This is a genomic window from Streptomyces sp. ID05-39B (genome assembly GCF_033794725.1).
Classification (GTDB): Bacteria; Actinomycetota; Actinomycetes; order Streptomycetales; family Streptomycetaceae; genus Streptomyces; species Streptomyces bobili.
Genome location: NZ_JARGEF010000010.1, coordinates 1 through 57,671 on the forward strand (window position 1 = coordinate 1; position 57,671 = coordinate 57,671).

Genomic DNA, 57,671 nt, shown 5'->3' on the forward strand with positions numbered 1-57,671 from the left:
GTCCGCGTTTCTCGGCCAGGCCGGCCAGCTCCACGGCCTCGGCGGCCGTACCGGTGCCGGTGTCGTCAGGGGACGCGGGGGCCGGTCCAAGGGGCTGGTCGCCGCAGGCCAGGTGTGCGTCGGGGTCGCTTCCCGCGGCCGGCCGGCGGAGGCGTCCGCCGTTGCCGTAGCTCTCGCCGTTGTCCGGTGGGACGTCGGTTGGTGCCCGGACGGCTTCGGCTGCCGGGTTCCGTCCGCCGGTGCCGACCGCTTCTCGGAGGGTCTGGCCGAATGGGTACGGTCCGCCCCCGTCGGCGCAGGCGAGCGTGAGCCCACGGACGTCGACCCGGTTGAGCGCGGCTCTGACGCTGTCGGCGGTGGCGTGCTCGGCGCCTGCGGCTTGGGTGTCCAGGTCGGCACGGGGTTCAGCGTCGGCAGGGACACGTCGGTCGAGGACGAAGGCTTCGGACGAGGCGTGTCGCCTTCCTGCGTCACCAAGGCCCATACGCCGACACCACCGAGGGCGAGGATGACGGCGCCTCCCGCGATCCACGGAGTCCGTCGGGGTGTGCGTCGGTGACGGTTCATGATTCCTACTGTCCTATGGGCCCAGGCAGGACGCTCGTCGCGCCACGAAGAACTCCACACCTGCGAGGCCGCGGTGCGCCGGCGCCTCCCTCGGAGGCGTTCACCCACTCCGCGTGGCAGTGCGTTGAGCGCTCCGACGTCGCGCGCCAGGCGCACCGCACGCGTCGCCAGCACGTCCCACGCGTGCGGTCCACGTCACCCGAAGTTATGCTCCACCTTGCCATGACGGCCTTATGGCCCGCCGCCTCACCCGCGAGTCGTCGTCTGTCCACTCGGCGCCCGTGAGGTTCGACTGCAGATCCCCGCGCTCGAAGCGGCCACGCGCGTGGCGGCGGCCGAACTCCTCGAGCTCGGCATTGCTCCAGCGGCGGGAGAGAAGCGGCGAACACGTCGATCAGGGCGCGGGGCGCCCCGCGGTCGGCGAGGGCGCGGACATTGGTTCCGATCACGTGCTCCTCCGCGAGGACAGGCCCGTACCGGCTTTGGGCGACCGGCCGCCAGAACATCTCCTTGAGGATGTCGGCCGGCCGCACTGGCTGCCCGCCTTCGAACAATCCGCCCCGTTCAGCCCGTCGGGAAGCCGGGCCGCCCTGGAAGAGGTGCAGGTCACTCGCATGGACCAATGATCCTTCCTGGTACTCAGTAGCAGCACCCTCGTTGAGATCGCCGCCGACTGGGCCCGCGTCGAGCCCTGTCATCCGTCCCAGCCCCTTGGCGGGCAGCGCGTCGATGAGGGACTGCTGCAGTGGCTGGAGCAGCGCTCCGGCGAGCTGCGCACCGGACGCTGGGTGGAAGGCCACCGGGAGGGGATGCCGCCGGTCCCCGCGGGGGACGGGGGCCGGCGGCACGGGCCCGTGCGCGGCGGTCCGGCCGTCATGGGAGGCGGCCGGAGATGAGGGTTTCCCGCGCCGGGCGGGGCCTGCCCGAAAGTCGGGACCGTAAGAAGGACGGTGCACGTGCCCGGCGGGCGGGCGCACCCATACCGCATCGGCGGCTCTGTCGGCACCCAGACATCTGTCAGGGTGGCGACGTCCCTGGTCCGGTCTACGCTTCGAGGCGCCGACTCGGGGGAGCTCTTGGACGCTACGGCATCTGGAGCAGGAGAAATGAGCGCTCCGGTCGGGTGACACCAGCAGCGTCGGCGACGACATCCCGTCGTTGGAACGGCTGCTGCTTCGGTTGCGACTACTGGGGAGAGCAAATGCGATTGAGAACAATCAAAAACCGGGCGGCTGCAATGGTCGTGACGATGATCGCCGCAGTCCTCGTTCCGCTGGCTGCGCAGGCACCAGCACAGGCAGCACCGAACGTTGCGGCCGGAACGGCCGCATGGACACCCGAGATCTACCCGCTGTTCTCAGGCGAGTGGGTAAAGCGGGATGTGTCGGGTGCCCAGCGGGACAGTGAGCTGATCTGGTGCTCCCTGGCATCTGGAGTCGCCTGTGTGGCGGTTGGTCAGGGCGACGGCATGCACAGCATCTTCCACCTGTACAAGTGCGATACGCGGTCGCTCTCGAACTTCATCGACGCGCTCTCTGCCCGCAACAACCAGACTGGCGGAGCCAAAGTCCAGTTCTGGGGTCCGTCCACACTCGTGTACACCGCCTACGCGGACGGGAACATCTACAACTTCCCGGACGAGGCGACGTACGGCTTCGATCGCCTCGATATCTGCTGAGGGCACATCGACCCGGGCACGCTCGTCGTGGTGTCCGGGTCGGGAGCCTTCGCAGTGACGGCTGCGGAGTGACGACTGCCTGACGTACAGATGGTCGAGACCCTGGGTTGACCACGCTGCGCCGGACGATGGTGTACGGCCGGGCCTTCTCCGCGGCCGCATCCGCCGCTACGAATGCCCCACCACAGGTGGCGGCAGCTGGCGGTGCCTTCTCCAACCGATCGGACATGCGGTCGTCGTTCGATGCGCACGGGACGTGGCCGGCACCCCGACCTCGCACACGGCCTGCACCGATCCGCTGGGCGCCTCCGTCATCAACGCCCGTCAAAGATCAGAGACGGGCATGCCGTGTGCTGTGACGTTACGGAGGGTGCCGGGCGACGAACTCCACCGCCCGGCCCGCCAACTCGGCGTGGCCCTGCCCTGGGGAAACCGGTCGTGCGCATATGAAGAGCCGGACCTGTTCCGACGACGATGCCGCAGCGACGAGAAGCAGGGCCCATGCGCCTGTCTCGTTCCAGGACGCCCGTATCACTGGCGTGCCAACGTCTGGGGCCACGATCAGACATCAGGTCCCGGTCGACGACCGCAGCCGAGCCACACCCATGTCCCCTCCTCAACTTGATCGGCCCAAAGGAGCGTTACCTGTGAAGCTCCATCTTCTCGCCGCCGCCGCGCTGCTGCTGATCGGCGGCGCGGCCGGTCCCGCCGCCGCCGACACCCCGGCTGGGCAGCCCGTGCAGCCCCGTGCCGCGTCCGTCGAGGTGCCCGCCGGCGTCAGCGCCGGGGTCGCCGTCTTCGACCGGCGAACCGGTACCTTCACCGAGCAGCTCAATTCGAGTACGGGCTTCCGCTCCGCCTCGGTCGTCAAGCTGCTGCTGGCGCTGGACTACCTGTGGAACCGGGGCCCCGACCACACCGTGCCCTCAGCCGACCGGGCATGGCTGGAGCCGATGCTGCGCAGCAGCAACGACGACGCGGCCAACAGCTACTGGTCGGACAACGGCGGCACGGCGATCATCACCCGCATGGTGAGCCGTCTCGGCCTCAAGGACACGGCCCCACCGCCCACCGGCTACGAGGGCTACTGGGGCTACACCGCGCTGTCCGCTCGCGACACGGTGACGATCTACCGCTACCTCCTGGACTCGGCGCCCGGCCCCGTGCGCGACTTCGTCATGGGGAACCTGCGCCAGTCCACCCGCTGCGCCTCGGACAGGTTCGACCAGCACTTCGGTGTCGCCGGGGCGTTCGAGAAACCCTGGGCGGTGAAGCAGGGCTGGGCGGGATCCTCGTACGAGACAGGCACCTGCGGCCCGCCGCGCACCGCTACCGCGACGGGCACCGCGAGCCCGGCACCGGCCGCTGCCGCGGGCGTGGACCTGACCCGGCCTGCGCTGCACAGCACGGGCACCGTCGGCGCCGGTGACCGTTTCATCGTGGCCGTGTTCACGCTGCACCCCGTCGGCACGTCGTACGGGAAGGCATACACGGACATCGGCCGGTTGACCCGCTCCCTGAACGTCCCCGGAGCCGCGCGGCCCGCGGGATGGTGGTACGGCACGTGGAGCGATCATGTGAACGTCCGCCCCAACCCCGGCACGGACACCTCGCCGATCACCCAACTCCCCGCAGACGTCGAGGTGTTGGTGGGCTGCCAGGCAAGAGGCGAGGAGGTCAGCGTACCGCCCTACACCAACGAGTGGTGGGCGTACCTCCCGCAGTACAACGGCTGGATCTCCAACATCTACATCAACTCGCCCGACAACAAGATGCCGGACGTCAAGGACTGCTGAACAGTATTTAGCGACAGCGCCGCTGCCTCACCGCTCGTAGGCGGCGAGGTAGCGGAGCACTTTCTCGACGTGGGGCCGCACCCCTTCAGGGACGCCGCCCTCCGTGATGACCGTGCGGTCGCTCGTGCGGTAGCCGGCCGCCATCAGTGCGGGAAGATTCTCGGCGGGCATGTCGGCCTTCTTGAACTGCTGGTCGAGCCAGCACACGTACAGCGACATCGTGGAGATCGCGTCCGGTGGCGATAGGTAGTCCTTGTCGCCGTCGCCGTCGCCGTCGACCGCCCAGGCCCGGAACACCGACGGCGTCCACATGGCGATGCCGTACTCCTCGCTCGCCGGACGGGCCGCGTTCACGTCGAAACCGCTCTCCGCCTTGAGCATGGCGGCGAGAAAGGCGGGCGTGACCTCCGCGTCGGTGCAGCGGTGGGCGGCCTTCACGATGACCGGCCGCAGTGCTTCGGGGACGTCGGAATCCTCCGGGATCTCCCCGGCGGCCGGGCTGTGCGCATCGGTGACGACGACCGGTGTGTGGTGCGCCTGGTCGTCGTCATCCTCGCCTGCGCCGCCCCCGAGCAGCGCGGTCCCGGCGATGGCGGCCGACACCGCGGCGAGTGCCACGGCGGCGACCGGCAGCAGCCGGCGTCGGCCACGCGGGCTTCCCAGTTGCTCGATCCGGACGGAGAGGCTCGCGGCGGTGTGGCGCAGGCGGCCAGCGTGGTCGGGTGTCAGACAGTCCCCGATGACTCGGCGCCAGTTCTCGTCGAGTCCGGCGTCCAGGCGCAGTGGCGCGGTGCCGCGGGCGTAAGCCTGCGCGGCGAATGAGCGGGCACGCGCGGTGGCACCGGGGAACGGGTGCAGGCCACCGGTGAGCACTTGGTGGGCAAGGACACCGAAGGCCCAGATGTCGGCGGTCGGCCGCACCACCGTCCCGCCGGCTCCGGTGCGCTGGGACCACCACTCGGGCGGCACATGGTCGAGCGTGCCGAGCGGCGGCAGATAGGCGTGGGTGCCCTCGAGTTCGGTGGCCAGGCCGAAGTCGGCGAGCCAGACCGCCCCGTCCGGGCCCAGCAGCACGTTGGCGGGTTTGAGGTCGCCGTGCACCCAGCCGGCGCCGTGCATATGGGCGAGCCCGGCGGCGACGCCGCACAGGACCCGCACGGCGTCCGGGATCGGTCCGCCGGTCCCGGCGGCGTCCAGTGTCTGCCGCAGACTGCCCTCGGCACGGTCCATGACGAGCGCGATCGCCCCGTCCAGCGCGGGCAGATCCGGCGCGTTCACAGTGCACACGGCATGCGTCCGTACGAGGTGCGGATGGTCCGCTTCGGCGCTGAACCGCGCCTCGCGCGCGACCAGTTCACCGAGCGCGGCCCGCTGACCGGGCGCCAGGGCACCGGTCGGCAGCACCTTCACCGCCGCGACCTTGCCGTCCGCGAGCGCGTGGGCCTCGTACACGGTCCCCCAGCCGCCCGACCCGATGACGGCGTCCAGCTCCCAGCCGTCGATCCGGAAACCCGCCGGCAGCCGAGGCATTCCGAGGGCACCCCCCTCGGCGCCTGACGTGCTCACGCACCGCTCGCGTGCAGGACGGGCCGTCTGCGGGACGGCAACAGGGCGAGATGCTCCTCACGCACCAGGCCGAAGCGCAAGGCGAGCGAGACGAGTCGGGCACGTTTGGCACCCGTGCGGGCGTTGCCGTCCGCTCCGGGCTCGTCGCCGACGTCCAGACGCAGCTTGGCGAAGGTCAGATAGTCGATGTGGTAGTTCACCGCGGAGCGGGTCAGCCTGCGACAGCTCTCCAACGGGCGGAGTCTCTCCGCGATGTCCCCCACGCTCGGCAGCGTGCCGTCCGAGGGGTCGCGCAGTCGCGGCTCGCACAGGGCCACCAGCACCAAGAAGTACTTCGCCGTCGCATCGAGCGCGTAGGGGTGCACGGTCGCATCTCCCGCGCCGGGCGAGGACCGCTCATCCAGATAGGCGTGCTGCGGGGCGAACACCTTGAAGTCGACGGTCCCGGACAGCGCGGGCAGGACGACTCGGGAGAACTCGAACGGCACCGGTGCTCCGAGCCGACCGGGCGCGACGGTGATGTACTCGCCGGCACCCTCCAGGTTCTCGACCGCATACGCGGTGTCGCGGCTGAAGTTCGACAGCCGCCAGTAGTCCTCGGCTGCCTCCAGACGCCCCGCACGCCGGGAGATCCCGGGATCGGACAGGACAATGGAGACCTCCCGGCCGCCGGGTACCCCGCGTCCGAAGTCCGCCACGTCGCCCGGCCCCATATGCAGTAACTCGTTCCCGGTCACGCGGACTTCACCCGGCCGTGACGAGCCGGGCGGCTGCACGATAATCGTTTCCATGCCGGTCTTCCCCCGATGTCGTGGCCATCATCGCAGAAGCGATTCCGGTTGCCGTAGACCCGGGTCTCCGCACTGGGCAAGGCGTGTCTCCTGGTCGCTGTCGCCGCTCCGCCACCTTCCCCGTCCCAGCCGTGAAGGCACCACTGGATCGTCCGCCATGTCGGGCCGATACATGGTCAAAAGACGCACTGGTGTCGTCGTTGTCCACGCTTGGCACCGCATGCGTGCAGCTTCCAGGGACGAGAGTGCGGAGCACGTCTCTTAGGACGATCGGCCGATCATCTGGGTTCCGGGCGCTCGAGCCGCTCTCGCGCCGACCTGGTGACGTTCGTGGCGTCGACGACGCTGCTCCCGCTCGGGAAGAAGCCTGGACGGCCGCCGGTGCACACCAAGCGGCACTTGATAGCCGGCATTCGCTGGCGTACCCGCGCCGGTGCTCCGTGGCGGGACGTGCCCGAGCGGCACGGCCCGTGGGAGACGGTCTACGGTCTGTTCCGGCGTTGGCAGCGGGATGGCACCTGGCACCGCATCTTCGAGCAACTGCGGGTCCGGGCGGATGCCGAGGGGCTGATCACCTGGGACGTCTCGGTGGACTCGACCATCGCCCGCGCTCACCAGCATGCGGCGGGTGCCCGCAGAAGGGGGATCTGCAGGTCGAGCCGCCAGGAGGTGTCTTCACCGAGCCCGACGACCACGGACTCGGACGCTCCCGGGGCGGGCTTGACGACCAAGCTCCACCTGGCGGTCGAGCAGGCCCAGAAGCCGATGGCGCTGGTGATCACGGCCGGGCAGCGCGGTGACTTCCCCCGGTTCCAGGTGGTCCTGGAGCGGATCCGGGTGCCCCGGCTCGGGCCGGGCCGCCCGCGCACCCGCCCGGACAAGGTTCGCGCCGACAAGGCGTACGGCTCCCGCAAACCGCGCCTATCTGGGCAAACGCGGTATCCGCTGCACCATCCCGGAGAAGCGCGACCAGATCGCCAACCGCAAGAAGCGCGGCCCCCAGGGTGGCCGGCCGCCGAAGTTCGACACGGCCGACCACAAAGAGCGCCACGCGGTGGAGTGCGGCGTCAATCGCCTCGAGCGCCACCGCGCGGTCGCCACGAGATACGACAAGCGCGCCGTCCGCTACGAGGCCACCGTGCTGGTCGCAGCCGTCAACGAGTGGCTGTGACCAGCACGGTGGCGGTCACTCGCGAGGCTGGGACGAGCTCAGGGCTGGTGACACATCACTCGATTCCGAGGGGTCCGATGCCCAGGTCCTCACGCATGAGGCGACGCATCTGCGCCATAGCGTTGCGTCGCCGCTCTATCAGGGGCGCGTCGTCGGCGGAGCCGACAGCCACTCCGCGGGCATAGGCGTCGCGGATCGCGCGCAGGCGGTGGAACGCTTCGTTCCCCGCCTCCACGACCTGCGGGGGGCCCACGAGCCAGAGGCGTTCGCTCGCCGTGTAGATGCCGGTGCCGCGCACGGCTTCCCGCACCGCCGCATCGCGTGCCGACTCGGACATGTGGTCGCCCAGCGCGACGGCCCGAATCTCCTCACCCGCGGCTTTGAGGGCAGAAACATACTCCGTGTAGACCTCGCGCCGTACTGCCAGAGCGTGCCTTGCTTCCTCCCGCCGCCACCGGTTGCGGTCGGCGATCAGAGTGGCTGCGATGCCGATGACGGCACCGGTCAGTGTGGAGAGCAGGGGCGTCCAGTCCATGTGTCGAAGTTTGTCGAAACCGGTGCGCTGGCACCAGCGCTTTCGCCACGCATGGCTGTGACCAGGAGCGTGGGTCAGTAGACAACTCCTGGAATGCCGTGCCTCGTGGTGGAGTGGGGCTGTCGGGCGCTGCTGTTGCAAAGGTGTGGCTGCCCGTCGGTCGTGGTGCGACGATCAGTTCCGCATCTTGATCCAGATCTGCGTTCCGGAGGTCCGCATGGACATCGCCTCACTGCTGCCGATGACCACGCCCCGGTTGTCGCTGCGTCTGTTCACTCCAGGCGACGCCGACGACCTGTACGCCTACCAGAGCCTGCCGAGTGTGGCGCGCTACTTGTACCGGCCGGCGCACACGCGGGAGCGCAGCGAGCAGGTTGCGGCCGAGCGCGCGGCGCACTCGGTTTGGTGCGCCGACGGGGACAAGCTGGCGCTTGCTGTGTGCCGACGCGATGAGCCCGGCGTCCTTGGCGAGGTGACGCTCACCCTGGCCAATGCCCGCGCCGCCCAGGCCGAGATCGGCTGGACTCTCGACCCACGTCACCAGGGGCACGGCTATGCGACCGAGGCGGCCGTGGCGCTGGCCGGGTTTGCCTTCGACAAGCTGGGCGTGCACCGGCTCTACGCACGGCTGGATGTGGAGAACACCGGGTCTGTGCGGGTCTGTGAGCGCCTCGGGATGCGTCGGGAGGCGCACCTGGTCGAGAACGACCTCGATGGGGATCGCTGGGGCAGCGAGTACATCTACGCGGCGCTGGCCGCGGACATCGGCGGTCAATCGGGCAGTTGAGCCCGACGCCCCAGGCAGCCGAAGCCTCGGGGTGTCCCTGGTTCGGGCTGTCTTCGGGCGACTTCGTGCCCGCGCTGGAGCAGTTCCTCGGCTCGACGGTCGGCCTGTCGCCAGCCACCGTGACCCGGCTGACCAAGCAGTGGCAGGACGACCACGCCGCCTTCCAGCAGCGCGGCCTCGCTGAGTCCGACTACGTGTACGTGTGGGCCGACGGGGTGCACCCCAAAATCCGGCTCGGACAGGCGCACTCCTGCATCCTGGTTCTGATGGGTGTGCGCCTGGACGGCACCAGGGAGCTGATCGCGCTGGCCGAGGGCCTGCGTGAGTCCACCGAGTCGTGGGCCGACCTGCTGCGCGACTGCCGCAGGCGCGGCATGCGCGATCCCGAGCTGGTCGTCGGCGACGGCGCGATGGGCCTGTGGAAGGCGCTGGCCGAGGTGTTCCCGGCTGCCCGCCACCAGCGGTGCTGGGTCCACAAGGCCCGCAATGTCACGAACGCCCTGTCGAAGTCCGCACAGCCGGGCGCGACGAAGGCGATGCAGGAGATCTACAACGCCGAGGACCGCGGCCACGCCGAGAAGGCGATCGAGGCGTTCGCGAAGACCTACGGCGCCAAGTTCCCCAAGGCCGTCGCGAAGATCACCGAGGACCGCGACGAGCTGCTGGCCTTCTACGACTTCCCGGGCGAGCACTGGATCCACCTGCGGACCCCGAACCCGATCGAGTCGACCTTCTCCACTGTCAAGCTCCGAACCAAGGTCACCCGCGGCGCCGGCGGCCCGGCCGCGGCCCTCGCGATGGTGTTCAAGCTCGTCGAATCCGCCCAGGCCCGCTGGCGCGCGATCACCGGAGCCCACCTCGTCGCCTTAGTCCGCGCGGGCGCCACGTTCGAAAACGGCATCCTCGTCGAGCGCGCGGAGGCCGCAGCCGCCTAAAAGACCGCGATCGGATCGGTGGCGCGTTCGCGGCGGGCGAGGGTGCGCATCACCGGAAGGACGCCGTGACGAACCACGGCCATGCGGGTGAGGCAGACGATGACCAAGTCGGTGGCCTCGGCCGGCACCGACAGGGAGGGTGCCTCCAGGCTGACGGCAAGGTCGTCGAGGTGGACAACAAGTTCCACGAGCCGGGTCAGCAGACACTGATCGAGCGGCAGTACGTGGGCGAACACGCCGACAGGCCGGTCGAGCGGCATGGTCGGCAACTGCACTGCGAGCCGGGCGCGAGCGGCGTCAAACTCCTCTGCCAGGGTGGCAGGCCCACCGGCCGCCTCCTGCTCGCCCACCTCGCGGATCCGACGCGGCACCGCATCCTCCAGATGCGGCGCCGGGCCGGCGCCAGACAGGAAGTACGCGACAGCATCGATGGGCGTCCCGCCCGCCGGTGGCAGCTCGGCCAGCCAACGCTCGACGTTGAAGACCGCCCGGGCCAGATGCCCGGCTAGACCGCTGATCCGGAACTCGGCCAGTGCGCTCGGCTGCTCCCACCGTTCGGCCAGCACCGGCGAACGCAGCAGCCGGGACGCGACCTCGGCCGTGTCGAGAAATGCGGAGATCACACCGGCAGGCTAGCGGCCGGCCTGCCGCGTTGCCATCCGCCGTCCGAGATTGCCACCGCGGCCCCATCTGGCTACGCGCGTGATCCGCCAGACCGGCCCTAATCACAAGTCGCACGATCCACAACTCTTGACAATTACTCCACGGACCACCGGTCCGGACCCGGAACCGTATGCCGTCAATCAGTTACCGCCGCGGCTGGACATGCGCGCCCCAGCCTTGGCTGCGGCGGCAAGAGCGGTCCGGCACTGCCCACTGTTCACCCGTCAGGTCTCCCCGCCCCTCGATACACGGCCTACGTCTTTGGTGCCGGTCCATCCGGGCCCGAAGTCCGATCCGCCGTGCCCCGACGACAGTTAGCGTCCCACCATGCGCTTAGGACTACTTGGCACCGGCAACGTCGCCCGAGCACTGGCCCACGGCTGGAGTGCCGCGGGACACGACGTGCTCCTCGGTTCCCGTCAGCCCAAGGAACGAACAGACCTCGGTCTCCCAGTGGGAAGCCTGAATGAAACAGCCGCCCACGCAGAGGTACTCGTCAACGCCACCCCGGGGAATGTCTCTGTAGGACTGCTGCACTCCATCGGGGCACCGGCGCTGGCCGGTATCCTGCTGATCGATGTCGGGGTCGGCCTCTCCGACGACTTCACCGAACTCTCGCATCCCAACAGCAGCCTGGGCGAACAGATTCAGGAAGCCTTCCCCCTGACCCCCGTCGTCAAGACGCTGTGCACCATGGACTCCACCGTGATGATCGCCCCGGACGGTCTGGGTGGCCCGAGCACCGTCTTCCTCTCCGGCAACGACGCCGAAGCCAAACGGACCACCGGCCGACTGCTCACCGACCTCGGTTGGCCCTCGTCGTCCCAGCTGGACATGGGCGACATCACCACCGCACGCGGCCAGGAGCACTTCGCCTTGCTCTTCATGGGCATCGCGAGTGGTCTGGGGGCCCACACGTTCAACATCAACGTGGTCACCCGCCCCTCTGCCTAGTCTGCCGTCCATGTGGCCGGACGGCGTCGATGACGACCTGCAGGTGGGTCCGAGTATCGGTAGTTCTTGCTCGAGGCCGCGATGGTGCGGTCGCGGGTGGGCACCAGGGTGCCGTCGACGATGTGAAGGGTGTCCGTGCGCGGCCGGCGGGCCGGGGAGATTGCCAGCAGCGGTGCGAGGTGGTCGAGAGTCCCGTCGGCCGCGGACTTCGAGACAGGAACTGGTGGGCGAGGGCCGGCTGATCGCTCACCGCGGGCATCCGCAGGGCGGAACTGGCGTCTGCTCCGACGGTATCGGCCGCCCTCGCCTGTGGGGAGCAGGGTCCCGCAACGTCGTTGGCATGGGGATTCAGGAGCGCGGTACCTCCGACAGGGCGCTCCACAGCGTCGACGGCGTCGCGAACGTCTCCATGACCAACATCTCGTCCGGCAGTTCCAGCGAGAACCTGTCCTCCAGCTCCGCCACCAGGCCGAGCAACGTCAGGGAATCCAGGCCCAGTTCGGTCAGACTCGCGTGCGCGTCGACGGGTGTCTCGTCGTCGAGAAAGGGCAGTGCCTTGCGGAGTGCGGATTCGAAGTCGCTGTAGGAGAGGTCGTTCACGGGCTGCTCCTCGATGCTGTGCGGCCTGCGGGGGACGGTGTGCCCCCGCACGGGGCAGGGTAGTCCGTACACGATCAAGAGGGTGCGGGGGCTTCAGTCCCGTCGGGAGACCGCAGCAGCTTCTCGTTCCATTCCCTTTCCAGGGTCGCCGTCTCGGTGATGAGGTCGGCGATGCGCCGTACTGCGACGGATCCCTTTCGGAGGCGCAGGAAGAAGTAGTTCCGGGTCATCTCCCAGCGCCGGGAGAGGGCTTCCGCGTCGGCGGCCCGATCGTGCAGGGAGGTAAGCGCACAGGCTTCGGCGGCCGCCCGTAGAAAGCGCGCGTTCAGGGCGCGTTGGCTGGCCAGTTCACCGAACCAGGCGCTGACCTCGATCGTGCCCACGGGGCTGAGCGAGGTGAAGTCGTCCGGGGCGGCGCGCAGTTCGTCGGCGCATGCGGTCACCAGGTCCACGTCGGCAAAGGAGCGCGCGTTACGGGCGAGGGCGGAGCGGAACCGCCCCTGCTGCGCCGCCTGGCTCTCCCCGAAGTCGGACGTGCCGGCTCTCACGACCACTGTGCGGTTGCGCCAGTCGGGGTCGCCTCTGCGGGCTTCTCCCAGCGCGTCCGACGCCATTGCGGTGAGCAGGGTGCTCTTTTCCATGAAGCCGTCGTAGAGGGAGCCCTGGTAGCGGTCGACGATCCGGACGGAACCGGAATCTCCCTTGCTGTTGCCGTCCTCGGGGCGGATCACGATGCGGTGTGAATGGTGCTGCTGGAGGTGGAAGGAGCTGTGGGGGACATGGAAGGTGTCCACCCAGGCGATCACCGGATGGCCGTCCAGGAGGTGAGCGTCGATGTATTCCTCGGCCCGTCGGGAGTCGGCGTGGTGAACGTGGTCGGCGGTCAGGCCACACCATTCGTGCAGGATCTCCTCGGGCGTCCGTCGGTGGATTCCGAGATGCTCCACGGGCCATTCGGAATCGGCTGCCTCCGTCCTGCGGTGATATCCCCAGTGGTCTCCCAGGACGCTCGGATCGCGGCCGAGCCAGGCCGCCGTGACGCCGAACGTCGCTGAAATACAGTCAAGTGCCGAAAAATCCGCGTCCATTGAACCCCCCTGCTCCAAGAACTTCGCTCCTTCACCGTTCCTCACCGTCCGCAGCGCTCCGGCCAATCCCCTATGCCTTCCCTGATGCCTTCCGCTGCGTCTTCCCCTGCGTCTTCCGTGCCCCCTGACGCACGGTGACCGCGATCCCCAGGGCACCCCGGATGCTACGCTGCGGGCCACCAAGCGTCCGTGAGCTGGCCTCACTTGGCCTCGCCGGCCTTCCGCTCCGACCGCGTGTACCAGCACAGATCTAGGTGAAAGGAGGCGGGGCGAGCGATGAGCGACCCCCGGTTCCCCATGACTGATTCCAGTAGCCCCTCCGCCGAGGAAATCAACGTCGACGAACTGTGCTCGTACGCCGTCGACGTGTGGGTGAGCGACCACAGCATCCTCACCGACGAGCAGCGCCTCCTCAAGGTGCTGCGCACGGCCGCGGAAAAGGGAAACGCCACCGTGCTCGGTGAGGCCTCGCACATCTTCCCGAACGGTGCCGTCACCGCTATTCTCCTGCTTTCGGCCTCGCACCTGAGTATTCATACCTGGCCGGAATTCAGCCTCGCCAACATCGACCTGCTCGCCTACGGCCGTCTGAACGGCGAACGGATGATGCAGAGCGTGGAAGTGGGCCTCTCGCCCACGAGGATCAACGTGACGCGCATGCTGCGCGCGGTGCACTGACCGGGCCTGACCCGCCCACCGACCCACTTTCCCCCACACCGTTCACAACCACCCCGACAGCGACGTGAGGAACGCGTCGAAGCTGTCCCGGTGGATCGCGTGCGTGGCGTCCGGCACGGTCCGCACCTCGAATCCGCGCCGGGTCAGCTCAGCCCGCATCTCACCGCTCACCAGCGTGCTCGGCTCCGCCGTCTGGACGAGGGAGCGGACGACCGCCAGCTCCGGTGTGTGATCGGTGGCACGGTACGCGGAGAGGGCGAGCGCGGACCTCTCGTCCCAGGCGTGCAGCGCCGCCAGCTCGGCCGCGACCTGCCGCTCTCCCCACTCCGGGCGCAGGCTCCTGATCAGTAGCCGAGGCGCGCGTTTGAAAAGAGTGAACGCGGCCGGGTCGAGGGTGCCGTCCGGGCCGCCGAGCCGCCAGGCCGGCTCCGAGTACACGGCGCGCTGCGGTCGCAGTTCCGGCACCGCGAGTGCCAGGGCCAGGGCGCCGAGCGAATGGCCCAGCGCCAGTTCGGGGCCATGGGGCAGCGTCTCCAGCAGGTCCTTGGCGAACAGGTGCGGCGCGTACGCTCCCCGGGCGCTGCCGCCGTGGCCGCGCAGGTCGACGGCGACCACCCGGTAGCCCCGCCCGGTCAGGACCGGGACCAGCTCCTGCCAGGTGCGGTGGTCGGCCATGAGACCGTGGACGAGGACGGCGACCCGGTCGCCGGTGCCCCACTCCCGGGTGTGCAGTCGCATGCGGCGGCCGCCCTCACCCGGCCGCGGCGGCATCGTCGGCCACCGTGGACGCCGGCTCTCCGAAGGCGTCGGCGGACTCGTCGGCCGCCGTGGCTGCCAGTTCTGCGAAGGCGTCGGCGGACTCCGGCGGTACCCACAGGCGTTCCGCCCATCCTGGCGTGCCGAGCTGCCGGCCGTGGCGGACGATTCGTCGCGTGACCGCCTCCAGCACTTGCAGCCGGTACGGCCACAGCGCCTCCTGCTTGACGCGGGCCGCCGCCTCCGACCCCGGGATCAGCACCGGGGCCAGCGGGCTCGGTCCCGGGCCGACCAGGAGTCGGCCGGCCTCCGCCTCGGCGTTCGCGAACAGCGAGTACGGCATGTCCTCGTAGAAGGCGACGCGTTCGGGCTCGAGCACCTTTCGGGCGATCAGCTCCAGCGCGGCCTGCCGGGTCAGGACGTGGTCGACATGCCCGCCCACGGCCAGCGGCACGAGCACCAGGGAGCCGCCCGCCACCTCGGCCGCCAGACCGGCCGTCACCCGCTCGAACAACTCCGGCTCCGTCGAGCGGGCCGCGTCCACCTCGTGCGGTTCGAGGAAGTACCCCTCCTGCCAGGCGGACCGGTCGGCGGCGTCCACCTGACCGAGCACGGTCAGCTCCGCGCCGAGCACCGCGCACGCCACCCGCTCCTCCTCCAGCAGCAGCCGGGAGGCGAGCGCGGGACGGCTCCGATAGTGAGGGCGGCGCGTCCAGGTCTCCTGCGAGAACACGTCCACCACGCGGCCGCCCAACCGGGCGAGGAGTCCACCCAGGGCCAGTTGGGCATCGTCGGGGTGGGGAGAGAGGCAGATCAGGGCACGTGACGGGTACGGGCGCGGTGGCGGAGCGGCTACCACCAGGCCGGCCGCGTGCCAGCCTGCGATCAACTCCCGTTCCTCGGGCGGCCAGGAGCGGTAGGGCCGGGTTCCGTCGCAGGCATGCCACAGGGCTGCGGCCGATGCGGGAAAGAGGCCGGGATCGACCGGCTCGCCGAGGAACCGCACCTCGGCGCCGTCGAACTCGGTGTGCGGCAGGCGAATCGGGCGGTCGTCCGCCACGAGTGCGTGCGCTGTGCGCCTGACCGAGGGGGCGGGGGAGGGGCGCTCTGGCATGCGCAGGAGTGTAGACCAAGGGTCGATCATGGAACTATGGGAAGGGAACGACGGGAAGAGCACACGACAGGTCTGTGATCCGCACCGCGACGAGAGGCTCGAACAGCAATGTACGTACTCACCGGGGGACTTGGTGCGCCGGAGACGGCCCGCTTGCGGGAGGCCTGTGAGCGCACCGCACTGCCGCTGAAGGAGCCCGCGGCGCAGGACCCGCAGGGATTGGCCGCGCACGTCGCCGACGATCTCCTCGTCGCCTTCGTGGCGGCCGAGGCGGACGGCTCGGCTCCGTTCGCACTGGGCGAGATCACCCGTGAAGGCGCCTACGTCGTCCTCGTGCAGGCGGCGCCGACCGCCAAGGGCACGCTGGCGGCGGTCCGTTCGGGCGCCGGCTTCGTCATGGCCGCGCCGCTCGACGTCGAACGCCTGGTGCCGTTCCTGACCTACCTGCGGGACGTCGCCGCCCCCGCGTCCGCCCAGGTTCTCGACCTGGACGAGGCGGGCGTACTCAGTACGCCGTCCGCGTCCGTGCGGCTGTCCGAGGCCGAGGCGAAGGCGCTGCGCGCGCTCGCCGACCGGCGGGCCGTCATCGTCCCCCGGCCCGATCTGCTGCGGCTGACGGGCGAGGACCCGCGGGATGTCATCGAGGCGCTGCGGGCCCGGTTCCGGGAGGTCGGCTCGGGCGCCCAGATTCTCAAGGTGCCGCACATGGGTTTCCGGCTCGTCGGGGAAGTGCGGCTGCGGGCCACCGCGTGACGGGGGCGGACCGTGCGCCGCGCCCCGTGCGAGTGACAGTGCCGGACAGCGGGCCGCGCCCCGTGCACGTGACAGGTACGGACAGTGCGCCGCGCCCCGTGCAGCTGTGGTGGGCCCGTCTGCCCGACGTGCGCCCAGGGCTGGCGGGGCTGCTCGATCCCGTGGAACTCGGCCGTTACGAGGCGACGGCCGACCCCGCCAACAGGCTCCGCTTCCTGGCGGGTTGTGCCATCAGCCGACTGGTGCTCGGCGAACTGATCGGCCTGCCGCCCGCCGACGTACCCCTGCGGCGGGTGTGTCCGCGTTGCGCGGGGCCGCACGGCAAGGTCACGCTCGACGTACCGGCCGGGAGCGCCCACGGGGACGTACGGTTCTCCGTCTCGCACAGCGGTGACGTGATAGGGGTCGCCGTCTGCCGTGGCGCGGAGGTCGGGTTCGACGTGGAGGACGGCGCCGGCACCGATGTCGCAAGGGTGGCACCCCGTGTCCTCGGCGACACGGAACTCGCCGCCCTGCGCGCGCGCCCGCCCGCCGAACGGCATGCGGCGTTCCTGCGTTACTGGACGCGCAAGGAATCCGTGCTCAAGGCGATCGGCGTCGGTCTGCGCGTTCCGCTGCGCCGGCTGCGGGTGTCGGACCCCGAGCTGCCACCGGCCGTGCTGAGTTGGCCCGAGCAGATCGATGCCTGCCATGAAGTGCGCATGGCGGATACGGTGGTCGGCACGACGCACCCTGCGTCAGTCACGGTGACGGGAACAACGGAAGTGACACTTTTGCGGCACGACACCTCGGTGATCCTCCGGGCGTGGCGGTGATTCCGCTTCTTTGTATCGACTTCTTTACGACCACGGGGAAGGGTTAGGGCCAGATGTCGGACGTCGTGCTGTTGACTCCGCGTGAGATAGCCACCGGAGCACTCAGCCTGAACAACCAGAACGTGACCGTCACCGACGAGGAGTACGTAAAACTCGACCCGGCACTGCGGATCTTCTACGAGAAGGTCCGGGAGAACCTGGGTCTGGCCTGCATCACCGGATACCTGCGCAATGCCGGGCACTCCGTCACCTCGCTGAACCTGCACGGCCGTACGCCCAGCGACGAGGCCATCATCGACCTCATCCGCCGGGAGCGCCCGCGCTTCGTCGGCATCAGCATCATGTACGACCTGCACATCATCGACGCCATCCGGCTCATCCGGTGCGCCCGGATCGCCGACCCGGACGTCTTCATCGCCATCGGCGGCGCCTTCTGCACGTACAACGCGAAACTCATCGCCGAGCAGGTGCCCGAAGCCGACTGCGTCACCTTCGGCGAGGGCGAGTTGACGGTCGTGGGCATCATGGACCGGCTGACCTCCGGCGCCGACTGGCGGGAGACGCCGGGGCTGTTCTACCGCGACGGAGACCGGGTGCGCGGCAGCGGCATGCCCGTGCTGCCCGACCTCGCCCACCTCGTCTGGCCGGCCCGTGACGTGCTGGAATACCACCGGGCGGCGGGCATCGCGACGCCCGTGGCCTCCACGTTCACCAGCCGTGGCTGCCACGCCAAGTGCACCTTCTGCTACGCGCCCCGCCAGCCCGGAGTGGTCGACGGCTTCTGGCGGATGCGGCCCCCCGGCGACGTCGTCGACGAGATCGAGTACCTGCAAAGGGAGTTCGGGACCCGTTTCATCTGGTTCAACGACGACAACTTCGGCGGCGCGTTCGGCGACGGCTTCGCGCACGCCGTCGAGTTCGCCGAGACCGTCCTCAGCCGTGGTCTGAAGTTCCAGTTCCACTGCGAGTTCCGCGTCGACTCCGGGCTGATCGACCACGAGGCCCTCGACCTGCTGCACCGGGCGGGACTCTCGTCCGCGCTGCTGGGCATCGAGTCCGGGTCGCCCGGCATGCTGCGGCGGTTCAAGAAGGGCACCACGGTGGCCTACAACCTGGACGCGGCCCGCATGTTCAAACGCAAGGGCCTCGGCCTCGACCCCGGCTGGATCATGATCGAGCCGAGGACCACCATCGACGAGCTGTGGGAGAACCTCGAGTTCATCGTGGCCGCACGCATCCACGAGGCCGACAACCCGTTCTTCCTCATCAACCGCGCCATCGCCCTGCGCGGCACCGAGATGTACGACAAGATCGACGATCCGCTGCCGCTCGCCGACATCGAGGGCATGGAGGGCGCCGCCTACGAGATCCTGCGTACCGCGCGCCGCGACTATCGGGTGCCGGACCCTCGCGTCGAAGCCCTGTGGAGCGCCTGGAGCGAGGTCGGCGAGGAGATCAGCGACCGCAAGGAGAACGTCCTGCCGTTCGTCGCCCAGAAGATCGCCCTGGGCGCTCGCCGGCTGCGCGGCACGGAGCACAACCCCCGCGCCTTCCTCAGCCGGTTGCGGGCCTGGCGAAACGGGCTGCCGGAGCTGTTCCTCGCCTTCATCAACTACGGCCTCGTCCTCGCCGAGACGGACCCGCCGGACCTTCTCACGCGGCTCACCGCCGACCTGCGGGAGCTGGTGGCCGAATACGACGCCGAGCACCTCGGCGAGTCCTTCGAGGACTTCGGCGAGCGGGTCGAGCGCATCTGCGGTGCCGAGGCCCTCGTCGCGGCGGGAGTGGGCCGATGACCCTGCGGTACGGAGTGGTCGGCTGCGGCCGCGTCTTCCAGCGTTACCACCTGCCCGTCGTCACCGACCACGAGGACTACACCCTCGTCGCCGCCTGCGACACCGACGCCGACAGCGCGCGCTCGGTGCTCGGCGCGGCGGCCGACGGTGTCCTGGTCACCACCAGCCTGGAGGAGTTCCTCACGGTCGGCCGGCCGGACGTGGTGGCCGTGTGCACCCCCAACGACGCCCACACCGAGCCCGTGCTGGCGGCACTCGCGGCCGGCGCGCACGTCCTGTGCGAGAAGCCGCTGGCCGCCGACCTGTCCCAGGCGCACCGGCTGGCCGGGGCGGCGGGCGCCGACCGGCTCGCGGTCAACCTGCCCTACCGCTTCCACGAGTTGGTGCCGGCCTTCCTCAAGGCGCTGCCCGAGGGCCCCTGCGAGATCACCCTGACCTTCACCACGGCCGGCCAGCGGCTGTGGCGGCCGGTGACGAACTGGTACGGCGATGCGGCGCGGGCCGGCGGCGGCGCCCTGGTCGACCTGGGGGCGCACGCCCTGGACCTGCTGATCACCGTCTTCGGGCGGCCCCGCCCGCTGTCCTGCCGGGTCGACGCGAAGGGTGTGGAGGAGCGGGTGATCGCCGACCTGCAGTTCCCGGCCGGCCCCGCGACGCTGCGCATCGACCGCCGCAGCCGGGTCATGGGCCTCACCCTGGAGGCCACCGCCGCCGACGGGGGGAGCACCGTGCTGGACCTGCGCCGCGGCGAGGTCCGCAGCGCCGCGGGCACGGTCACGGCCGAGGACCGGCGGCCCGAGCTGGCGGCGATCCGCGGCTTCCTCGACACGGTGGCGGGCCGGACCCGGGGCCGTACGGTGGCCCCGGCTCAGGCGTTGGAGGTGCAGGAACTCATCGCGGCGCTGTACGCCGACGCCACGTGCGATCAGGAACTGACGCTCTGAGCGGCACCCTGTCCGCTCGCGGGGGTGCCGGGCACGACCGGCGCCCCCGCACCGGAGACGACCGGACGGAACGTCTCCTTCAACTCCCGCAGCCTGGCGCGTGAACGCTCGCCCGAGTACAGGTGCGTGCCGCCGATCTCCTCCTCCGTGATCCGGTCCAGGAAGAACAGGTTGATGACGTCGGACGGCGTGGCGCACGTCTTGCAGAAGCTGAACCGCGGCCGGTCGTGCATGAACAGGTCGTAGTGCTGGTGCGAGCCGTACTGGTCGAGCAGCAGCTTGCGGTCCTGCGCCAGGTTGCCCATCGGTTTGACCCAGGCGTGCGGGCACGCGGAGACATCGCCCTGACCGAAGAGCTGGGCCATCGTCGCCGTGACGAAACAGCCGAGGGTGCGCACGTTCGTCCTGAGCTGCTCGGCCATGTGCTCGACGTAGGCGCGCGGCGGCAGGACGTCCGCGAACTCGTCGTAGTGCTCCACCAGCGGCATCAGATGGTCGCCGGGCGGCGGGCCCATGCGCTCGGCGGTGTCGCCGCGCACGGGGAAGAAGTACAGCGTGGTGCTGCCCGCCACCTCGTCGCGCAGATACCGGGCGAACTCCAACTGGCCCGTGTAGTTGGCGTCGGTGAGTACGGACTGGATGTCGATGCGCAGCCCCGCCTCGGCCGCCGCGTGCAGGCTGCGCATGATGACGTCGTGCAGCTTGGCCTGCTTCGGGGGCAGCCGGTGCCGGTTCAGCTCCAGCGTGTGCCCGTCCAGGGAGATGTTCAACTGGACGTTGCCCATCGCGGCGAGGGCCTCGATGCGTCGCTCGTTGAGGAACACGCCGTTGGTGATGACCTGCACGGTCTCGTAGCGGCGGCTGGCCTCCTGGACGAACTCGGTGGACCCCTTGAGCCAGAAGAACTCACCGCCGGAGAGCCGCAGAATCGGCGCGTCCACGTGCTCGTGGTACATGTCGAGTATCTCGTGCCAGTCCTGACGGCGATCGGTGGTCAGGCGCAGTCGTGCGTCGGGCACGTTCATGAGGAGGTTGTACTCCTCGGTGAGGCAGTAGGAGCAGCGCATTTGGCAAAGCTGTTCCTCGATGACCATGTCGTTCATCAGGAACGGGAGTCGCCCGCCCTCGCCCGCCGAGGCGGTAAGGGCGGCACGAAACTTTTCCTTAAGGCGCATGAAAGTCCCCGATTTGCGGTCGGCTTGGGATTGTGCGGTTCAGGTTCGCTCGACCGGTCAACACTAACCGCTCGTGAACCCCACGGCCATAGCGCTTACTTGCTGCGGGACTATCCCGAAATGCCCTGCCCAGCAAGGGTACTGACGGTCCACGCACGTCAGGGGTGGACCTTGATCCGCACCTGTGCGTAGCATGCCGTCGGTCAGGGTCCAACTGGTCGCGGGGGCACCAAAGGCATGAGCGTAATCCGCATCCGGGCGGGGAACGGGGGGACGGAAACCCGTGCCCGCCGTATCGACGTCAGGCTGAAGGACCACGAGTACGTCGTGCATGTGGGATCCGGCGCCCGCCGACTGCTGCCCGCCGTCCTGGACGAGCTGGGCGTCGGCCGTGTCGCCGTCGTGAGCAGCGCGCGCGAGCCCGAACTCCCTGATCCCGGCGTGCCGTTCACGGTGGTGCCGGCGCTCGACGGCGAGCGGCACAAGACGCTCGCGTCGGTGGAGACCTACTGCCGCGCCTTCGTCGAGGCGGGTCTGACCCGGTCCGACGCCGTGATCGCCTGCGGGGGCGGCACGACCACGGACACCGTGGGCCTGGCCGCCGCCCTCTACCATCGCGGGATCAAGGTCGTGCACCTGCCGACCACCCTGCTCGCCCAGGTCGACGCGAGTGTCGGCGGCAAGACCGCCGTCAACCTGCCCGAAGGCAAGAACCTGGTCGGCGCCTACTGGCAGCCCAGCGCCGTGCTGTGCGACACGGACTTCCTGCACACCCTGCCCCGGCGCGAACTCCTCAGCGGCTACGGGGAGATAGCCCGCTGCGCGTTCATCGGCGCGGGTGATCTGCGCGGGCTCGACCTGACCGAGCAGATCGTCGCCAGCATCACCCTCAAGGCCTCGGTCGTCGCCCGCGACGAACGCGACCAGGGCCCGCGCCACATCCTCAACTACGGCCACACTCTCGGCCACGCCATCGAGCGCGCCACCGACTACGCCTGGCGGCACGGCGAGGCGGTCGCGGTCGGCACCGTGTTCGCGGGGCTGCTCGCGGGCCGGCTGGGGCGCGTCGACGCGCACCGGGTGAGCGAGCACCGGGAGATGGTGGAGAGCTTCGGGCTGCCCACCTGGCTGCCGTCCGGCGTGCCGGTGACGAGCCTGGTGGAGCTGATGCGCCGGGACAAGAAGAAGGGACCGGACACCGACCCCACGCTGACGTTCGTCCTGGACGGCCCGGCCGGAGTCGAACTGGTGCCGCGCGTCCACGAGCACCTGGTCTCCTCCGTCCTGGCGGACATGCCCGCGGGCCCCGCCCCCGCCTCGGACTGAGGAGCGCCATGGCCGACGCCCCACCCGCCCGGAGCGCGATATCGGGCACGACACGGCTCTACGTGGTCCTGGGCGACCCGGTGGCCCAGGTCCGCGCCCCCGGTCTGCTCAACGACCTGTTCGCGCGCACCGCGCGGGACGCCGTGCTGGTTCCCGTGCACGTCGACCCCGACGGCCTGGGCGAGGTCATGCGCGGACTGCGCCGCATGCGCAACCTCGACGGCATCCTCGTCACCGTGCCGCACAAGATCGAGGTGTGCCGGTACGCCGACCGGCTGGGCCCCGCCGCAGACGTGGCCGGCAGCGCCAACGCCCTGCGCAGGAACCCCGACGGCACCTGGCTCGCCGACAACTTCGACGGGGCCGGCTTCGTCCACGGCCTGCGCGCCAACGGCCACGACGTCGCGGGCACGACCGTCGCCCTGGCCGGGGCCGGCGGCGCCGGACGCGCCGTCGCCGCGGCCCTGCTGGGCGCGGGCGCCGCCCGACTGTGGCTGTACGACACCGACTCCGCCCGCCGCACGGACGTACTCGCCCGGCTGGACGCCCGCTGGCCGGGGCGCGTACGGGCCGGCGTGGGGGGCGACCTCGGCGACGCGGGCGACCGTGTCGACATCGCGGTGAACGCGACCCCGCTGGGGATGAACCCCGGCGACCCGCTCCCCTTCGACCCCGCACGCCTGCCGCCCACCTGCGTGGTCGCCGACATCATCATGAAGCCGGCCGAGACCGCCCTGCTCAGGGCCGCCCGGGACGGCGGACGGCCCGTGGTCCACGGCCGTCACATGCTCGACAGCCAGGTGCTCCTCTACGAGGAGTTCTTCGCACTGCACGCACCGGAACCAAACGGGAGGTGGGAGCCGTGATCGACCACGCGCAGGCCGTGGCGCTCGCGCAGCGCGCCCTGGCGCACCTGGAGGCCGGCACGACGGACCAGGCCGAGGACGTGCTGCGGGTCCCCGTCACGGAATACCTCGACCCCGACCGGTGGCAGCGCGAGATCGACCTCGTCTTCAAACGGGTCCCGCTCGCCCTCGCGCTGTCCGTCGAACTCCCGGGCGCCGGCTCCTACAAGGCCCTGGACGCCCTCGGCACCCCGGTCCTGCTCACCCGCGGACAGGACGGCGTCGTACGGGCGTTCCTCAATGTCTGCCGTCATCGCGGCGCCCAGTTGTGCCCGGCCGGCACCGGCACCCGGCACCGGTTCCGCTGCCCCTACCACGCCTGGGTGTACGACGACCGGGGCGGACTCGTCGCCGTGCACAAGCCCGCCACCTTCGGGGACGTCGACACCGACGAGCTGGGGCTGCGGCCACTGCCCGTCACGGAGAGCCTCGGCTTCGTGTGGGTGTGTCTCACCCCCGGCGCCACGATCGACCTGGACGCCTGGCTCGGGGACTACGCGCGCGAGCTGGAGCGGCTCGAACTCGACACATGGCACCTCTACGAGCAGCGTGAACTGGCCGGACCCGGCTGGAAGGTGGCCTTCGACGGCTATCTGGAGAGTTACCACATCCAGGCGCTGCACCGTACGACGTTCGCCCCGACGTCGACCTCGAACCTGATGGTGGTGGACTCCTTCGGGCCGCACCAGCGGATCCTGTACCCGGTGAAGTCGCTGAAGACGCTGCGGGACATCCCGGTCGAGGACTGGGACCCCGCCGCGCACTGCGGCACGGTGTACACCGTCTTCCCCAACGTGTCGATCGCCGGCGCCTGGGAGGGACACGGCGTGGTCTCCCAGATCATGCCCGGACCGGGCGTGGACCGCAGCCGTACCGTGCAGACCGTCCTGACCCGCGTGCCACCGGCCACCGAAGAGGACCGGCGCTACACGGCGGAGTTCAGTGAACTCGTCGAAAGAGGCGTCGCGGACGAGGACTATCGCACCGGATTCGAAGTACAGGCGGCTTTGTCCTCGGGGGCGAATACGCACTTTGTCTTCGGACGCAACGAGTTGGCGTTGCAGCATCACCATCACTGGCTCGACGACCTGCTTGCAGATGCCAACCGCCCTGGTGGCAGGGCATTTTGAAGCGGGGTCAGGATGGACAGCCTCTGACCCACCGACTAGATTGTCACTCGTCCGAACGAATGAAAGGCTGTCTGTGAACCGCGACGAAGTACTCCAGGAGATCCACCAAATCGCCAAGGAGTTTGCCGCCTCCAGTGGTCGTACGGTGAATGAGAACAGCAGCAACTTCCTCGAAGCCTATGGATTCACCTCCCTGGACGCCCTGGAGTTCCTGCTTCTCCTCGAGGAGCGCTTCGGTGTGACGTTCGAGGACGAGGACCTCACCGAGGACACGCTCACGTCCGAGGACCGCCTCGCCGACTACGTCGTCGAACGTCTCGGCTGAGTCCCGGGGGACTCGCCACATGACACCCCCCAAGCTGACGGAAGTCGCCGAGGGATTCTCCGTGCACGCCGTGAGCGCGCTCGATGCGCGCTTTCTGTACCGCGAGATGTTCGAAGGCGGGACGTACGCGGGTATCTCCCTTCCCGACGAACCGTTCGTCATCGACGTCGGGGCGAACATCGGGCTCTTCACGCTCTTCGTGAAGCGGCGACGGCCCAAGGCGCGCATCGTGGCCTTCGAGCCGCTGCCCGAACTCGTCGCGGCCCTGCACGCCAACGTGGCGGAATTCGGCCTGCACGACGTGTCCGTGCACGAGACGGCGCTCGGGAGCGAGGAGGCGGCCGGGGTGTCCTTCCGCTACTACCCCCTGCTTCCCAGCAGTTCGACCCTGTACCCGCAGGATCAAGGGCAGTTGAGGGAACTCCTGGCCAGGAGCTTCCCGCCGCGGGTAGTGGAGCGGATGTTCCAGGGACGCGAGATCACCGTCACCGTCGACCGGCTCTCCCGCCACATCGGAACCGACCGCCCCGTCGACCTGCTCAAGATTGACGCGGTGGGCTCCGAACTGGAGATCCTTCGGGGTGTCGACGCGGACCTGCGCCCCCTGCTGCGCAACGTCGTCATCGACGTCCAGGACGTGCACGGCCGGGTCGGTGAACTCTGCCTTCACCTGCGGGAGATGGGGCTGGAGCCCAGTGTCCTCAAGCCGCCGATGGCGGACGGCGAGGACACCCTGAACCACCTGATCCACGCCGTGCGGCCGTGACACAACCAATCCTGCGCACTCGAAGAGGGGAAACACGGGGATGCTGACGCTCGGCCTGGGCGGGTCCAACCACGACTTCGCCGCATGCCTCGTCTCCGACGGCGTCATAGCCGCCGGCATCGAGGAGGAGCGGGTCCGCCGGGTCAAGTACTCGGTCGGAGTCAACTCGCTGTTCAACCAGTCGTGGCGGTACTGCCTCGACATGGCCGAGGCGCGCCTCGCCGACGTCGACGTCATCGTCGCCGACGACACACTCCTGGCACCCGCGTACTTCCCCTTCCGCAAGCGCATCCACCTGATCCGCCATCACATGGCGCACGCGGCCAGCACCTTCTTCCCCTCGCCCTTCGAGCGGGCCGCCGTCCTCGTGGTCGACGGAGCGGGCAGCCTGATCGACGACAAGGGCGTGGAGACCCTCACCACCGCCGTCGGCGAGGGCACCACCATCACCGAGCTGTCCAAGGTGCTCGGCACCGACTGGTCCACCGACGGCCTCAGCTCCCTGCGCGTGTACCAGGCCGGTGACAGCGACCACTCCCTCGGCTACATGTACAAGGCCGTGAGCAAGGCCATCGGCTTCGTCCTGTACGAGAACGAGTACGAGGGCCGGCACTGGTACCTGTCCGAGGACGGCAAGACGATGGGCCTCGCGCCCTACGGCACCCCCCGCTACTGCAAGGAATTCCGCGAGTACCTCACGCTGCTCCCCGACGGGGGCTACGAACTGCACCTCAAGAACGGCGGACTGCTCGACTTCATCGAGCACGCCCTCGACGGCTACACGGGCGAAGAACGCTTCGCCCGCGCCGCAGACCTGGCCTACGCCGCCCAGGACACGCTGGAGGAGACCCTTCTGCACGTGGCCCGGCGGCTCCACGCCGACACCGGACTCACCGACCTGTGCCTGGCCGGAGGCGTCGCGCTGAACTGCGTGGCCAACGGCCGCCTGCTGCGCGAGACCCCCTTCGAGAACATCTTCGTGCAGCCCGCCGCGGGCGACGGCGGCTGCGCCGTCGGCAACGCCTACTACGGCTACCACGTCATCGCCGGACAACCCCGCGAGGCGCCCGCCCGCACCGCCCAACGCCACGCCTACCTCGGCCGCACCTACGGGGACTCCGAGGTGCGGGCCGCCCTCGACGCCAGCGGACTGCCCTACCGCAAGGTGGACGAGCCCTCCCGGATCGGCGCCGAGCTGCTCGCACAGGGCAAGCTCCTGGGATGGTTCACCGGCGGGTCGGAGTTCGGGCCGCGCGCCCTGGGCCACCGCAGCATCCTGGCCGACCCGCGGCGCGCGGAGATGAAGGACATCATCAACGCCCGGGTCAAGCACCGCGAGCCCTTCCGGCCCTTCGCCCCGGCCGTGCTGCGCGAGCACGCCGCCGACTACTTCGACCTCGACATCGAGTCGCCGTACATGCTCATCGTGGCCCCCGTCCGGCCCGAGAAGCAGGGCGAGGTCCCGGCCATCGTGCACGTCGACGGGACCGCGCGGGTGCAGACCGTGACGGCGAAGGACAACGGCGCCTACCACGAACTGATCTCGCACTTCCACCAGTTGACCGGAGTACCGGTCGTGCTCAACACGTCGTTCAACGACAACGGTCAGCCGATCGTGGAGACACCGCAACAGGCCCTCGAGTTCTACGGCGGCAGCCGGCTGGACTGGATGATCATGGAAGACTACGTGGTGGCGCACTCGGCCGACGACCTGGACGCGTTGGCGTCGTCCGGATCGACGGCGACCGGCAGCCCCGCCACCGACTGACACCGACTGAGAGGGACGCACAGTGGCTCTGGCACTCGACGGTGGGCATCCGGTCCGCCGCCACGACTTTCCGGCCTGGCCGTACCATGACGACACCGAGCGCGCGGCGCTGATCCGCGCGGTCGACCAGGGCCAGTGGTGGCGAGTCGGCGGCTCCGAGATCACCTCCTTCGAGGCGGAGTTCGGCGAGTACCACGGCGGCACGACACTCGCCGTCACCAACGGCACACACGCCCTGGAACTCGGCCTGGAGCTGCTGGGACTGCAACCGGGCGACGAGGTGATCGTCCCCGCCTTCACCTTCATCTCCACCTCCATCGCCGTACAGCGCGCGGGCGGCGTCCCCGTCCCGGTCGACGTGGACCCCGTGACGTACTGCCTCGACCCGCAGACCCTGGACGCAGTCCGCACCCCGCGCACCCGCGTCGTCATCCCCGTGCACATGGCCGGGCACGTTGCCGACATGGACGCCATCGGCACCTGGGCGGCCCGGCACGACATCGTCGTCTTCCAGGACGCCGCGCACGCGCACGGCGCCGTCTGGTCCGGCCGGCGCATCGGCGACTTCGGTACGCTCGCCGCCTTCAGCTTCCAGAACGGCAAGCTGATGACGGCGGGCGAGGGCGGGGCGCTGCTGCTGCCGTCGGCGGAGCGCTTCGACGAGGCGTTCGCCCGGCACAGCTGCGGCCGGCCCATCGGTGACACGAGCTACGAGCACCTCACCCCGTCGTCCAACTACCGCATGACGGAGTTCGCCGGCGCGGTCCTGCGCGCCCAACTCGGCCGGCTCGCCGAGCAGAACGCGCGCCGCGAGAGCCGCTGGAAGACGCTGTCCGCCGCGCTGCGCGAGATACCCGGCGTGCTGCCGCAGGGCCGCGACCCGCGCTGCGAACTCAACCCGCACTACATGGCCATGGCCGCCCTCGACCCCGGCACCCACCCCGGGACCGACCGCGACCTGGTGGTCAGGGCGCTGGTCGCCGAGGGCATCCCCGCCTTCGTCAACTATCCGCCGGTGTACCGCACCAAGGCGCACGAGGCGCTGCGCGGCAACGGACTGCCCGACACCGCCGAACTGGCCGAGCGCAACCCGGTCAGCGAACACCTGGGCGCGCACGGCTTCTGGCTGCACCACCGGGTGCTGCTCGGCACGGACGCCGACTGCGCCGACGTCGCCGAGGCCGTGGCGAAGGTGCTGTCCGAACTGGCGGGGAAGAAGCGTTCCGCTTGATGAGGGTCGCCGTCGTCGGGCTGGGCTGGGTGGCCCGCGAGGTGTGGCTGCCGCGCCTGGTCAAGCACCCGGACTTCGAGGTCGTCGCCGTGGTGGACCCGCGACCCGAGGCCGTCGAGCGGGTCGGCGCCCTGGTGGCCGGCGCGCGGGTGTACGGCGGACACGAGGAACTGGGGCGCGGTGAGGCCGACCTCGTGTTCGTCCTGACCCCGAACCACACCCACGGCGCTCTCGCCGGCCACTTCCTGCGCCAGGGCCTCGCCGTCTTCCTGGAGAAGCCGACCGGCACCGACTTCGCCCACCTGCGGCACCTCGAAGAGGCGGCCCGCGACGGCGGGGGCCGGCTGCTGCTGTCCACCGCCGCCCGCCACCGCGCGGACGTCGGGGCGCTGGCCCGCCTCGTCGCCGACGGGGCGCTCGGCACACCCCGGCTCGCCGAGCTGAGCTGGGTCCGCTCCCGGGGCATTCCCGGCAGCGACTGGTTCGCCCGCCGCGAGACGGCCGGCGGCGGCGTCCTGGTCGACCTGGGCTGGCACGTCATCGACGCCCTGCACCACCTGTGGGGCGCCTCCGGCGTGCGCCACGCCACCGCCCTGCCCGGCAGCGACTTCCTCACCCGGGACGGCTGGGGCGCCGACTGGCACGCCGGCGCGGCCGTCCTGGGCACCGCCGACGTCGAGGACCAGCTCACCGCGCTGGTGGCCACCGAGCGATACGGCATGTACCTGCGCTTCGCCTGGGCGTCGCACGAGACGGTCGACCGCACCCGGCTGGTGCTGCACGGCACCGCGGGCACCGCCGAGCTGACCACGACGTTCGGATTCAGCCCCCGGCGCGTCCCCGAAGCCACGCTCACGCTGCGCCAGGAAGGCACCGAGCGCCAGGTGCCGCTGCCCCCGGCCGGCGTCGGTGACGAGTACGACCTGCAACTCGACGCGCTGCCCGCCGAACTGGCCCGCACCGACGCCACCGGCCGGGCCCTGCGCGAGGCCCGCGAAGCCCTGGCCGTGGTGGAGGCCTGCTACCGCGCCACGTCCGCCGACTGGACAGCACCGGAGACGAACTCATGACTGCATCCCTGTCCGAGCCCACGGCGCTGCGCTACGAGCCGCTGCGCGGCCTGGCCCTGTGGGGCGAGGAGGAGAAGGCCGCCGCACTGGACGTGCTGGAGAGCCGCTCCCTCTTCCGCTACTACGGTCCCGCGCTCCAGCGCCGCGTCGAGCGGTTCGAGGAGCGGTTCGCCGCCCTCCACCAGGCACCCCACGCGGTCGGCGTGTCCTCCGGGACCGCCGCTCTGACCTGCGCCCTGATCGGCCTGGGAATTCCCGAGGGCGCCGAGGTCATCGTGCCGTCGGCCACCTTCATCGGCTGCGTCAACGCCGTCGTGGCCGCACGCGGCATCCCCGTCTTCGCCGACATCGACGAGTCGCTCACCCTCGACCCCACGGCCTGGGAACAACTCGTCACCGAGCGGACCTTCGCGGTCATGCCCGTCCACCTGAACAACGCCGCCGCCGACATGGACCCCATCCTGGCCGTTGCCCGCAAGCACGGCATCCGGGTACTGGAGGACGCCGCCCAGGCCTGCGGTGTCAGCTACCGGGGGCGCCCGGTCGGCTCCATCGGCGACGCGGGCGCCTTCAGCTTCCAGGCGGAGAAGAACATCACCGCCGGTGAGGGCGGCGCCGTCGTCACGACCGACCCCGACGTCCACGACCGTGTGGTGCGCTACCAGGACCAGGGCGGACAGTTCACCACCTCGCGCAGCGGGGAGCGCGGTACCGCAGGCGAGGCGTTCCTCGGCACCAACCTGCGGATGACCGAGATCGCCGGCGCCCTGCTCTGCGTACAGCTGGAGCGGCTCACGCCGATGCTGCGGCGACTGCGCGACATCGCCCGCACCGTCCGCGAGGACCTCGCCGACCTGGAACTCGAGTGGCGGCGGCTGCCCGACGAGGAGGGCAGCGGCGGCGACCTCACGGTCCTGCTCGACAACCGCATGGCCGCCCGCCGGTTCGTCACCGCGCTCACCGCCGCCGGCATTCCCGCAGCCACGCTCTACTCGGGCCGCCTGGTCCAGCAGAACCCCGCCGTCCGGGCCGGCCGCACCCCCTGGGGCATCGCCTGGGACGCCACCGCCCGCCTGCGCGCCAGCGAGTCCGTCCTGGGCCGGTCCGTGACCGTCGGACTCGGCGCGACGATGACCGACGGCGACGTCGCCCATCTGGTGGCGAGCCTGCGGACGGCGGCCGACGCCGCCCGGAAGGGAGCCAACGGTGAGTGAACTTGGGCCGCGCGCCGTCGTCCTGGACCTCGACGGCGTACTCATCGACAGCATCCACGTGATGCGCAGGGCGTTCCAGCGCGCCTACGACCTCACCGTCGGCGACGGCGAGGCACCCTTCGAGGAGTACCTGACCCACCTCGGACGCCACATGCCCGACACCCTCGCGATCATGGGCCTGCCCGCCGGGATGTACGAGCCGTTCGTCGTCGAGAGCCGCAAACTGGTCCACGAGATCGAGCCGTGCCCCGGCGCCGCCGAACTGCTCACCGGACTGCGTGCGGCGGGCGTACCGACCGCCGTCGCCACCGGCAAGACCCACGGCCGGGCCGTCGAGGCCCTGGCCGCGACCGGCCTGCTGGACCTGGTGGACGCGGTGTGCGGCAGCGACGAGGTGGCGCACGGCAAACCGGCCCCGGACATCGTCCTGCTCGCCCTGGAGAAGATCGGCGCCGCCGCCGAGGGAGCCGTCATGGTCGGCGACTCCGCGCTGGACCTGCGGGCCGGCCGCGCGGCGGGCACCCGGACCGCCGCCGGCCTCTGGGGCCAGGGCGACCGCGCGGAACTCCTCGCCCACCAGCCCGATCTGGTGGCCCGCTCGTGCGCCGAGCTGGCCGCCCTCCTGCACCGCCCCGAAGGGACCCCCGCGTGAGCACTGCCCCCACCTCCCGTGACCTCCTGCTGCTCAACGGCCCCAACCTGGGCACGCTGGGCACGCGCGAACCCGGGGTCTACGGCACCACCACCCTCGCCGAGGTGGAGCAGGCGGTGGCCCTGCGGCTGTCCCGCGCCGGGTACGGACTGCGCAGCGAACAGCACGACGGCGAGGGCGAGTTGATCCGTGCGCTGCACAAGCACCGGGACACCGTCGCCGCGATCGTCAACCCCGGTGCCCTCATGATCGCCGGCTGGAGCCTGCGCGACGCCCTCGCCGACTACCCGGCGCCCTGGGCCGAGGTGCACATCTCCAACGTCTGGGCCCGCGAGTCCTTCCGGCACAACTCCGTCGTCTCCCCCCTCGCCGTGGGCGTCATCGCCGGCTTCGGCACGCACGGGTACGAACTTGCCGCGCAGGCACTGCTGCGGCGCCTGGAGCCGGCGGCGGAGGGCACGGGGAAGTGACAGCCCGGGACCTGTGGCAGGCGTTCTCCCGGACGGACCGGGACCCGGACGCCCTCGCGCTCGGCGACCTGACCCGCCGTGCGGCCGTCGACCGGGTGACGGAACTGGCGCAGCGACTGCGCGCCCAGGGCGTACGGCCCGGGCAGCCCGTCGGACTCCAGGGGCCCAACCAGCCCGAATGGGTGCTCGGCCTGCTCGCGCTCATTGCGGCGGGCGCCTGCCCCCTGCTGCTGCCGGCCGACTCGCCACCGGCGGAGACCCGCAGACTCCTGCGGACCGCCGGCGCCCGCCGGACCCTCGTCGTGGACCCCGACGGGACGGACTGGGCGGTGCTGACGGGGGAGAGCGAGGGAGCCGACAGGGGACTCGCCGCCGGCGAGACGGGCTCCGAGCCGGACTCCGAGCCGCCCGCCCACGCCCCCGGCACACTGCTGCTCGCCTCCTCCGGGTCGACCGGGACACCCAAGGTGGTCGCGCGGTCGCCGCGTTCCGTCCTCGACGAGGGCGTGCGCTACCACCGCGCGGGCCTGGCCCGGCCTGACGACCGCGTACTGCTGCCGCTGCCGCTGAGCCACGCCTACGCGCTCGGCTGGCTGGCCGGCGCGCTGGTGGCCGGGGCGCACGTGGACCCGGTGCCGCCGCGTGCCGTCGGCGCCGTCCACACGCGGCTGCGGGAGCGGGCCACGGTCCTGGTCACCGTGCCAGGCCTGGCCCGTGTCCTGGCGCGCCGCAGAGCCCTCGCCGACGACGCGCCCTTCCCCGCGCTGCGCCGGGTGATGGCCGGCGCCGGGTACGTGGACGCCGAACTGGACGCGCTGTGGACCGCCGCCCTCGGCGTGGGCGTCTCCCGCAACTTCGGCTCCAGCGAGACGGGCGCCGTGCTGTGGGGAGAGCCGGGCCTGCCGTCGGGAGCCGTCGGCCATCCGATGCCGGGCGTCCGGGTCGACCTGCTGGACCCCGAGGGCAGGCCCCTGCCCTGCTCGGGCGCGGCCCAGGGAGAACTCGCCGTCGTCCTGGAGGACGGCTCCACCCACCGCCTGCACGACCTCGCCGACCGCGACGAGCACGGCGTCCACCGCATCCTGGGCCGAGCCCGTCTCGGAGTGGTCCGGCGCGGAGCCCGCTGGGTCTCCACGCTGGAGGTCGAGTCGGTACTGCGGACGGCCCCGGGCGTCGCCGACCTCTCGGTCACGGCGACCGGCCCGGACGACTCCGACGACCAGGGCCTCACCGTCGAATACGTGCCCGCCGACCCCGAACTGGCCGCCCCACGACGGCTGCAGGCGTACGCCCGCGCCGAACTGGCCGCCTACAAGGTGCCCGACAGCTTCCAGCCCCGCTACCGGCTGCGCCGGTCCGCCGTCGGCAAGGTGCAGGCGGCCCCCGTGTACCGCCTCGCAGCCGCCCGGCCGGACACCCCGGCCGAGCAGGTCCTGGCGGCGGCCCTCGCCGAACTCGGCCTGCCGCCGCTCCTGGCCGGTGGCGCCGCCGCAGCCGACCTGGCCCGGACGGCGGGACTGCGCGCGGACGTGCTGTCGCCCGTGCTGGACACCGCCTGTGCGCTCGGGCTGCTGGCCACCGATTCCGACTTCGCGGACCCGCCCGACGCCGGGGTGCACCCCCCGGACGTCGTCCTGGCCGGCCGGGCACTGGCGGCCAGGGTGCGGGGGGACGCGGTGGACGAAGGGCCGCGACCGCCGGCCGCTCCAGCCGGACCTCCGCCACCGGACGCGGGCCTGCGCGCGGCTGTCGCGGGGTTGCTCGCCGAGGCCGCCGTCGACGGTACGCCGCTGGAGATCGGCGACGGCGGTGTTCCGCAGTCGGCCGACGCGCAGTACGGCGCCTGCGTGGTCGTCGGCGGCGTCCACGGCCCTGCGGCCCGGCTCGGCTCACTGGCCGCACTGCTGAGGCCGCAGGGCCTGCTCGTGGTGGCCGACACCTTCGTGTCCGACCCGCTCGCCCTCACCGACGAGACCAGCCGTACGACGGTCGTCCGCTGGCTGGTCGACGGGCACCTGCACTGGTGGACTGCGCAGGAACTGCGGGCGGGGCTGGAGGCGGTGGGCCTGCGGGTGGAGGAGATCCGTGCTGCCGAGCAGGCGCCGTACACGATCCTGACCGCCCGGAAGACGTCATGACCGGCACGTACCCCTGCACGGACACCGGTGTGGCGTCTCGGCTGCTGGCCGTGGACATCGGCGGTACCAAGGTCGCCCTGCGCGCGATGGCCGCCGGGGTGGCCGTCCACGAACGCACCGTCCGGTGGCCCGCCGACGGTGACGCGGCGAGCCAGTCGGATCTCCTGGAGGCGTCCGTGGCCGACGCGGTCGCCGCGCTGGGAGGAGCCCCTGTCCGCATCGGCGTGGCGGCGGCCCCCAACGTCGATGCCGACGGCTACGTCGTGAGCTGGCCCAACCGGCCCGACTGGGTGGGCCGTTCGTTGTGCGCGCCCTTCGCGGGCAGCGGCGCCGAGGTCCTGTTCGGCGACGACGCGACGCTCGCCGGGCTGGCCGAGGCCCGCGCCACGGGCAGTCGGGACCTGGTCCACCTGGGCATCGGCACGGGCGTCGGCGGCGGTGTGGTCAGCGGCGGCCGACTGGTGACCGGCGCCTGGGGCACGGCGGGCGAACTGGGCCACCTGGTGGTCGAACCGCAGGGACCGCGGTGCAGGTGCGGCACGCGCGGCTGCCTACAGGCCGTGGTCTCCGCCGAGGCGCTCGCCGCCCACGCCGGCGCTGCCCGTGGACTGCCCACGACGACCGCCGAGTTGGTGGCGGGCGTGGAGCGGAGCGAACCCTGGGCGGAGCACACGCTCGACCACGCGGCCGAACAAATCGCCCGCGCGTTGCGGATCCTCGTGGAGCTGGTCCAGCCCGCGCGCGTGACCATCGGCGGCGGCCTCGGAGCCGCGCTCGCGCCCCTGCCCGGCCGGGTCGCGCGGCGGCTGGCGGATACGGCCCGCCCGGGTCGGCCGCTCCCCGAGGTCGGGCCGGCGGTCCACGGTCCGCACTCCTCCCTCGCCGGCGCCGTCCTGCTCGCCGCCCAGGGCCCGAGCCTGCTCGGCGGGGAGCACCTGTTCCACGAGAGGAGCGCGACATGAGCGGGCCGGCGGCCAGCGTGGTCATCCCCACCCGTGACAAGGCGGACAGTCTGCGGCTCGTCCTGACCTGCCTGGCCCGGCAGGTGTGCCCGCGGTCCCACGAGATCGTGGTCGTCGACGACGGCAGCACCGACACCACCGCCGACGTCGTGGCGGCCGCCGCCGAACGGCTGCCCGTGCGCACGGTACAGGGTCCGCGGGCGGGCCGCGCCGCCGCACGCAACGCGGGTGCGGCCGCGGCCCGCGGCGGCCTGTTGCTCTTCCTGGACGACGACATCCTGCTCCCGCCGACAGCCCTGGCGGCCCACGTCACCGAGCACAGCGCCGGAGAGCCCGCCTGCGTCCACGGCCCCGTCCGCGAACTCCCCGGCGCGCGACGCATGGTGGCCACCGCACCGCACGAACTCCTCCCCGATCCCCACGCGGCGGCGATGAGCGGCCGGTTCGGGCGCACGGTGGCGAACGCCCTGGAAACCCTGGTGACCCGTATGGCCGAAGGTGAACTGGAGCCGGTGGCACCATGGTTGACCTGCATCGGGGCCAACACGTCCATGCCGTACGAGCTGTGGGAGCGATCCGGTGGCTACGACGAGACCTTCGGTACGACATGGGGGTGCGAGGACCTCGAACTGGGGCTGCGGCTCTGGTCGTCGGGGGCCGGGATGCGCCTCGCGCCCGCCGCGCCGGGCGTGCACCTCACCCATGAACGCGCCGACCGCTGGGAACAGCACACCGTGAACCTCACCCGGTTCACCCAGAAGCACCCCGTGCCCGCCGTACGCGCCCTGCCGGAACTGCTCGGCCCCTCGGGCAACACCCGCAGGTACGTCGAGGCCGTACGCATCCTCGAAGAGAGCACCCTCCCGTGACCCACCACCCACCGGCCGATCCCACCCCGCTGCCCCTGTCCTCCCGCCAGGACTGGTGCTGGGAGTGGACCCGCAGCTACACCGCAGACTCCCCGCCGATCGAGTCGTCCGAGACGCTCCTGTTCCGGGGCCCGCTCGACACGGGAGCGCTGGGCGACACGCTGGCCGAGATCGCCACCCGCCACGAGGCCCTGCGCCTGCACCTCGCCGCGGACATCAAGCCGGACCCGTCGGCGGCCTGGCCCGGACAGGCACTGCGGGAGGCGCCGGGGCCGCTGGACACCGTACGGATCGGGCCGCAGGAGAGTACGGCGGAGGTGACAAGGATCCTCACCCGGCCGCTTGATCCGACGGACCGCATGATGCGCACGACCCTGGTGAGCACGGGCGACGAGGAGCATCTCCTCGTCGCACAGTTCCACCACCTGATCTTCGACGGCACGTCCCACCTCCTCTTCCGGGACCTGCTCGCCCACGGCTACCACGAGCGAGTGGCACCCGGCCACGGTGCCGCCAAACGCCGTACCGACCCGGTGAGTTACACCGGACTCATCAGCCGGGAGCAGGCACCCGAGGCCCGCGCGGCCCTGCGCGGGCGGATAACCGCCCTCGCTGGGGAACTGCGGGCCCACGGCGCGGCGGACCCGCTGCCGGGCGATGCCGGGGCGGTCGTCGCCGAGGCGGAGTTCGGCTCCGTACCGCTGACGCTGACGGCCGAGCGGACCCGGCTCCTGCTGCGGCGCGCACGAACCGAGCGAGTCACGCTCCACACCCTCCTGCTGGCGGCGCTCAGCCACGCCGTCTCCACGGAGTACGAGCGGGACCGGCTGCTGGGTTCCGTCTACACCCATGGGCGGACCTTCCTCGGGGCCCGCGAGACGCTCGGCCTGTTCAGCAACGTGGTCCCGGTGCCGCTCGAGACGGGGCACCAGTCCCCGCCCGCGTTCCTCAGGGCCGTCCACGACAGCGTCCAGCGGGCCTCGAACTCCGCCGACCTGCCGCTCAGCGAGATCGCCGCCCAGATCATGGACCGCCCGCCGGGCGACGGGGCGTACTACCGCAGCGCTCTGGCCCACCTCGAACTGCGACTGAGCGGAGTGACCGGCTGGCTGCCGGAGGAGCCCAACCGCCCGCTGCCGTTCCCGCCCGGCCTCGACGTGACCCCCCAGGCCCTTCACCCCGACCACCCGCTGCCGGTCTTCGCCGGCGCCGAGCAGGCGCTCGCGTGCGCCAGCACCCTCTTCGCCGACCTGGAGATGGCGGACGGCGCCCTCACCGGCTCGCTGTGGTACGAGAACCATTACCACGACGCCGCACGAGTGGCCCGGGTGGGCAGGATATTCGGGCGATTCCTCCAACGACTGAGCGAGCAGGGCGATCTGTGAAGGCCTGACGGAATCCGATACCGAGAGGGGACATTGCCGAAGAATTACCGGCTATCGGGAACCAACTCGACTCTGGGGCAAGCCTTGTTGACGGGAGATCACCTGGCCTGAAATCATTCCCCTGCCATCGACCCCGGTGGCAGAGGAACCCTCCTAAAAGATGGGAAGTCGAGATGACCAAGGTCAACTCCGTAAGCCTCGCCCTGATCAACCTCGAGCAGCTGCGCCGCCAGGCCGCCGCCGAGGCCAAGTAAAACCACCGACGAGTGCCGCACGGGGAGAGTCACGATATCCCGTGCGGCACTCGGCGCACCTTTGGGCGACGGAGCACATGGACCAGCGGAGTGGAAGTGCGTACGCCACGGAGTTGAGCCGGCAACAGCAACGGCTCTGGGAAGTGGAACGCCTTGTTCGAGGAAGCGCGCTGCTGCATACCGGTATTGCGCTCCGCCTTGATGGAATGCTCGACGAGAAAGGGCTTTCTCGTGCCGTCAGCACCGTCTTTCGGCGCCATGAACTACTCGACACGGGCTTCCGTGCGGACGGTGAAACGCTGATCCTCGGGCCGGCCGAGCACCACGAACCGCGCGTCCTGCACCGCCCGGACCTGTCTGCCGACCGGGCCGAGCACCTCGCCGAGATACGCCGAGCGGCGGCCGCGGCCCACGCGGAGATCTTCCCCCTCGCCGGCGAGCCCCTGGCGCGCGCCACCCTGACCGTCCTCGGCGGCGACAGCGCCGTCCTGCTCCTCACCTTCCACCGGCTCGTGATGGACCTGTTCTCCCTGCACCAAGTGGTGACGGACCTCCAGGATGCCTATCTGCGCGGCCCCGCCGAGCCGCCGGCACCGGCCGACCGGTACTCGGAGATCCTGGCCTCGCGCGAGCATCGCAGGCCCCGCGACTGGGAGTTCTGGCGCACCGAACTGTCCGGGTTCCCCACGCCGTGGATCGGGGAGCGGCGGCCGGAGCCGGACTGGCTGCCGGACGGTGCCGAACTGCGCATCCCCCTCGACCCCGACCTGAGCGGACTCCTGCGCGCGAACGCCCGCGACGCGCGCTGCACACCCACGGTGTTCGTCACCGCCGCGGTTGCGCGCCGGGTACTGGAACGCTCCGGTGCCGCAGACCTGGTCCTGGCCACCATGTCCGCGAACCGCATGAACTCCGACGCGGTGGGTCCGCTCGCCCAGGCCGTCCTCGTCCGCGTCGGCCCCTCGGCTCCGCTCGGTGGCGATGGGGTACTCGCCCAGGTGCGGCGGGGGCTGCGTGAGGGAATGGCCCACCAGGGAGTGGAGTTCGAGGAGATCGTCGATCTGCTCACCGACACGATGGGCGTGGCGCGCGACGACCTGGCTCCGCTGAGCGTGAGCGTGACCGACGACTCCTGGCTGAGTTCCGTGGCGGGGCTCGCCTTCACCCCCTTCGGCCTGGAGGCGGACGATCAGGGCGAAGGACAGGACGAGGAAGGCGCCGGGCCGGTTGTCCGCCCGTCCCAGCTGGACGTGGAGCTGAACCTGTCCGGCGCCCAACCCCAGTTGGTCCTCACCTACGACCGCAGGTGCTTCGGCGAGGAGTGGTGCCAACACTTCGCGGCCGACCTGCTGACCGACCTGGCAACCGGCCGGGACTGACCGGACGGCCCGCCCGGCCTGCCAGCCTTCGCCTCGTCAGCCTCGTCAGCCTCGTCAGCCTCGTCAGCCTCGTCAGCCTCGTCAGCCTCGCCTGTCAGCCCACCCGGCCCGTCAGCCCACCCGGCCCGCCGCCTCGCCCGGTCAGGCCGACGAGCCACGGGTGCGGTCGATCGACTCCAGACCCAGTCGTCGTACGTCCCCGAAGCGCGCCTCGTTGAGGAGCGCGGTCATCAGCGTGACGTCCAAGTCCTCGATGTCGGGGGCGGACTCCGCGGCCAGCGAGGCGATCCTGGCCGCGTCCATCGAGGTACCTCCGGCGTCGTAGAAGTCCGAGTCCTCCTCCGGGAGGAAGCCGAGCACGTCGTGCCATGCCTGTGCGAGGGACGCCGCGAGTCCGTCGAGTCCGTTCGGACTTTGCTGCGTCGCCGAGGTGTCCACATCCGCCATGGGGTGAACATAGCGCAGCCGGTTCACCCCCTTCGCGGTTTTGCCCCGGTGCGGTGCGACCGTGGCGCGTACCTCCTGTCCGGGCGTTGCGGGGTTGGGTCACACTCCCGGCCCGTGCCCTCCGCGCGGACGTCGCAGCGGCGCCACTCCGCCACCGTGGCGGGCGTGTCGGGGCCCTGTCGCGCAGACCACGTGCCGGTGCGGCGTCATGACGAACCTGTGCCCGGGCAGGGCGGCAAGCAGCAGCCGGTGTACCTCCGGCGGACCGGATGGCCGCCGCGACTGTCCGGGGACCAGGTAGGCCGTCAGACGGGGACTGCCGGTGGTGCCGGAATTCGAGGAGGAACTCGACGGACCGGGGCGAGAGGGCCTGTGCGAGCAGCACCTGCACCGCGGCCGGTTCGACCCAGCAGCCGTCCACGAGGATCGACGCAAGGAGAAGGTGTCCGTGACAGCAGGAGCGTAGTTGAGTGATCACCCGCGTCTCAAGGTTGGGGTCAGGTCCGCCAACTGCCGTACCGGGCAGGGCGGGAAGCCGGTGGAATGAGAATTCCTCGTGGAGCCGCTGAACGCCTGATCCGACTCACGTACTCTGTCCGGCGTGTGATCGACATGTACACGGCAGTGTGTGGCGCTGTCGCGCCGGGCGGGCCGAGGGAGGAGTGGACGGATGAGTCACGCAGGTGGTCCGGGAACGGACCCGACGGGGGGCGTGCGATGACCAAGGGTCTGGCGGCTCGACTCCCACTGGACCTGCTGCGCGAGCGCAACCTACGACGGTTGTTCGCCGCGCAGGCCGCTTCGGTCCTGGGCAGCAGCATGATGCCCATCGCCCTGTCCTTCGCGGTGCTGGAGCACGGCGGCGGGGCGAGCGGGGTGGGCCTGGTGCTCGGCGCGCAGACCGCGCCCCTCATCATCTTCCTGCTGGCCGGCGGTGTGCTCGCGGACCGGTGGGGCCGCCGGATCACCATGATCGGCAGCGACCTCGTCCGCGCGGCCATCGAAATCACCGTGGTCGTCATCCTGTTGACCGTGGGCATGCCGCTGGGCGGCTTCGTGGCGTTCGCTGCGGTACTCTCCGTCGCCGCCGCCTTCTTCCACCCGGCCTTCCACGGGTTCGTCCCGGAGGTCGTCCCCGAAGACCGACTCCAAGAGGCCAACGCCCTTGGTTCCACGCTCAATTCGATCGGTTCGCTGCTCGGACCCGCCGTCTGCGGCGCACTCGTGGTGTGGACCGATCCGGCCTGGGTCATCGCCATCGACGCCGGCACCTTCCTGGCCAGCGCGCTGTTCCTGGCCGGAGTGCGTACCTCGTCCGCCAAGAACGCCGTTCGCGAGGGTGAGAGCTTCACGGAGCAACTGCGGCATGGCTGGCGGGAGTTCAGTTCCCGCACGTGGTTGTGGTCCCTCCTCGCCTACACCTCGCTGGCGTGCACCTTCGTCCTGGGGCCGGTGATGGTGCTCGGTATCGCCTTCGTCGGCGGCAAGGAGAACGGCGCCGCCCAATGGGGCACCGTCATGGCCGCGCAGGGCGTCGGCTCCCTCCTCGGCGGGCTGGTGGGAATGCGCGTGCGATTCCGCAGACCGCTGCTGGCGTCGGTGTTCTGCACGTTCGGCCTGGGCGCCTTCGCCGCCCTTCTCGCCCTGCGCGCACCCGTGTACGTCCTCGTCGTGGGCTCGCTGCTGTCCGGCGCCGGCTTTGCCCTGCTGCACATCCTCTGGACGAGCAGCCTCCAGGCCGATGTGCCGTCCGAGGCGATGTCCCGCGTCAGCGCGTACGACGGTGTGGCGAGCGTGCTCTCCATGACCGTGGGCTACTGGTGGGCTGCCCCGGCCGCAGCGGAGTTCGGCGCCACACCGTTGTTGTGGTTCGGCGCGGTGTGGACCGTGGCGAGTGCGGCGGTGATGCTCACGCTGCCGCAGATCCGCCGGTCCGCGCCACGAGCGGGGGAGGACGCGGACAGCGGCGTTGTCGCTCAGGAGTCTCGGGAGACCTCGACGGCTCACTGAAAGGGGTGGGGGGCGGGGTGCGTGAACCGGGTCGATGGACCGCCACACGCCACGTCCAGGGAGCACATGGAGCGGTTGCCGGCCGCTGCGGCACGGGCGCAGGGCTCGGCCAAGGGGCCGCGGGCGGCGGCCTTCCAAGGTCTGAGCGACGTCACCTACGCGCCGCTTGCCGGCGTGCGCCGGGCAGGGGGAGCAGATCACGAGGCAGGAGTGGGCAGCGTGTGCGCTGCCCACTCCCGCATGTGTCGGTGCCGCTGAACCGTGACTCGCGCCTTGCCCCATCGGTGAGTTGAAGGGAGCCGCTCGTGCCCGGCTGGGCGGCGGGAACCGGTGGCTCGGGCCGGCCGCTCGTCGGGGACGTCATGGGTGGTGGCCCACAGCGGAGAGCCGGACCGGATCTCGACGGTCCAGCCGCGTCCCTTGAATGCGGGTGTGCAGGGGGCTGCCGTAGTGCTCGGTGGCGATGGAGCTGACCGCCCACGCGAACTCGTGGGCCGCGTGCGCGGAGGCGTTCTCGACTGTCGTGTACGGCTCGTCTGCGGTGGCCGAGGGCCCCTGCCCGTGGGTGGGTGGTCCTCGAGGCGGGGTACACCTCCGGTCGCGCTCGACCGGAGGCGCGTGGTGCGGGGCGGCACCACACCGGCCGACGATCCGGTGGTCCGCACTGCATCCGTATCCTCAACACCGCGGAATCCTCAGGCTGTTGCTGTGAACCTTCCGACGGCTCACGCAGCCGCCGACACCCGCCGGCAGACGGATTTCGCTCGTTGCCTTCCGCCTCGGGGCTGTGGCAGCATCTGACCGCGTCAATGGGGGAGGGCGCAATGGCACTGGGTGAGGAATTATCCGTACTGGCCGGGGAAGTTCGTCCCTTCCCCGATGATCTGTACGGCGTCTTCGGCCGCACCGCGCAACGGCACCCGGACCGGCCGGCCGTCCGCGAGGGCGGCGAGGTGACCACCTACCGAGTGCTGCGGGATCGGTCCGAGGAGCTGGCGGGCCGCCTGCACCGTAGGGGAGTCCGCCCCGGAACGGCGGTCGCCGTGCATCTGGAGCGCGGGGCCGACGCCGTGGCCGCCCTTCTCGCGGTGCTGCGGCTGGGAGCCTCGTACGTACCGCTCGACGTGCACCATCCGCCCGAGCGGTCCGCTGCGGCACTGGCCGCCAGCGCGGCCGGCGTGCTCGTGGCCGACGGGGATGCCCCCTTCGCCGGGGCCGAGGCGGTCGACATCGGCCGGGTCGAGGAGGCCGGACCCCCGCCGCAGGACACACCGGCGCCCGGCCCCGAGGACCCCTCGTACGTCCTGTTCACCTCGGGCTCGACGGGAGAGCCCAAGGGCGCGAGGATCCCGTACCGCACGCTCTCCAACTTCGTCTCCTGGCTGTGCCGGACGTCGAACGTCACCGTCGGCAGCCGCAGCACCCAGTTCTCCCGGGTCAGCTTCGACGTCTGGTTCACGGAGGTCCTGGGGACGCTCTGCACCGGCGGCGAGCTGGTGGTGGTCGAAGAACGGCGCAGGGCCGACGTCGAGTACCTGGTCCGTTTCTGCGGCGAACAGCGCATCGGGCGTCTGTTCCTGCCGTTCGCCGCGCTGCGGCCCTTCGCCGAGTGGGCGCAGCACAAAGCGGTGCGGCTGCCGGCCCTGACCGAGATCAACACCGCGGGCGAGCAGCCGCACGTCACCGAAGCACTGGAGCGCCTCGTCCGCGGCGCCTCTCCGACGCTGCGGCTGGCGAACCAGTACGGTCCCACGGAGACCCACGTGGTGACGGAGTCCGAGTTCTTCGGCGACCCGGCCCGGTGGCCGCGGATTCCGCCGGCCGGGCCCGCCATCGACAACTGCGTCGTCGCCCTGCTCGGTGCCGGCGGCGAGATCGTCCCCCTCGGCGAGGAGGGGGAGGTGTGCGTGGCCGGCGTACCGGTCGGCCTCGGCTATCTCCGGCCGAACGGGACCGCACCGCGCACCGGCTTCGGCCCGATCGAGGCGCTGGACGAGCCCTGGGGCTACCGCACCGGGGACATCGGCGTGATCGAGGACGGCCGGCTGGTCCTGCGCGGGCGCGGGGACGACCAGGTGAAGATCAGCGGGCACCGGGTGGAACCCGGCGAGATCGAGGTCCTGGCCGGACAGGCAGCGGAGCTCGCCGAGGTGGCCGCCGTCGCTGTCGACACCCCCGGCGCGCCCCGCACCATGATCCTGTTCGCGGCACCGGCGCCTGGTGCCGCCGTGGACCCGGTCGCGCTCCGTGCCCGCCTCGCCGAACGGCTGCCCGCCGCCGTCGTGCCGAGCCGGGTCGTCCTGACCGGCCGCCTCCCGCGCACCAGCACCGGGAAGGTCGACCGCAGGCGGCTGGCGCTCGATGCCGCCTCCGGTCCGGACCACGGACGGCCGCTGCCGTCCCTCACGGGCGACGAGGCGCGGATCGCGGCCCGCCTGGCGCGCGTGCTGGGCGTGGCCGGCGCGGACGCCACCGACTCCCTCCTCACGCTCGGCGGCGGATCGCTGCAGGGGATGAGTCTGATGACCGAACTGGCGCGGGAGTTCGGTGCCACACCCGGCATCGACCGCGTGCTCGCCGGAGCGACCGTGGAGCAACTGGCCGCGGATCTGCGGGCCGGTGACTGGTTCGCCGACGCCGCACCCGAACTGCCGCACCCGCCCCACCCGCCGGACGCCGCCGAGGAGATCCCGGCCTCTCCCGTCCAGCAGGAGATCTGGCTGGCCGACTACTGGCTGGACGAACCCGCCGCCTACAACGTGGCCGTCGTCCTCGATGCGCAGGGTGCCCTCGACCCGGGCCGGGTGCGCCATGCCCTGGAGCGGACCGTCGCCCGGCATCCCGCCCTGCGCTCGGTCCTGCGCCGCCGCAACGACCGCATCCTCGTCCACACCCTGGACGACCGCCACGCCCACCTGGAGATCCACGGCGTCGGACCACAGGAGGCCGCCGCCACGGAACGGGCTTTCGTGGACCGCCCGTTCGACCTCGGGGAGGACCTGCCGGTCCGGGCGGCCCTGCTGCGGCAGGAGGAGCGCGACCGGCTGGTCCTCGTGTTCCACCAGCACGCCGTGGACGTGCCCGGAGTGCAGACGGTCGTCGACGACCTGGCACGCTGGTACGGCGACCCCGGCGCCGAGGCACCCGAGGAAACGATCAGGCCCGACGCCTGGCTGCGCCCCGCCGACGCCGTCACGCTCGACCATTGGAGGAGAACGCTCTCCGGCGTGACCTCGGACCACCTCACCTGGCTCCAGCGCGAGGACGCGAGCCCGTCCGGACAGGTCGTACGGCGTCGGCTCGACGTCCCGCCCGCCCTGCTGGACGCGCGGCACAACACGTCCGAAGGGACGTCCTTCGCCAGGATGCTGGGTTCCTTCGCGCACGCCGCGCAGGCGGCCGGGGCACCTGACACGTTCGTCGTCGGCGTCGTGACGACCCGCCGCACGCCGGGCGTTTCACCCCTCGTCGGCTGCCACCTGGGGCTGCTGCCGCTGCTGTTGAAGCCCGGCGCCACGGTGTCGGACACCGTGGCCGGCACGCGTGAGGCGCTGGCGACCGCCCTCACCCACCGGCAGATTTCCGCGGGCGAGGTGAGCGACGCCCTCCCCGAACGAGCCCGGCTCGCGGTCACGTTCGGGTTCGACGACAGGGAGACGCGGGAGGTCGACCTCGGTGGCGTCCGCTGCGTCCTGCGCCATGTCCACGCGAACGCCCTCCAGTTCCCCCTCGCTGTCACACCGTGGACGAGTCCACTCGGGCACGCCGGCATCGACGTCGCCTTCGACGAGGGCCTCTATGCCCCCGGCACGGTGGACTCGCTGCTCACTGGCTGGTCCGCACTCCTCGCAGGCCCCACCACGGCGGAACCCCGATGAGCTCGCTGTCCCTCAAAAGGGGTCGCGTCCTTCTGCGGTTCGGCGGCCAACCGGGGCCGGGTACGGTAGCAAGGGTGCCGGGGCCCGCGTCTCCTCGGCCATCACGTCGACGATCCGCCCGCCCGCCCGCCGACCGCGGCGATGACCGAGCCGAGGACAACTGCGCGTGATCGGGATGCGGCGCCAGGGCGCTGAGGGTCGGCCGAGGTTCCCGGTTGCGGCGCGGGCACGCGACCAGGAAGCAGGCCGCGTGCGGCGGCACAGCACAGGCCGGCTCGGCGGCCGACCACGACGACAGCATCCGACCGCCGTTGCAGCCGTACCGGTGCGGCAGTAGCGCAACCGGGAACGACTGCGGGGTCGGCGGCCCGCCGGGAACGAAGTGGTGGGCCGCTGGTTCCGTCGGCCCTGTGCGGCAGATGGATCAGGTCGAAGGAACCGGCGAGCCGGCCCGCCGGCCGCCGCCTCCACGCGAGCCCCGCCGCCGTGGTCGCTAACTGCGGTCGATGACCGCGCAGATGCCGGCCACGCTGAGATTCGTCCTGAGGTCCGCGGGTGCGAACTCCACCGCGAACAGCGTCTCGGCCTCGTCCAGGATGTGCAGGATCTTGAGGCTGTCCACGCCGAGTTCCGTCAGGTCGCGGTCCAGCTCGGTCGGCGCGAAGCCGAGCAGTGGTGCGATCACCTCGTCGATCAGCCGCCGCTCGGTGAGGCTCGGTTCCACGTTCATCGTGACCAACTCTCCGTCTCTTGCAGGCAAGCATGATGGAGTCGGGCGTCCACCAAGTCGTGTACGCCGACGAGTTGTTCGTGCGTCCCCCGGTGGACGACGCGTCCGGCGTCGAACACTACAACGTCCCCCGGCAGCCTGGGCGTTGGAGAGCCGACGCGCGACGGCGACCGTCGAGCGTCCGGTGGGGGAGGGGAGACCCTGTCGAGGGCTCGCTGGAGCCACACCTCGGTGGCCGCTTCCACGACGCTCATCCCCTCGTCCAGGACGAGGAGATCCGGATCCGCGACATACGCCCGGGCAAGCGCGACGATCGTTGGCCTGCCCGATCCGGCCTGCCCGATCCGGTGGGCCCGACAAACGCGACCGTACGAACCGGCGGGCACCTCGAAGCTGACGTCCCGGGCGCCACGGCGCCAGCTCGGGCTACTCCTTCAGGGGGTCGTCGCTCGTCGCATAGAGTGCCGTCGCGAGGGTGTCCACGGTGCTCGTCGCACAACGATCTCGGACGCCCGCGTTCTCGTCCGCGCAGGCACCCCTTGGACCACACCGCCAGGAGGAACCGGTGTCCTACCCGCAACTGTTCACCCCCGAGGAGAAGCTCGCCGAGGCGAAGAAGCAGCTGAACCTCCCGCGTATCGTCGTGATCTGCGGCTCCACCCGCTTCATGACCGAGATGACCGAGGCCGATCTGCGGGAGACCAGAGCCGGACGGATTGTCGTCAAACCGGGCTGTGACATGAAGTCGCCGCACGAACTCTGGTCCGATCCGGTCGAGGCCGAGCAGCTGAAGGTTCGCCTCGACGATCTGCACCGGGCGAAGATCCGGCTCGCCGACGAGGTGCTCGTAGTCGGCGACTACATCGGAGACAGCACCCGAGCCGAAATCGCCTACGCCCGGTCGCTGGCCAAGCCCGTGCGGTTCACGCACCCCGAAGTCGACCCTGACGCCTGAACCGCCCGCTGCCAGAAGGCCGCGGCCGAGCAACTGGCCACCGGACAGCGTCGGCTCGGCGGAGGCCGGTCAATCCTCGCCGGCGCTAGCCACGGCCACGCGTGAACCGGGTGAACGCGGCATCCACGGGCCAGTCGACATCGCCGTTCGCGGCGGTCAACAACAGGTCGTTGACCCCGCACAGGACGGCGTGCATCGTCTCGGCGTCGACATAGCGTCCATTGCCGAACATACGGCCCCGTACGGTGTCTCCGTCCGAATCCAGGAACAGACCGAACCGCAGCCTCGTCGACGGCACCGGCGCGACCGTCTCGCAGACCGACTCACCGTCCGCGAGCCGGGCGACCCTGCGGTCGTACGGCAGAGGTTCGTCGTAGCCCATGAAATTGACGAAGTGGTCCACGGAGGTGCCACACTCCTCGGTCACGTCCGGGAACATCGCGTCGAGCGCCGACAGGTCGTAGCTGCTCGTCCGGTACGTCAACAGGAGTGCGGGCCAGATGCGGGTCACCATGTCGTAGAACGACGTGCCCGTTTCCACCGGTACCAGTCCCTGCTGGGCCAGGGGACCGACGTGGTCCTTGGTACGGGGGTCCTTCCGGTTGGAGCACGTCAGGATCATGCCGAACCGGTCGAGGCGCTGCACCCAGGCCAGGGCAGCGGCGCCGGCGGCCACGAAGACGGCGGAAGGCCTGACATTCAGCTTGGTCGCGATCGACTGCGCGCGCGTCCCCAATCCCTTGGCATACAGCTCGACGGCCGGGAATCCGGGCTCCGGAGAGTTGTCCACGGTGGTCCGGAAGAGCGATCGGGGCGCGCTCTCGAAGCCGGATCGCCATCGGCGCAGCGTCGTCTCCAGGCGCGCCTGTCCCTGCGGCGACTGCTCTTCGGCGGCCTGGTCCAGTGGTTGATGGGCGATCAGGGGAAGGCGTCGCGAGTCGGTTCCATCGAGCAGTGCGCGGAAGTCGCGCTCGAGAATGCGCATGGACGTGCGATCGATGACGAGATGCGACAGTGCGCCAGTGAGCCATCTGGGCCGGCCGTGCTGAACGACCAGCGCCAGCCTGGCGTGAAACTCCGGACCGGCGACGAAGCCGCGTGACGACGCCTCGCACATCAACTCCCGGGCCTCGGCCAGGCCCGACCGCGTACCGGCCTTGACCACGGGCACCCGCACAGAGCCCTCCCTCACCACCGCCTGACGCAGCGAGCCGTCGCCATCACCGTCGGGGAGGAACGCCGTTCGTAGTCCTTCGTGTCGCTCGACGAGCGCACCCAAGGACGTCAACACTTTGGTGAGGGGCAAGCTGCGCGGCAAGCTGTAGAGGAATGGTTCATTGAATCGGTGGTCGTGCGGTCGGTTGGCGAGGACCGTTTCCCACTGCTCTCGCTGACCCCAAGTCGTCGGTCCGGCATCGCCACGGTGACTCTGGAAAGTCAACTCGTGCATCTATGGCACCCCGTCTCTCAGAATCCGCCTCGAACCTAGCAACGGCCCGATGTGAAAATCAACGGCGATGATCGATGCGTCGTGCCGTACCGGTCGCGTCGAACGCACTCTGAGCCACCGATGACCACAACCAGACACAAGAAGCGCTGCAAGCGCGCGGCCCGGCTGCGCGGGCTCCCGCAAGGACGCCATCGTCGCCGCCCATCTGCGGCGCTTCATCGACGAAGCCCCGCGGCCCGCCGCGGTGCGGCTGGCGCGGGTAGGGACCTCGACGCGCGGGCGCGCAAGAGCCGGGCGAGGAAGACGAGCCGGGCCAGAGGGGCTGCGTTCGCCTCCGCCGACGCCGGCACCCTCCATCAGCACAGCAGCGGCCCGTCGGCCGCGGACCTCCAGCCGGCCGGCTCCAAGCGGTGGGGTGCGCAGACGGCGCCGGACATGTGGACCGCGTCGGCGCTGATCGGCGCGTGATGGACCGGTGCGCGCCGTGCCGGCAGTCCCTGGCGGACGAGCTCCTCGAGGAGGAAGCTGTCGTCCTCGCGGTGTTGGCCGGGTCCGTCTACACCTCAGCGCCGCCGCTCCGCCGGCGGCCGGCCACGTCTTCCCCGCCCTGAAGATCCTCAAGGGGCCCGTCGGGCGGCTGCCGTCCGGAGTGAACGGCGAGGGCAGGCGCGGGTCCAACGCTTCCGCCGTGTCGGCACACTCAGCCTGCCGTGACTGTCGGACGGACTGACGAAGTCGCCCCGTTTCCAGCGGACGTCGGGTCACGACCGGACCACCTGGCCCCGCTCCCCACCCGCGAACGGCAGCGCATCCTGGCCCTTTGGGCCCGTGGCGCGACGCGGCGGTCAGTGATCGCGCAGGTGTCGACTCCGGGCAGGCCGAGGTGTACGGCCGGCCCGGAGTCACCGCCGGTCGGCGGTTGCCCTGCGCGTCAGACGACCATCCACTGCTGGTTCGCGCCGGCGGTGCACGTCGCCTGGTCCAGGGCCGCGCCGTTGGCCGTCGACGCCCCGGCGACCTCGAGACACTTGCCGCTGCGCACGTTGGTGAAGGTGACGTAGCCGCCGATCACCGCCGTCCTCGTCCACAGCTGATGCGAGGCCCCGGTGCACGTCGACTGGACGGCCACCGCACCGTCGGCCGTGGAGGCGCCGGAGATCTGCAGACACTTCCCGCTGTTGACATTGACCAGTTCGTAGGTGGAGCCCACCGCGGTGGGCACCCACTGCTGGTTGGCCCCGGAGTTGCAGTTCCCGGAGTTCACCGCCGCCCCGTCCGCCGTGCTCAGGGACCAGACGTCCGCGCACTTGGCGCTGTTGCGGTTCAGCAGGTGGTTGTTCGCGGCTCCGAGCGGACTGGCGATGACCGGCCAGCCGGCCGCGAAGGTCACCTGGCGGATGTCGAGGGTTTCCCGCCCGGCGTTGTCGCCGTCGTAGTAGTGGTAGGCGAGGAACCTGGACGTGCCGTCGTCGTAGGCGTCGGCGCCACCGGCGGCCACTCTGGGGTAGGCGCCGGTCAGGACGGTGGTACCGCCACCGGAGGCCATGTCGGTGCCGTTCTGGTCCAGGTAGGGCCCGGTGATGCTGCTGGAGCGGCCGACGACGGTGTAGTAGGTGCTGTTGACGCCGCTGCAGCAGGTGCCCTTGGAGCCGAAGAGGTAGTAGTAGCCGCCGTTGAGGATGATCGTCGGGTTCTCGATGCCGATGGCGATGTGCCACAGGTTGTTGTCGGTGGTGGACAGCTTGCCCGTCGTCTGGTCCAGGACGTGCATGTACGTGCCGCTGCCGGTCCAGGATCCCCAGGAGATGTACAGCCGGCCGTCCGGTCCCCAGTCGACGTTGGGGTCGATCGGGTAGTTGACGTCCGTGACCATGCCCTGGTCGGTCCAGGGGCCCTCGATGTTGGTGGCGGTGGCGAGGCCCATCACGGCGTAGTTGGTGCCCCAGCGGGATCCGGCGTAGTACAGGTGGTACTTGCCGTTGAAGTACTTGATGTCGGGGGCCCAGATGTTCGGCGGGGTCGAACCGAGCTTGGCGGTGATCCAGGACGGGGTCGACGACCAGACGTTGCCGACCTTGGTCCAACCGGAGGCCGCGGTACCGCCGCACGCTTTGCGGAGGGTGATGGATCCGCTGGGGTTGAGCGGGTCGTTCTCGAATCCGGTGGAGAAGCCGTAGTAGCAGCCGCCCACCTTGATGACGCTGGGGTCGTGCATGCGGAGATCACCGCTGAGTGCCTGTGCGGGGGATGCGGTGATCAAGCCGAGAACGGTCAGGAGGGTGACGACGATCGTGGCGAGGACGGAGCGCTGACGACGTCTGCGTGTTCCGGGGCGGGACCCGTCGGCGGCGTGATGGCTGCTCATGCGAGACTCCTTTGTTTCGCTGCGGTGTTGGGTGAACCGGGCGGGATCATGGGGCGGGTCAGTGTGAGTCGGAGCCTGGGTGCGGTCGTCGGGTGGTGGTGGTCCCGGTCGGCAGGGTGCTCACGCCTCCGTCGGGCCACTGGATCCGTCCGGTGGCCCCCGTGGGCACGGTCGTTTCGACGGTGAGTTCCGAATGCTGGAGCTCCCACCGGATCGCCACGCGCCCGTACGGCGACTCGTGGGCGGCGCTCGCCCAGGTGAGGCCGCCGCCCGGTCGTGGCCGGAAGACGATGTCGCGGTAGCCCGGCGTACTCGCGTCGATCCCGGCGACCGTGCTGTGCAGCCACTGGGCGATGGCGCCGAGGGCGTAGTGGTTGAACGAGGTCATCTCGCCGGGATTGACGGTGCCGTCGGGCAGCATGCTGTCCCAGCGTTCCCAGACGGTCGTGGCGTCGTGTTTGAGTGCGTACAGCCACGAGGGGCACTCCTGCTGGAGCAGCAGGGCGTAGGCGGTGTCGTCATGGTGCGTGGCGCTCAGCGCGGGTGCCACCAGCGGCGTTCCGATGAATCCGGTCTGGATGGTGTGGCCGCCCGCCGCGACCAGTTCGGCCAGGCGCCGTCCGGCGGCGGCCCGGGCTGCCGCATCGGGGAGGAGGTCGAACTGCAGGGCGACGGCGTAGGCGGTCTGGGTGTCGCTGGTCATCAGGCCGCCGGGCAGCACGTACGCGTCGGCGAACGCCTGCTGGACGCGTCGCGCGAGTTCCCCGTAGCGGTCCCGGTCGTCCTCACGTCCCAGGATGTCGGCTGTCCATGCCACATGCCGCAGCGACGAGGCGTAGTAGGCCGTGGCGATGAGGTGGCGGTCGGTGCGGCCGGCGCTGGGGTCCTCGGGGGGTGCGAACGGGTCGAGCCAGTCGCCGAGTTGGTAGCCGCGACTCCACAGTCCCGACTCGTCGGCGAGTTCGGTGATGAGGTCGACCCATCGCCGTGCGCTCTCGTACTGGGCGGCGAGCAGATCGGTGTCGCCCGAGGCCCGGTAGAGGTCCCACGGAGTGAGTGCCACGACGTCGCCCCAGCCGGCGCCCGGTCTGGCGGGGGTCCACTGCTCACCCCCCGGGATCGAGGGGACGTACCAGGGGACGGTCCCGTCGTCGTGCTGTTCCACGGCGACGTCGCGCAGCCAGGAGGCAAGCATGCCGTGGCAGTCGTACAGGAAGGCGGCCGTGGGGGCGAAGACCTGGATGTCACCGGTCCAGCCGAGCCGTTCGTCACGTTGCGGGCAGTCGGTGGGCAGGTCGACGAAGTTGCCGCGCAGGCTCCACACCACGTTCTCGTGCAGGCGGTTGACCTGCTCGTCGGAGCACTCGAACCAGCCGGTGCGGGCCATGTCGGTGTGGTGGACGCGGGCGACGATGTCGCGGCCCGGGAAGCCGCCGCCGCGCCAGCCGGTGATCTCGGCGTACCGGAATCCGTGGAGGGTGAAGCGTGGCTCCCAGGTCTCGGGTGCGCCGCCCCGCAGGGTGTACCGGTCGGTGGACACGGCGTCGCGCAGGGGGCGCACGCACAGCTCCCCGTCCTGGAGCACCTCGGCGTGGCGGATGACGACGGTGTGCCCGGCCGGACCGGACACGGTGATACGGACCCTGCCGACGAGGTTCTGCCCGAAGTCCACCAGGAGCCGGTCCCCATCGAGAGCGGTCACCAGGACAGGTGTGATCTCCTGCGTGCAGCGCACCGGGGGGCCGGCGGGTGCGACCAGAGTCGCCGGGTCCCGGTCGACGAGGTCCACCGGCGACCAGGCGCCGTCGTCGAACCCGGGACTCGACCAGCCGGGCAGTTCCTCGCGCGCGTCGTAGGTCTCGCCGTCGAGCAGTCCCGAGGAAAGAATGGAGCCCTGGCCGGCGCGCCAGGAGGTGTCGGTGCCGACGACGGTGACGGTTCCGTCGCGGTGGACGATCTCCAGTTGGGCGAGGAGCGCGACCCGGTCGCCGTAGAGGTCGGCGTGGCCGCCGCCGAAGCCCAGCCGCCCTCGGTACCAGCCGTCGGCCAGCCACGCGCCGAGGGCGTTGACACCGGCGCGCAGGTGGTCGGTGACGTCGTGGGTCTGGTAGCGCAGCCGGTGGTGGTAGCTGGTCCAGCCGGGCGCGAGGGCGTGGTCGCCGACGCGTCGGCCGTTGATCTCGATCTCGTACAGGCCGTGGGCGGTGACGTACAGCCGTGCGCGTTCGACGTCCGCGGCCACGGTGAACTCCTTGCGCAGCAGGGGCGGCCGGCGCTCGGCGACCGGCCTCTCCGGCCGGTGTGGCTCGTGCGGCGAGATCGCGCGGGCCGTCCAGTCCGTCGGAGTCAGCAGGCCCGTCTCGATCCGCAGCGGTCGACTCCAGTCGCTGGCCGCCTGGTCGGTTCCGCGGACCCGCACCCGGACCTCGCAGGCTTCCCGGGACGTCAGCCGCCGCAGGGCCCAGGGGACGAGCACGGAGTCCGGGGAGGTCAGCCATTCAGTACGGTACGTCCCGTCGGCGCGGGTGGCCTCGATCTGGTAGGCCTGCTGCGTCCAGCCGGCGGGTGCTGTGGTCTTCCAGGAGATCCGGGGCGACGACTCGCCGATGCCGAACGGCTCCCGGTGATGTTCCGCGGTCGGGACGGCCACCGCGGGTATCCGCTCGTCGCTCATCCCTTCACCGCGCCGGCGGTCAGGCCCTTGATGATGCGCTGGTTGATCAGCAGGTAGAGCATCAAGGCGCCGACGACGTTGATGCTGATCGCGGCGAACAGCGGTCCGTAGGCCGTCTCTCCGTACTGACCGGTGAAGTTGAGCAGTCCCACCTGGACGGTGCGCAGGCTGTCGTCGGTGGTGAAGGTGAGCGAGACGAGCAGGTCGTTCCAGATGAAGAAGAACTGCACCAGCGCGACCGTGAAGACGGCGTTGCGGACGACGGGGAATCCGATCCGCCAGAACGCGGTGAGCATGTTCGCCCCGTCGAGGGTGGCGGCTTCGAAGATCTCGCGCGGGACGGCCCGGAAGTAGGTGGCCATCATGAAGACGGTGAGCGGGAGGCCGACCGCGGTGTAGGTGATGATCAGCGGCCACATCGTGCCGGAGAGACCGCTCTGGAAGTACACGCGGAACAGGGGCAGCAGGATCATCTGGCTGGGCACCATGATGCCCAGCAGGAAGACCAGGAGCACCTGGTGGCGTCCGCGCCAGATCATCACTTCCAGGGCGAAGCCCGCGGCTGTGCCGAGGACGATGATGAGCGCGAGTGAGGGCACGGTGGCCAGGAGGCTGTTGCTGATGTAGAGGCCGACGTTCCCGCTCGTCCACGCGTCGGCGTAGTTCTGGAAGTCCCACTTCCCCGGCAGCGACCAGGCCGGGTCGTTCACGAACTCGGACTGGGTCTTGAAGGAGCTGAGGAGCAGCCACAGCAGGGGCGTCACTTCGACGACCACCAGCAGGGCGACCAGCAGGTGCCGTGTCAGGCGACGGACGGACCCGGGCTTTCGGACGGTGGCCGGGCGTGAGCTGGGCAGAAGCCTCCGCGGCGGTGCCGTCATGGAGTCGGTCATGGAGGTTCAGCCCTTGCTCGGGTCGCGGCGCGAGAAGCGGAAGACGATGAGGGTGACGCCGAGGCAGACGACGGTGAGCAGCGAGGCGATGGTGCTGCCGTAGCCGTAGTCGCCGTAGGAGAACGCCGTGCGGAACATGTAGAGGGTCAGGGGCGTCGTGTCGCTGCCCGGTCCGCCGTTGGTCAGGGCGAGGACCGAGTCGAAGACCTTGAGGGTGCCGTTGATGCTGAACACGACCGAGGACAACAGAACGGGTGCGGACAGCGGCAGGACGATGTGCCGGATCAGCCGCCATCCGGTGGCGCCGTCCATCCGTGCCGACTCCAGCGTCTCGTCGGGGATGTCGAGGAGCCCCGCGAAGATGAGGACGCCGTAGAAGCCCATGGAGCGCCATACGTCCATGACGACCAGGACGATGAAGGAGCCGCCCGCGCCGGCGAACCAGTCGCCGTGGTGGATGCCGAGCCCTTCGAGAGCGACGTTGGCCAGGCCGTTCTGCGGCGCGACGGCGAAGAGCTTCTGGAACATCAGGGCCACAGCGACCGTCGGAAGGATCACCGGGAAGAACACCAGGGTACGGACGACCGCGGACGACTTGCGCAGGACGAACACGTAGAGCAGGGCGAGCAGGTACCCGCAGATGACCTGCCCGGCCGTGACCGCGATCGCGTACTTGAAGGTGAACCACAGCGCTGAGTGCGCCTGCGGGTCGTGCCAGAGCTTGTCGAAGTTGCCGAGCCCCCCGAAGGTGAAGCCCTCGATGACGTTGCCCTTGAAGAAGGTGTAGCCGAGGGACCAGCCCATCGGTACCAGCATGACCAGGGTGTACACCAGCAGCGCCGGGCCCAGCAGGACGGCGATGGCGCGGCGGTCTCCCAGAACGGAACGCATGTCGGCTCTTTCACGAAGGGGGTTGGTGCAGATCACGGTGGTGCGGGAGCGGTCAGCCGTTGTCGAGGTCCGCCTGGATCTTCTGCATGAAGTCCTTGGCCGAGATGGACCCGTTGACGAGCGGTGCGGCGTTCGTCTGGCTGGTCTCCGTCGCCTTCGTGGTGAAGAGCGCCTCGAACCACAGGGTGCTGGTCTTGGTCTTGGTGATGGTGTCCTGGACGGTCTGGGTGAGCGCAGGCAGTGTGCCGGTGTCGCCGTTCGGCTTGAACCCGGAGACCGTGCCCTGGTCCTTCAGCGAGGCCGCGCCGTAGTTCTTGGTGATGCAGGAGAGCCAGTCGCCGACCTTGGCGTTGTAGGACTTCGCGGAGACGGCGACCGGGAGACCGACGTTGGCCGGGATCTGGTCCGCGCTGCCCTTGCCGCCGGCGACGGCCGGGAACGGCATGAAGCCGACGTTGTCCGCACCGATCTTGTTCTTGGTCTTGTCATTGAAGTCGCCGAGCGCCCAGCTGCCCATGTAGTACATCGCGGCCTTGCCGGTCAGGAACTGCTGCGCTGCGGTGTCGTAGTCGATCGACCCGACGCCCTTGCCGAAGTAGCCCGCCTTGCCCAGGTCGGCGATGGCCTGGGCGGCCTTCACGTAGGCGGGGTCCGTCAGCTTGGCCTTGCCGTCCGCCACCGCCTGCAGGGCGTCCGGGCCGAGTTCACGGTAGATGTAGCCGCTGATCAGACGGGTGAGGGGCCAGCCGTCCTTGCCGTCGGCGGAGAACGCGGTGACACCGGCGCCCTTGAGCTTCGCCGCCGCAGCGACCAACTGGTCGTACGTGGTCGGGACAGCGATGCCGTGGTCGGCGAAGAGCGTCTTGTTGTACCAGATGCCCTCGATGTTGAACTGGTAGGGCATCACGTTGAACTTGCCGTACAGGTTCTCGACGGTCTTGACGGCGGCCGGCTGGATGTCGTTCCAGACGCCGAGGTCCTTGAGCGTCTTCTCCAGGTCGAGGACCTGCCCGGCCTTGTCCAGGGTCTTGGTGAGCTGCGGTGTGCCGCCCGCCGCGAACTGCACCGGCAGGGCGTTCTGACCGGCGAGAAGCTGCACCTTCTGGTCGACGTTGCCGATCGGCAGCGTCTGGATCTTCAGCGGCAGAGCCTTGTTCTGCGACGCACACGAGCCCTTGCCCAGGGCGGTGAGCTCCTGCTGCACGATGTGGTTGTCATCGTTGATGGTGAGGGTGAACGCCTCCACGTCGCCGCCCGAGGCGCTTCCGCCGCCGCAGGCGCTCAGCAGCAGGCTCGTGGTGGCAGCGGTCGCCAGGAGGGCGATAGGGCGGGTTCTGAGGGTGTTGTGCACAGGTGCTCCTCGGCGCGCGGTGCGTTGAAACGCTTCAATGGAGGGATGCCGGGAACCTATGGCTCGTATCTGCGTGTGTCAAGGATCTGTCGGGGATGTTTCCGAACCGCATCTGCGGGCGTCGGGAAGGTCGGCAGGCGGGGGCTGCCCCGGGCGCGAGGTGCCGAACTGCAGGTCAGCAGGCACGCGATCGGAGGCGGACGGGTGCACAGGTCGGGCGAAGTCCGCTGGGTTGGGCAGCGCCCTGAAGGAGCGGGGAACTGCCCGCCCGGTCACGATGGTGGCGCGCAGGGCCGACAGCACATCGCGGCACTGCCGGCGGAGCGCTTGGCGCGGCCTCTCAGTGCGCCGGCGCGGATGATCGGTTCGGTGCGCTGGCGCGGACGATCAGTTCGGGCTCCAGTACGACGGTGGCATGCCGGTGCCGGCCGTCCGAAGCCACTTCGTCCATCAGCAGCCGGATCGCTTCCTGCCCCATCATCCGGCCCGGCATGTCCACCGCGGTCAGTGGCACCGCCGCGGTGCCGGCCGTGCGGTTGTTCTCGCAGCCGACGACCGCGATCTGGTCGGGCACCCGGATCCCCGCCACGGTGTGCAGCTCATGGATGATGGCGTTGGCCAGCTCATCGGTGACAGCGATCAGGCCGTCCGGCAGCTCACCGGGTGCCCGTCGCGCGAGATTTTGCCCGACCACATGTCCGTGGGACGCGGTCAGGCCGACGCTGTCGATCTCCTCCAGGCTGACGCCGCCTCCCGCCTCCTCGACCGCCGCACGCACCCCCCTGCGTCTGTCGCGCACGGGCTGGTAGTCGTCGTGCGCCACCACATAGGCCAGTCGCGTGCGCCCGGTGTCGATGAGATGGCGGGCCGCCAGATATCCGACGTGCTCGTTGTTGACCAGCACCGAACAACAGGTGCCCGGTTTCGGAGCGTAGTTGAGGAGCACGACCTGGCGCCCGTGCGAACGGATGCGGGCGATGCCGGCCGAGGAATCCTCCATCGGAGCCAGCAGCACGCCGGT

General features: G+C 70.6%; 48 protein-coding genes and 4 pseudogenes (1 of these 52 running past the window's edge). 31 read left to right on the plus strand and 21 right to left on the minus strand.

What is annotated here, in order from left to right; all coding sequences use genetic code 11:
* On the minus strand, positions 1 to 484 hold a 484-nt coding region (locus P1P75_RS04400), incomplete at its 3' end, for a hypothetical protein (RefSeq protein ID WP_319252026.1).
* A gap of 339 nt (positions 485 to 823) precedes the next feature.
* Positions 824 to 1,088: pseudogene (locus P1P75_RS04405) on the minus strand (hypothetical protein); the annotation flags it as partial.
* Positions 1,089 to 1,810: 722 nt separating this feature from the next.
* On the opposite strand from P1P75_RS04405, the gene P1P75_RS04410 reads away from it, so the two are divergent.
* A complete protein-coding gene (locus tag P1P75_RS04410; protein ID WP_319252028.1) occupies positions 1,811 to 2,245 on the plus strand; it encodes a hypothetical protein in 435 nt (144 codons plus the stop codon).
* A 647-nt stretch (positions 2,246 to 2,892) separates the two neighbouring features.
* Positions 2,893 to 4,041: a hypothetical protein gene (locus P1P75_RS04415; RefSeq protein ID WP_319252029.1), complete on the plus strand. Its 1,149-nt coding sequence runs from the start codon at positions 2,893 to 2,895 to the stop codon at positions 4,039 to 4,041.
* Between the two features lie 27 nt (positions 4,042 to 4,068).
* Here P1P75_RS04415 and P1P75_RS04420 read toward each other — a convergent pair whose 3' ends face one another.
* A complete protein-coding gene (locus P1P75_RS04420; RefSeq protein WP_319252031.1) occupies positions 4,069 to 5,571 on the minus strand; it encodes a serine/threonine-protein kinase in 1,503 nt (500 codons plus the stop codon).
* 32 nt (positions 5,572 to 5,603) lie between these two features.
* Positions 5,604 to 6,398 (minus strand): serine/threonine protein kinase, encoded by a 795-nt coding sequence (locus P1P75_RS04425; RefSeq protein WP_319252033.1) that lies wholly within the window; start codon positions 6,396 to 6,398, stop codon positions 5,604 to 5,606.
* 381 nt (positions 6,399 to 6,779) lie between these two features.
* On the opposite strand from P1P75_RS04425, the pseudogene P1P75_RS04430 reads away from it, so the two are divergent.
* Positions 6,780 to 7,403 (plus strand): annotated as a pseudogene (locus P1P75_RS04430) (IS5 family transposase); the annotation flags it as partial.
* A 221-nt stretch (positions 7,404 to 7,624) separates the two neighbouring features.
* Here P1P75_RS04430 and P1P75_RS04435 read toward each other — a convergent pair.
* Positions 7,625 to 8,104, minus strand: coding sequence for a hypothetical protein (locus P1P75_RS04435; RefSeq protein ID WP_319252035.1), 480 nt, complete (start codon positions 8,102 to 8,104; stop codon positions 7,625 to 7,627).
* Positions 8,105 to 8,321: 217 nt separating this feature from the next.
* Here P1P75_RS04435 and P1P75_RS04440 point away from each other — a divergent pair, with 217 nt between their 5' ends.
* Both P1P75_RS04440 and P1P75_RS04445 read left to right on the plus strand, forming a co-directional pair.
* On the plus strand, positions 8,322 to 8,891 hold the full coding sequence (locus tag P1P75_RS04440) for a GNAT family N-acetyltransferase (RefSeq protein WP_319252037.1): 570 nt from the start codon (positions 8,322 to 8,324) through the stop codon (positions 8,889 to 8,891).
* A 44-nt stretch (positions 8,892 to 8,935) separates the two neighbouring features.
* A pseudogene (locus P1P75_RS04445) lies at positions 8,936 to 9,826 on the plus strand (IS256 family transposase); the annotation flags it as partial.
* On the opposite strand, the gene P1P75_RS04450 reads toward P1P75_RS04445, so the two are convergent.
* A complete protein-coding gene (locus P1P75_RS04450; RefSeq protein WP_319252039.1) occupies positions 9,823 to 10,449 on the minus strand; it encodes a maleylpyruvate isomerase N-terminal domain-containing protein in 627 nt (208 codons plus the stop codon). The pseudogene P1P75_RS04445 and the gene P1P75_RS04450 sit on opposite strands and share 4 nt — an antisense overlap.
* A 367-nt stretch (positions 10,450 to 10,816) precedes the next feature.
* On the opposite strand from P1P75_RS04450, the gene P1P75_RS04455 reads away from it, so the two are divergent.
* On the plus strand, positions 10,817 to 11,443 hold the full coding sequence (locus tag P1P75_RS04455; RefSeq protein ID WP_319252041.1) for an NAD(P)-binding domain-containing protein: 627 nt from the start codon (positions 10,817 to 10,819) through the stop codon (positions 11,441 to 11,443).
* A gap of 50 nt (positions 11,444 to 11,493) precedes the next feature.
* On the opposite strand, the pseudogene P1P75_RS04460 reads toward P1P75_RS04455, so the two are convergent.
* The 3 genes and pseudogenes from P1P75_RS04460 to P1P75_RS04470 form a co-directional block, all read right to left on the minus strand.
* Positions 11,494 to 11,658 (minus strand): annotated as a pseudogene (locus P1P75_RS04460) (IS5/IS1182 family transposase); the annotation flags it as partial.
* A 133-nt stretch (positions 11,659 to 11,791) separates the two neighbouring features.
* On the minus strand, positions 11,792 to 12,115 hold the full coding sequence (locus tag P1P75_RS04465) for an acyl carrier protein (RefSeq protein WP_319252043.1): 324 nt from the start codon (positions 12,113 to 12,115) through the stop codon (positions 11,792 to 11,794).
* 2 nt (positions 12,116 to 12,117) lie between these two features.
* Positions 12,118 to 13,131: a BtrH N-terminal domain-containing protein gene (locus P1P75_RS04470; protein ID WP_319252045.1), complete on the minus strand. Its 1,014-nt coding sequence runs from the start codon at positions 13,129 to 13,131 to the stop codon at positions 12,118 to 12,120.
* Between the two features lie 276 nt (positions 13,132 to 13,407).
* On the opposite strand from P1P75_RS04470, the gene P1P75_RS04475 reads away from it, so the two are divergent.
* Positions 13,408 to 13,809, plus strand: a complete 402-nt coding sequence (locus P1P75_RS04475) for an S-adenosylmethionine decarboxylase (RefSeq protein WP_319252047.1) — start codon at positions 13,408 to 13,410, stop codon at positions 13,807 to 13,809.
* Between the two features lie 42 nt (positions 13,810 to 13,851).
* Here the strand turns inward: P1P75_RS04475 and P1P75_RS04480 are convergent, their stop codons facing one another.
* Both P1P75_RS04480 and P1P75_RS04485 read right to left on the minus strand, forming a co-directional pair.
* A complete protein-coding gene (locus tag P1P75_RS04480; protein WP_319252049.1) occupies positions 13,852 to 14,547 on the minus strand; it encodes an alpha/beta hydrolase in 696 nt (231 codons plus the stop codon).
* Between the two features lie 13 nt (positions 14,548 to 14,560).
* Complete coding sequence (locus tag P1P75_RS04485; RefSeq protein ID WP_319252051.1) at positions 14,561 to 15,679, minus strand: PIG-L family deacetylase; 1,119 nt, start codon at positions 15,677 to 15,679, stop codon at positions 14,561 to 14,563.
* 108 nt (positions 15,680 to 15,787) lie between these two features.
* On the opposite strand from P1P75_RS04485, the gene P1P75_RS04490 reads away from it, so the two are divergent.
* The 4 genes from P1P75_RS04490 (at position 15,788) to P1P75_RS04505 (ending at position 19,987) form a co-directional block, all read left to right on the plus strand.
* Positions 15,788 to 16,432 carry a hypothetical protein gene (locus P1P75_RS04490; RefSeq protein ID WP_319252053.1) on the plus strand — a complete coding sequence of 215 codons (645 nt, stop codon included), beginning with the start codon at positions 15,788 to 15,790 and terminating at the stop codon, positions 16,430 to 16,432.
* 98 nt (positions 16,433 to 16,530) lie between these two features.
* Positions 16,531 to 17,247, plus strand: coding sequence for a 4'-phosphopantetheinyl transferase superfamily protein (locus P1P75_RS04495; protein WP_319252055.1), 717 nt, complete (start codon positions 16,531 to 16,533; stop codon positions 17,245 to 17,247).
* Positions 17,248 to 17,300: 53 nt separating this feature from the next.
* Positions 17,301 to 19,043: a radical SAM protein gene (locus tag P1P75_RS04500; protein ID WP_319252057.1), complete on the plus strand. Its 1,743-nt coding sequence runs from the start codon at positions 17,301 to 17,303 to the stop codon at positions 19,041 to 19,043.
* Positions 19,040 to 19,987, plus strand: a complete 948-nt coding sequence (locus P1P75_RS04505; RefSeq protein ID WP_319252059.1) for a Gfo/Idh/MocA family oxidoreductase — start codon at positions 19,040 to 19,042, stop codon at positions 19,985 to 19,987. The genes P1P75_RS04500 and P1P75_RS04505 overlap by 4 nt, the downstream gene beginning before the upstream one ends.
* Here the strand turns inward: P1P75_RS04505 and P1P75_RS04510 are convergent.
* Complete coding sequence (locus P1P75_RS04510; RefSeq protein ID WP_319252060.1) at positions 19,969 to 21,162, minus strand: radical SAM protein; 1,194 nt, start codon at positions 21,160 to 21,162, stop codon at positions 19,969 to 19,971. The two genes, P1P75_RS04505 and P1P75_RS04510, sit on opposite strands and share 19 nt — an antisense overlap.
* Before the next feature lie 237 nt (positions 21,163 to 21,399).
* On the opposite strand from P1P75_RS04510, the gene P1P75_RS04515 reads away from it, so the two are divergent.
* The 16 genes from P1P75_RS04515 (at position 21,400) to P1P75_RS04590 (ending at position 39,006) form a co-directional block, all read left to right on the plus strand.
* Entirely contained in the window at positions 21,400 to 22,488 is a 1,089-nt protein-coding gene (locus tag P1P75_RS04515) for a 3-dehydroquinate synthase family protein (protein WP_319252061.1), read from the plus strand.
* An 8-nt stretch (positions 22,489 to 22,496) separates the two neighbouring features.
* Entirely contained in the window at positions 22,497 to 23,354 is an 858-nt protein-coding gene (locus tag P1P75_RS04520) for a shikimate dehydrogenase (protein ID WP_319252062.1), read from the plus strand.
* Positions 23,351 to 24,523, plus strand: coding sequence for an aromatic ring-hydroxylating dioxygenase subunit alpha (locus P1P75_RS04525; protein ID WP_319252063.1), 1,173 nt, complete (start codon positions 23,351 to 23,353; stop codon positions 24,521 to 24,523). The genes P1P75_RS04520 and P1P75_RS04525 overlap by 4 nt, the downstream gene beginning before the upstream one ends.
* Before the next feature lie 73 nt (positions 24,524 to 24,596).
* On the plus strand, positions 24,597 to 24,848 hold the full coding sequence (locus P1P75_RS04530) for a phosphopantetheine-binding protein (protein ID WP_020129798.1): 252 nt from the start codon (positions 24,597 to 24,599) through the stop codon (positions 24,846 to 24,848).
* Positions 24,849 to 24,867: 19 nt separating this feature from the next.
* Positions 24,868 to 25,614, plus strand: a complete 747-nt coding sequence (locus P1P75_RS04535; RefSeq protein ID WP_319252064.1) for an FkbM family methyltransferase — start codon at positions 24,868 to 24,870, stop codon at positions 25,612 to 25,614.
* Positions 25,615 to 25,654: 40 nt separating this feature from the next.
* A complete protein-coding gene (locus P1P75_RS04540) occupies positions 25,655 to 27,382 on the plus strand; it encodes a carbamoyltransferase C-terminal domain-containing protein (protein WP_319252065.1) in 1,728 nt (575 codons plus the stop codon).
* Positions 27,383 to 27,404: 22 nt separating this feature from the next.
* The gene (locus tag P1P75_RS04545) at positions 27,405 to 28,613 is read left to right on the plus strand and encodes a DegT/DnrJ/EryC1/StrS family aminotransferase (RefSeq protein ID WP_319252067.1); all 1,209 of its coding nucleotides are present in this window, start codon (positions 27,405 to 27,407) and stop codon (positions 28,611 to 28,613) included.
* Positions 28,613 to 29,683 carry a Gfo/Idh/MocA family oxidoreductase gene (locus P1P75_RS04550; protein WP_319252070.1) on the plus strand — a complete coding sequence of 357 codons (1,071 nt, stop codon included), beginning with the start codon at positions 28,613 to 28,615 and terminating at the stop codon, positions 29,681 to 29,683. The genes P1P75_RS04545 and P1P75_RS04550 overlap by 1 nt, the downstream gene beginning before the upstream one ends.
* Entirely contained in the window at positions 29,680 to 30,897 is a 1,218-nt protein-coding gene (locus P1P75_RS04555; protein ID WP_319252072.1) for a DegT/DnrJ/EryC1/StrS family aminotransferase, read from the plus strand. The genes P1P75_RS04550 and P1P75_RS04555 overlap by 4 nt, the downstream gene beginning before the upstream one ends.
* Positions 30,890 to 31,549, plus strand: coding sequence for an HAD-IA family hydrolase (locus tag P1P75_RS04560; RefSeq protein ID WP_319252074.1), 660 nt, complete (start codon positions 30,890 to 30,892; stop codon positions 31,547 to 31,549). Before P1P75_RS04555 ends, P1P75_RS04560 begins: the two co-directional genes overlap by 8 nt.
* Positions 31,546 to 32,019 carry a type II 3-dehydroquinate dehydratase gene (locus P1P75_RS04565; RefSeq protein WP_319252076.1) on the plus strand — a complete coding sequence of 158 codons (474 nt, stop codon included), beginning with the start codon at positions 31,546 to 31,548 and terminating at the stop codon, positions 32,017 to 32,019. Before P1P75_RS04560 ends, P1P75_RS04565 begins: the two co-directional genes overlap by 4 nt.
* Complete coding sequence (locus P1P75_RS04570) at positions 32,016 to 34,157, plus strand: AMP-binding protein (protein WP_319252078.1); 2,142 nt, start codon at positions 32,016 to 32,018, stop codon at positions 34,155 to 34,157. The genes P1P75_RS04565 and P1P75_RS04570 overlap by 4 nt, the downstream gene beginning before the upstream one ends.
* On the plus strand, positions 34,154 to 35,119 hold the full coding sequence (locus P1P75_RS04575) for an ROK family protein (protein WP_319252080.1): 966 nt from the start codon (positions 34,154 to 34,156) through the stop codon (positions 35,117 to 35,119). The genes P1P75_RS04570 and P1P75_RS04575 overlap by 4 nt, the downstream gene beginning before the upstream one ends.
* Entirely contained in the window at positions 35,116 to 35,988 is an 873-nt protein-coding gene (locus P1P75_RS04580; protein WP_319252082.1) for a glycosyltransferase family 2 protein, read from the plus strand. The genes P1P75_RS04575 and P1P75_RS04580 overlap by 4 nt, the downstream gene beginning before the upstream one ends.
* Entirely contained in the window at positions 35,985 to 37,373 is a 1,389-nt protein-coding gene (locus P1P75_RS04585; RefSeq protein ID WP_319252084.1) for a condensation domain-containing protein, read from the plus strand. The genes P1P75_RS04580 and P1P75_RS04585 overlap by 4 nt, the downstream gene beginning before the upstream one ends.
* Positions 37,374 to 37,704: 331 nt before the next feature.
* Positions 37,705 to 39,006 carry a condensation domain-containing protein gene (locus P1P75_RS04590; protein WP_319252086.1) on the plus strand — a complete coding sequence of 434 codons (1,302 nt, stop codon included), beginning with the start codon at positions 37,705 to 37,707 and terminating at the stop codon, positions 39,004 to 39,006.
* Positions 39,007 to 39,147: 141 nt separating this feature from the next.
* Here the strand turns inward: P1P75_RS04590 and P1P75_RS04595 are convergent, their stop codons facing one another.
* A complete protein-coding gene (locus P1P75_RS04595) occupies positions 39,148 to 39,453 on the minus strand; it encodes a phosphopantetheine-binding protein (protein WP_319252088.1) in 306 nt (101 codons plus the stop codon).
* A gap of 325 nt (positions 39,454 to 39,778) precedes the next feature.
* On the opposite strand from P1P75_RS04595, the gene P1P75_RS04600 reads away from it, so the two are divergent.
* The 3 genes from P1P75_RS04600 (at position 39,779) to P1P75_RS04610 (ending at position 45,341) form a co-directional block, all read left to right on the plus strand.
* Positions 39,779 to 39,919 (plus strand): hypothetical protein, encoded by a 141-nt coding sequence (locus P1P75_RS04600; protein ID WP_319252090.1) that lies wholly within the window; start codon positions 39,779 to 39,781, stop codon positions 39,917 to 39,919.
* 251 nt (positions 39,920 to 40,170) lie between these two features.
* On the plus strand, positions 40,171 to 41,463 hold the full coding sequence (locus tag P1P75_RS04605; protein ID WP_319252092.1) for an MFS transporter: 1,293 nt from the start codon (positions 40,171 to 40,173) through the stop codon (positions 41,461 to 41,463).
* A gap of 824 nt (positions 41,464 to 42,287) precedes the next feature.
* Positions 42,288 to 45,341, plus strand: a complete 3,054-nt coding sequence (locus tag P1P75_RS04610; RefSeq protein WP_319252094.1) for an AMP-binding protein — start codon at positions 42,288 to 42,290, stop codon at positions 45,339 to 45,341.
* Positions 45,342 to 45,834: 493 nt separating this feature from the next.
* Here the strand turns inward: P1P75_RS04610 and P1P75_RS04615 are convergent, their stop codons facing one another.
* Positions 45,835 to 46,071 (minus strand): acyl carrier protein, encoded by a 237-nt coding sequence (locus P1P75_RS04615; protein WP_266452204.1) that lies wholly within the window; start codon positions 46,069 to 46,071, stop codon positions 45,835 to 45,837.
* A 565-nt stretch (positions 46,072 to 46,636) separates the two neighbouring features.
* Here P1P75_RS04615 and P1P75_RS04620 point away from each other — a divergent pair.
* The gene (locus tag P1P75_RS04620; protein ID WP_319252097.1) at positions 46,637 to 47,026 is read left to right on the plus strand and encodes a hypothetical protein; all 390 of its coding nucleotides are present in this window, start codon (positions 46,637 to 46,639) and stop codon (positions 47,024 to 47,026) included.
* Positions 47,027 to 47,111: 85 nt separating this feature from the next.
* Here the strand turns inward: P1P75_RS04620 and P1P75_RS04625 are convergent, their stop codons facing one another.
* From P1P75_RS04625 to P1P75_RS04655, 7 genes are all read right to left on the minus strand, one after another.
* Complete coding sequence (locus tag P1P75_RS04625; RefSeq protein WP_319252099.1) at positions 47,112 to 48,476, minus strand: condensation domain-containing protein; 1,365 nt, start codon at positions 48,474 to 48,476, stop codon at positions 47,112 to 47,114.
* A gap of 931 nt (positions 48,477 to 49,407) precedes the next feature.
* Positions 49,408 to 50,841 carry a family 43 glycosylhydrolase gene (locus P1P75_RS04630; RefSeq protein ID WP_319252101.1) on the minus strand — a complete coding sequence of 478 codons (1,434 nt, stop codon included), beginning with the start codon at positions 50,839 to 50,841 and terminating at the stop codon, positions 49,408 to 49,410.
* Positions 50,842 to 50,899: 58 nt separating this feature from the next.
* On the minus strand, positions 50,900 to 53,515 hold the full coding sequence (locus P1P75_RS04635; protein ID WP_319252103.1) for a family 78 glycoside hydrolase catalytic domain: 2,616 nt from the start codon (positions 53,513 to 53,515) through the stop codon (positions 50,900 to 50,902).
* Entirely contained in the window at positions 53,512 to 54,408 is an 897-nt protein-coding gene (locus P1P75_RS04640) for a carbohydrate ABC transporter permease (protein WP_319252105.1), read from the minus strand. Before P1P75_RS04640 ends, P1P75_RS04635 begins: the two co-directional genes overlap by 4 nt.
* Positions 54,409 to 54,414: 6 nt before the next feature.
* The gene (locus P1P75_RS04645; protein ID WP_319252107.1) at positions 54,415 to 55,299 is read right to left on the minus strand and encodes a sugar ABC transporter permease; all 885 of its coding nucleotides are present in this window, start codon (positions 55,297 to 55,299) and stop codon (positions 54,415 to 54,417) included.
* 52 nt (positions 55,300 to 55,351) lie between these two features.
* On the minus strand, positions 55,352 to 56,650 hold the full coding sequence (locus tag P1P75_RS04650; protein ID WP_319252109.1) for an extracellular solute-binding protein: 1,299 nt from the start codon (positions 56,648 to 56,650) through the stop codon (positions 55,352 to 55,354).
* A 340-nt stretch (positions 56,651 to 56,990) separates the two neighbouring features.
* A protein-coding gene (locus P1P75_RS04655; protein WP_319252111.1) for a LacI family DNA-binding transcriptional regulator crosses the window boundary here: on the minus strand, positions 56,991 to 57,671 show its 3' portion. It continues 339 nt past the right edge of the window; 681 of the gene's 1,020 nt are visible here — the last part of the coding sequence; its start codon lies off the right edge, out of view; its stop codon occupies positions 56,991 to 56,993.

Bases quoted from the DNA above. Each gene is read 5' to 3' on its own strand.
- P1P75_RS04485 (WP_319252051.1), bottom strand. From the start codon at position 15,679: ATGCCAGAGCGCCCCTCCCCCGCCCCCTCGGTCAGGCGCACAGCGCAC.
- P1P75_RS04510 (WP_319252060.1), bottom strand. From the start codon at position 21,162: ATGCGCCTTAAGGAAAAGTTTCGTGCCGCCCTTACCGCCTCGGCGGGC.
- P1P75_RS04440 (WP_319252037.1), top strand. From the start codon at position 8,322: ATGGACATCGCCTCACTGCTGCCGATGACCACGCCCCGGTTGTCGCTG.
- P1P75_RS04630 (WP_319252101.1), bottom strand. From the start codon at position 50,841: ATGAGCAGCCATCACGCCGCCGACGGGTCCCGCCCCGGAACACGCAGA.
- P1P75_RS04575 (WP_319252080.1), top strand. From the start codon at position 34,154: ATGACCGGCACGTACCCCTGCACGGACACCGGTGTGGCGTCTCGGCTG.
- P1P75_RS04500 (WP_319252057.1), top strand. From the start codon at position 17,301: ATGTCGGACGTCGTGCTGTTGACTCCGCGTGAGATAGCCACCGGAGCA.
- P1P75_RS04590 (WP_319252086.1), top strand. From the start codon at position 37,705: ATGGACCAGCGGAGTGGAAGTGCGTACGCCACGGAGTTGAGCCGGCAA.
- P1P75_RS04520 (WP_319252062.1), top strand. From the start codon at position 22,497: ATGGCCGACGCCCCACCCGCCCGGAGCGCGATATCGGGCACGACACGG.
- P1P75_RS04550 (WP_319252070.1), top strand. From the start codon at position 28,613: ATGAGGGTCGCCGTCGTCGGGCTGGGCTGGGTGGCCCGCGAGGTGTGG.
- P1P75_RS04515 (WP_319252061.1), top strand. From the start codon at position 21,400: ATGAGCGTAATCCGCATCCGGGCGGGGAACGGGGGGACGGAAACCCGT.
- P1P75_RS04595 (WP_319252088.1), bottom strand. From the start codon at position 39,453: ATGGCGGATGTGGACACCTCGGCGACGCAGCAAAGTCCGAACGGACTC.
- P1P75_RS04645 (WP_319252107.1), bottom strand. From the start codon at position 55,299: ATGCGTTCCGTTCTGGGAGACCGCCGCGCCATCGCCGTCCTGCTGGGC.
- P1P75_RS04420 (WP_319252031.1), bottom strand. From the start codon at position 5,571: ATGCCTCGGCTGCCGGCGGGTTTCCGGATCGACGGCTGGGAGCTGGAC.
- P1P75_RS04640 (WP_319252105.1), bottom strand. From the start codon at position 54,408: ATGACCGACTCCATGACGGCACCGCCGCGGAGGCTTCTGCCCAGCTCA.
- P1P75_RS04610 (WP_319252094.1), top strand. From the start codon at position 42,288: ATGGCACTGGGTGAGGAATTATCCGTACTGGCCGGGGAAGTTCGTCCC.
- P1P75_RS04480 (WP_319252049.1), bottom strand. From the start codon at position 14,547: ATGCGACTGCACACCCGGGAGTGGGGCACCGGCGACCGGGTCGCCGTC.
- P1P75_RS04540 (WP_319252065.1), top strand. From the start codon at position 25,655: ATGCTGACGCTCGGCCTGGGCGGGTCCAACCACGACTTCGCCGCATGC.
- P1P75_RS04490 (WP_319252053.1), top strand. From the start codon at position 15,788: ATGTACGTACTCACCGGGGGACTTGGTGCGCCGGAGACGGCCCGCTTG.
- P1P75_RS04580 (WP_319252082.1), top strand. From the start codon at position 35,116: ATGAGCGGGCCGGCGGCCAGCGTGGTCATCCCCACCCGTGACAAGGCG.
- P1P75_RS04435 (WP_319252035.1), bottom strand. From the start codon at position 8,104: ATGGACTGGACGCCCCTGCTCTCCACACTGACCGGTGCCGTCATCGGC.
- P1P75_RS04475 (WP_319252047.1), top strand. From the start codon at position 13,408: ATGAGCGACCCCCGGTTCCCCATGACTGATTCCAGTAGCCCCTCCGCC.
- P1P75_RS04555 (WP_319252072.1), top strand. From the start codon at position 29,680: ATGACTGCATCCCTGTCCGAGCCCACGGCGCTGCGCTACGAGCCGCTG.
- P1P75_RS04505 (WP_319252059.1), top strand. From the start codon at position 19,040: ATGACCCTGCGGTACGGAGTGGTCGGCTGCGGCCGCGTCTTCCAGCGT.
- P1P75_RS04535 (WP_319252064.1), top strand. From the start codon at position 24,868: ATGACACCCCCCAAGCTGACGGAAGTCGCCGAGGGATTCTCCGTGCAC.
- P1P75_RS04425 (WP_319252033.1), bottom strand. From the start codon at position 6,398: ATGGAAACGATTATCGTGCAGCCGCCCGGCTCGTCACGGCCGGGTGAA.
- P1P75_RS04455 (WP_319252041.1), top strand. From the start codon at position 10,817: ATGCGCTTAGGACTACTTGGCACCGGCAACGTCGCCCGAGCACTGGCC.
- P1P75_RS04625 (WP_319252099.1), bottom strand. From the start codon at position 48,476: ATGCACGAGTTGACTTTCCAGAGTCACCGTGGCGATGCCGGACCGACG.
- P1P75_RS04470 (WP_319252045.1), bottom strand. From the start codon at position 13,131: ATGGACGCGGATTTTTCGGCACTTGACTGTATTTCAGCGACGTTCGGC.
- P1P75_RS04605 (WP_319252092.1), top strand. From the start codon at position 40,171: ATGACCAAGGGTCTGGCGGCTCGACTCCCACTGGACCTGCTGCGCGAG.
- P1P75_RS04615 (WP_266452204.1), bottom strand. From the start codon at position 46,071: ATGAACGTGGAACCGAGCCTCACCGAGCGGCGGCTGATCGACGAGGTG.
- P1P75_RS04635 (WP_319252103.1), bottom strand. From the start codon at position 53,515: ATGAGCGACGAGCGGATACCCGCGGTGGCCGTCCCGACCGCGGAACAT.